Here is a 54957-nt window from a genome sequence, read left to right on the forward strand (position 1 = left end):
CATCAGCCAGTTTGGCGACTGGTAAATCATCGCCAGTCCTTGGTTCAAATTCCAAGCCGAGCCTCTCAAGAACCCGCGCAAGCGTAGCTTGAGGGTCGTGTGATAGGTCTTCGTAGGTAATCTTGAGGGGCTCTATTTGCTGTGTGTCAAACCAAGTTTTCCAATCACAGTCCATGGCTACAAAATCCGAGAGCACCTTTGAAATCGCCTGAGCATTGTAGTTCGGTTCCTTTGGCTCTGACAGACGTTCCAGTTCAGTTCCATCAGGCGCTGCGTGCCACAATCCGGTTTGCGTTGCCTTCACATAGGATATTGCTTGATCGAGCTTGTTCTCACGCGAGAGGTGTATGAAGAGCGTTGTTCCAAATGCGGAAGATAGGCGCTCTTTTTCGAGTGTTGTTTCAGGAAGAAGAACGGCCAGTTGGCGCATAAAAAAGCCAAAGCTATGCCGTTGCAGGCGCAGGCCGAATACATCGGTTTCACCTTTGCCACGCTCAATTGCGGATGCGAAAACCGCTTGCAGGGTCTCTTGCTGGGTGCTGTAGTTGTCAGGATCAAGGCCGTAGTCGCTAAGCCATTTGGAAAGCGACGGCTCGTGAAAATGTGAGCCCGGAACGCCTGCGTTTCCCGTGTTGCCCAACATTTTGCATAATAGGGTGCTGCCGCTTCGTGGACTCGTGCAAATAACATAGGACTTAAAATGAGCCATGGTTTGGCCTCTTAAAAATAAAAACGTTCAACTCCCACTGTAGATTGATTTCTGCACCGCTGTCCCATTTTGTCGGGTCCGCCCCTGCTCATGTACTGGATCAATGTGCGGTCTGTTGTCGCCCTCACTGAAACTGGCTTCGTCAGCTACAGGTTATGACGGGTCAGACTGCATTCCCCAGCATTTCTGATGGGCTGGAGCAGCTGGTTTTTGGAAGCCCATTAATGTGCAGGGTTGAAAGGCATCGCCACATTAACCGGCTTTCATGGATGATCAGATGTTTCGTGCGGTGCCTGCGACACGGACGCTATCACCTGACTTACCGGACACGGTGACATTCAGGAGGGATGGCTGCCCCATGTCCTCACCCTGTCGGATCTGAAAAGCGCCACCACCCTGTAGGGAGGGCCAGTTGAGATCCACCAATGCACCGCCAAGTGCGGCGGCTGCAGCGCCTGTGGCCGGGTCTTCTACCACGCCGCCAATGGCAAAGGCGTTGCGAGAGACAATAACAGTATCTGCTTCAACATAGAGCAGGCTGATTGTTGTCAGGTCGTGTTCCTGCATCAGGGCGAGACCGGTGTTGAAATCATAGGACATGTTTTTCAGGTCAGCCCGGTTGCGCAGGGCAAGTATGGCATGCTGGTTACCGGCAAAGCCCAGGGTTGCGGGAAGGCGGGGATCAAGTTGATCGTCGCTCAGACCAAAGAGCGATTTCAATTGCGCAAGTAGCGCGGTGTCAAGCGGCTTGGACCAGGTTTCGGGAGACTTGAGTTCAGCTGTCCAGCCATTTGGAGTTTCAGCGGCAGAAACCGAAATACTGCCCTGTGACAGGTTCAATTCGAACGTTCCCGCATGATAAGTTTCCCCCAAAGCAACCCCAAGGGCGATTGTTGCGTGGCCACAAAAAGCGACCTCAGCTTCGGGCGAATAATAGCGGACTTGCCATTGGTCGCCTATGGGGGCTGCAAAAACGGTTTCGGAATAGCCGATTTCGCGTGCAAGGGTCTGCATCTCTTTTGGGGTCGGCAATTGGTCCTGAATGACAACTCCAGCTGGGTTTCCACCTGTCTGGCCGTTTGAAAAAGCTGCGATACGTTGCGGGTTCATTGTGGTCTCCTTTGCGTTGGATCCTTTCTAGATAAATGTCATTCATAATGAAAATTGATATTTATGATTAAACGTATCACGTATATTGAATGGTGGTGAGGCTAGGATCTTGCCCTTGTTGCTTAAGCAATATCATGCTTTGTCAGCGGGAAGACAGGACGGAGACACCGATGGACCAGATCACACTCACCCGCATTGCTGAAGCTTTGGAACGGATGGCACCAGCGCCCCTTGCGGCACCGGATTTTGACGCGGCCTCGGCCTTTGTCTGGCATGTGGAGCCTGAGCGGCTGGAACCGGTGGCCGATATCAGTCGGGTGGACCTGGACCTGTTGGTGGGCATCAATCGCTCGCGGGACACGCTGCTGGAGAACACCCGCCGTTTTGCCCGGGGGCATGGCGCCAACAACGCCCTGTTGTGGGGCGCGCGGGGCATGGGTAAGTCGAGCCTTGTGAAGGCAGTGCATGGGGCGCTGCTGGCAGATCACCCAGATCTGAAGCTGGTGGAGCTGCAGCGTGAAGACCTGCCTTCGGTGGCGCGACTGCTGCATCATCTGCGCAGCGCGTCGCAGCGATTCATTCTGTTTTGCGATGACCTGTCGTTTAGCCATGACGACCAGCACTACAAAAGCCTGAAGGCGGTGCTGGATGGCGGCATCGAAGGGCGGCCAGAAAACGTGGTGTTTTATGCTACCTCAAACCGCCGCCATCTGATGCCGCGCGACATGATCGAAAACGAACGCTCCAGCGCCATCAACCCGTCTGAGGCAGTCGAGGAAAAGGTCTCGCTGTCAGATCGTTTTGGTCTGTGGTTGGGCTTCCACCCCTGTGATCAGGATGAATACCTTGCGATGATCGACGGCTATTGCACGGCTTATGGCGTGAGTGTTGAGGCTGATATCTTACGGGCCGAGGCGATAGAATGGCAAGCAACACGGGGTGCCCGTTCGGGCCGTGTCGCCTGGCAGTTCTTTGTTGATCTGGCGGGGCGCCAGGGGGTTACACTGAGCTAATACAGCGTCCGGCAAGACCTTAAACATTTGCGCAGCCGGCCTCATAGGGCTGCGAGACCAATTCCACTGCCTTATTGCAGGTAAGGCAGTGGATCGACTGAATCAAAACCGTCACGTACTTCAAAATGAACATAGGCATCGTTACCGCTGCGCAGTGCAGCAATGGTCTGGCCACGTTTGACCTTGTCGCCTTTGTTGACCTCAATGTTTTCCACATTCGCATAAACCGTCAGTAGCTTTGCATCGTGACGGATGACAATGATTGGGACCTTGTTGGAATCTTCGGTTATCGCAGCAACTGTGCCGCTTCGTGCAGCTTTGACCGGGGTGCCTGCGGCCGCCGCGATATCGATCCCGTCATTCTTACCCCTGGAATAGGTTCGAATGATTTTGCCCTGAACCGGATAGCTCATTGCGGCCTGACTGTTACGACTGGGGGTCGGGACCTCAACCTGTGCTTCGGGCTGCGTTTCAGCAGCTGCAGCAACATTTTCTTGTGGCAGAGGTTTGGTCGAACTTGGTGGGGTGGGCGTGGTGGTGCCCTGGCCGGGAACTGTCACTGTGGTGGCGACGGCCGGTGATGCAGGGGCAGGGGCGGACTGATCCTTAATTGGGATCAGCAAATACTGACCTTCGCGAATGGCAAAGTCGCTGCTTAGACCATTCCACTCGGCGAGCGCCTTGACCGGAACCTGATATAGCCGCGAGACTGTATAGGCGGTTTCACCGCGGGTGACCTTGTGCCGTACCGGCTCCGGTCCCTCTTGAACTGCGGGCTTTTCAACTCTGGACGGCGTCGGCTGTAACTGAGTGGTGGTCACAGAGCCGGGATTAGGGGATGTGGCGCCATCTATAGCTGATCCGGCAAGCGCTTCGATATCAACCGAGCCCGGATTGGCGGGGGTTCCTGAGGAAATTACTTGATCCGGTGCCCTGCGTGGCAGCGCAAGAACCTCACCGGGTCGCAGAGGGTCGCTGGGCTGAACCCCGTTGAAACGGGCTATTTCGTCAGCCTGCATTCCGATCCGCGTAGCAACATCTGCGACGGTATCTCCACGTTGCGCCACTGCCACCTGATAGGTGGGGTAGGTGATCAATCCACGGTCATCTGCTGGAGGGCGACCAGTGGTCGCGTTCTGTGCAGCATTGGAGGTGTTGAAAGCACCGACCTGCCCACGCAAATCATAGTCCAAGGGGCCGTCACATGCTGCTACAATCGCCAGTGCAGACAACATGGCGGCGCTGCGTGTTAGGCGGTAAAAGGGGAAGGTCATCGTCATTCTGCTCTCCTGCAAATGCGATCCCCCTTTTGTGCCGGGGGTATACAGTCACTCGTTCATTTCTATGGCCAGAACTCTGACCAAGACAGGCCCGAATAGGCCTGAATTTGGCACTACTTATGTCTCTTTGCCCAATCCCTCAAGCAGGGGCACGAAGCGAACAGGGCGTAATTCGTCATATTCCAACCCATCTGGTGTTTTTTGCACCCGAATAAGGGTCTGTACTGCATCTGACTGCCCAACGGGTACAACCATGATTCCGCCGACTTTGAGTTGCGCCAGCAGCGGCCCTGGCGGATCTTCAGCGGCGGCAGTGACCAAAATGCGGTCAAACGGCGCCTGATCGGGCAAGCCAAAGCTGCCATCCCCGACCAGAGAGGTGATGTTGGCAAGGTGTAGCTTTTCAAAAATCTGCCGCGCCTCGCGAACTAAGCGGGCGTGGCGATCGACAGTATAGACCCGCCGCGCCAGTTTGGACAAGATTGCTGCTTGATAGCCCGAGCCAGTCCCAACTTCGAGCACCGTATCGCGTGACGACACCTGCAATGCTTGGGTCATCAGGCCAACCACGGAAGGTTGCGAAATTGTCTGACCGCAGGCAATGGGCAGGGGCATGTCTTCGTAGGCACGTTGCGCAAACAAGCCGCGGATAAACGGGCCGCGGTCAACTTCCTCCATTGCATTCAGCACACGGGCTTCGGTCACCCCTTTTGAACGAAGGGCAAACAGGAACTGCATCTTGGTTTCGGGGTCTGGGCTGCTCATTGAATGACCTTCAGGGCCTCCAGCGCATCATGGGCTGTCAAATCAGCACGCATTGGCGTCACTGAAATATAGCCCTCCAGATTGACGGCGGCATCGGTTCCCGGCGCAGTGGGGATATGCTGATCGCCACCTTTGATCCAAAGATAGGGGCGCCCGGTGGGGGATAGTTGTGGTTCAGCAGTGAACGAGGTGCCGGGGCGCAGCCCCTGAGCAGCCACACGGGTGCCTTTGACCTCAGCAGCTGGAACAGGTGGAAAGTTGACATTGTAGAACAGGCCATAGTCGCTATTTGACTGCACTTTTGCCTCAAAAATTCGGGCAATCAATGCGGCGCCATGCACCGAAGCTGCCTCAAACGGGTTGGCCGTTTCATAGTTGCGAGGTCCAAAATACTGCGACAATCCGATTGCTGGCACCCCTTGCAGGGCCGCTTCCATCGCCCCCCCCAAGGTGCCAGAGTACAGCGCATTTTCGGCGGAGTTGTTGCCGCGGTTGACGCCGGAGAGCACCAGATCCGGTGGGCTGTCCTTCATTACCACATGGAGCCCGGCCAACACACAATCCGCTGGCGAGCCTTCGGCTGCAAAGCGGCGTTCGCCCAGTTTGGTCATCATGGTGGGGTGGGTGTAGCTGATACAGTGGCCGACGCCGGATTGTTCAAAGGCCGGGGCCACAGTCCAGACTTCACCCTGCGGGCCGGCCAGCGTTTGGGCGATGGCTTCAAGCACCACAAGCCCCGGAGCACTGATACCGTCGTCATTGGTGATGAGAATACGCATAGGCCGCCCTCTGGTGGTGTTTTTTACTGCATAGGCGGTGGCGGCACATGGGGCAAGTCTTTGGCGACATTGACAGTGCGCTGACGCCAGAGGTTGTTGACTGTGCCACAGTTGGTCGTCTGAGGGGACACAACAGAAGCCGCTCTAGCAAACATACCGGTCTGTTGTTGGAGGGATGATCGTCGCGCCGGACCGGAAGGGCAAAGTAGGGTGTGTGCTTGCACGCACCATTCCAGGGGCGCGTCTCAGTGAGGGCGTGTGGCCAGATACCCGCAGCTCAGACGGCTAGGAGGGCCGCTGTGATGGGGGTGCGTTTGGACGTCGACAAAACCAACCTGCGCAAGCATCTGTTCGATTATATCAGGCGTAAAGGCTGCGCTACCGTATTTCCACCGCACCAAGGCCGTGCACCAATGTGGTTTGGATATCGCAAATATTGCCTGCCCACCGGGTTTGAGTCGTTCGAAAAGCCAGGCCAAAGCGGCCTGTGCATCATGGCAGTGCTCGATTGCATGACCACATAGAACGCGATCATACTTGTGGCATGAGAGGTCAGCGCACCCAATAGCCCCAATAATCTGGCGCGTTGATGCAGAGATGATGTTGCCAGCCCGGTTTAGCATTTCTGGTGACAGGTCCAGAAGATCGTAGTGGCACGGGTGTTGCGTATTCTGTGCAAACGCAAATGAGAGTGCGCCTGTGCCTGCTCCGGCGTCCAGCACTTTGCCCGGCCCATCAAGCGGCGCAGCGATCACGGCACTGCGCGTCAGAGCATGGTAGGCTTCTTTGTAGCCAATGCGCTCTATCCCAGCCTGCCAACCATCTGCAGCCCGGGCGTATAGAGATTTTACCGCCGTTTCAGACGTGGTCCGGCGGGAGGGCAAGAGAGAGAGACGGCGCATAGGCGCAGGCTATCGGCCTGTTGTAACCAAGGTCAAGTCAACTGCAGCTCTGCCAACAGGCGTTTGGCTTCGTCCATCGGCTTTGCCAAGTCTGATTGATCTTCGCCTGGGAAGAACCGGGCGCGTAGGGCGGTTGGCATCGGGTGTGGCGTGACAACGGATACCTTGGGGCCGGTTTTTTCGGTCTCAGCTGCCCAAGAACCTACCAGCGCCATCTGCGCGGTTTTCGTCGCGCCATAAGTGCCAAAGAACTTTTGTCCTGCGCGGGGATCGTCAAAGAAGATGGCCTGCCCCTGTTGAGCAAGCAATGGCGCCACATAAGAAATAAGCAAGGCCGTCGCGCTTGCGTTGACGGCAATGGATTTGTTCCAGTCCGAGCCAGCGGCAAAATTTGCCGGGCTTAGAGGCACGGCATGAATGGCGCTGTGCAGCCACAGGTCAAGCTTGCCCCAGCGGTCATGAATTCCGCGGCATAGGGTTGCCATGGCGTCTGCGTTGGTCACATCCATCGGTGCCAGCGTAGCGCTGCCGCCTGCCGACTGGATACGATCATCCAACTCTTCCAAAGCGCCAGTGGTCCGCGCCACTGCGATGATATGGTGGGTTGGCGCCAGGGCTTCGGCCAGAGCGGCACCCAGTCCGCGCGATGCGCCGGTGATGAGAGCATTTTTCTGTGTCATGGCAGCCTTGTGGTCCGAGTGTGGCAGCGGGTCAAGAGGCCTTGCTGCGGCGCATTAACTGCCGGGCATCGCAAGACGTCGGGTTTTACCGTTTTTCTCTAGCAAGACGCCATGTGTATCAATGCCGACAACGCGCCCCGACGACAACCGCGTGCCACGTTTTACCCGGCGTACACGACCGCTGGGCAGGCGCATCAGGGCGCTGAGGTCTTGCGCAGGCCCGAATAATCCCATCAGGGTCAGTGACGTTTGATCGAGCGTTTCACTTTGGGTTGCCAGGTCGGCCACTTTAGCATTTGTCATCGTCGGTATCCTCTTGGCCGCAAAGGTGCGGCCATACTTGTCTGGTCGTTGCAGCGCTTAGCAGCCACAAACGGGGGGGAACATAAGGAGGAAAAAGGCGGTGCGCGGGATGTAGCGCAATGGGGTGCCTGTCGGCAATTCCCTGCGTAGACCCTTGCAAATAAGAGACGGGTGGCCGCACCACCCTTGAAATTCAGATTAGATCTGCGTCAGGCGTCATACACCAGCGAAGCCATATCATGGCCATAAGAGTAAAGGAGATCGAACAGCTCTTCGAGCTGCGCCCCGTTTTTCTGCAGGGGATATAGTGGGTGTCCGGTTTCTGAAATCATCAGTTCGGGGTATTGGCCCTCTGGCCGCATGTGCAGCATGCCAGCGACCGGTTCCCCCATGCCCGGAGGGATCGCGTTGGACAGCCAAGCCGGGCAATTGCTAAGCGTTTCAGTTTCACGCAGCTCAAACAGGTCCATATAGGAGTCAAAGTTTTCACGGCTGACACTGGCCCAGGTGCCAAGAACAAACTCTTCCTCATCGCCGCCAATCAATGGCACAGCAAGTACGCAGCGCAGGAAATGAAGGTCGCCAATACGACAGAAGTCATCTGTTAGCACATCGCCACGTTCGGCAATGATGGCTGTGTTATCTTGTTGAGGCATGTCCTCAGGGCACATGTCCGGACGATCGCAGGCCAGGCTGAGCAATTGTGCAAAGGTGGCGCCACAGCAGCGACACTGGCGTGATGACGTCAACATACGGGCGAGGTGCGCGTCCAATGGGCGGGCCTTTCACATGGGCAAAGTAAAAGGCGCTGACCAAACGGACAGCGCCTCCAATACTGGATGATTCGAGCCTATACTCCGCTGAGGCTCAAATATCAATTTTTGCCGACCTCAGATCCTCAATGTAAGCAGTTAGTCGCTTGTGTTTGAGGAGCCCTAGCGATGATCGTGCTACCCGTTTGTTGCTAGTTTGGCGCCGTTCCAGGACTCTCCAGCGACCGGTGCGGCCCCCATTTTTTCGCTAACGCGATTGCTGTTTTCCAGTGATTCCAGATAGCTGTCGCTCACACTGCCGGTTAGATAGTTGCCGTCAAAACAGGAGCAATCGAACTGTTGGATGTCCTTGTTGCCCTCTTTCGCGGCCCAAATCAGATCTTCTAGTTTTTGATAGATGAGAGCGTCAGTGCCAAGTTCCAGTTGGATCTCTTCAATTGAGCGATTGTCGGCCACCAGTTCACGTTTCGTCGGCATGTCTATTCCATAGACATTGGGGAACTTCACGGGTGGCGATGCACTGGCCACATAGACTTTTTTGGCTCCGGCATCGCGGCACATCTGAACGATCTTTTTGATCGTGTTGCCCCGCACGATGGAATCGTCGATCAACAGGATGTTGAGCCCCTTCATCTCCAATGGGATAGCATTCAGCTTGCGGCGGACAGATTTCTGGCGTTCGGCCTGGCCGGGCATGATGAACGTACGTCCAATATAGCGGTTCTTGACCAGACCTTCGCGGTAGCGGATGCCGGTGGCGTTGGCCACTTCCAGCGCGACGGGACGAGCTGAATCCGGAACCGGGATAATGCTGTCGATCTCAAGATTTGCGTCTTGAATTTGCTTGGCCAGGGTCTGGCCCATCCGCAGCTGGGTTTTATAAACGGAGATCCCATCCAACATGGAATCGGGGCGTGCCAGATAGACATATTCGAAAATACAGGGGGTCAGCTTCCCCTCAACTGCCTGAAAACTGTGCATATTGCCGTCGAGATCAATCAAGATGGCTTCGCCCGGAGCCACATCACGCAGCTTTTCAAATTCATTGATGCCAAAGGCCACGTCTTCAGAAGCGAAGGCATAGTCATGCTCGCCATTTTCGTTTGTTCGCTGAGCAACCGAGAGTGGGCGGATGCCATGTGGGTCACGAAAGGCCAGCATACCGACGCCAGCGATCAGGGTGATAACCGAATAGGCGCCCTGTATGCGTTCCATTGTCATTTTGACCCCGGCAAACAGATTGCGCTTGGGATCCGCGGTGCCGTTGACCTTGATGCTATCGGAAATTTTGTCTGCCAGGACATTCAGCAGAATTTCGGAATCCGAAGTGGTGCGCAGATGACGGCTATACTTGGCAATGATCTTTTCACGCTGTTCCGTGGTATTTGTGATGTTGCCGTTGTGGACAAGATAGATACCGTAGGGCGCGTTGACAAAGAAGGGCTGTGCCTCGGAGGCATTTAGCGAGCCAGCTGTAGGATACCGGACGTGACCAATACCAACTTTGCCAGTCAGGACTTTGGCGTCGTCCGCATCGAAGACATCCTTGACCAGACCAGTGGCCTTTTGTTCGCGAAAGTTTTCGCCGGTATAGGTCACGATACCAGAGGCATCTTGACCACGATGCTGCAACATCAGCAAACCGTCATAAATTTCTGCAAAGACCTCATCGGTCCGGCTTGCTATCCCCAAAATCCCACACATTCAGTGGCTCCACTTTCACATTGCGTGTTTCGTCAGCTGAGCATGCTCAGTCGTGTTGTCATTGATCGTGTCTGGTGACAGTGCGACGATCATCGTAACCCTTTCGGTGATCGATAGCCTCGGTCTCCCCAAAAGCCAAACGCGACACCATTGGTATTATCAATCGCTCCAAACAAGACGAAGCCATCGCAACTGTGGTGCGATTTCTTTTTCGTATCGGAGGGAACTGGTGTCATCTTCGGCATCGGCAAGGCGGGTGGCTTCGAATCCGTTTGGGACGTTGGCCCCGACATAGAGGCTTAGACCTCGGTTGTCATCAAAGGATCACATGTATTGGATGTATCATTTGCCGCAGGTCCTGGAATGAGGCTGCGTGAAGGGGGTTGGGGGATGGGATCCTGCGGTCTGGAACACAGGAGACGGCAAAGAAAAGGCCCGCACTAAGCGGGCCGTGAGTCGGGGAGAATAAGGGAGTTAAGCGGCGAGGGGCGCCAGAACTTTGTCCAGAGGGCTTGGTTCAGGTGCGGACACTGGATCCATACCTGTCAGGGCCAGAGCGCGACCATCTTCACTGGCCAGAATTTGGCGCGTTTCGGCGAATGACAATTTGCGGAACGCTGAGTCGAGAGTGCTGCCGGGGGCCTGCAACAGCATGCCGCTTTCAGCCCAGATCAGCTCTTCTTCTGCAAAGCTCAGGTGGATACGGGCCAGACGCTCTGGCATCGCAGGTGTGATTCCTTTGTAGCCAACCAGCGAGATTAGTTTGGTCATCACCAGGGCGACATCAAACAGACGCTCGGCGGCATCCAGTTCCAAGGCTACCATTTGGTCGGAAGGCAGCATCAGATCGACGTCATTGCCAAGAGCACCAGCAGGAACGTGTACAAGGGTAGTCATGCGTGGAACAGAATGATTGATCGATTTCACTTCCTGACAGCCGCCATCAAAAGTGTAGATGCTATCGCCGGGTTTCACGTCCCGCATTTGAACAAAACCGCGATCGGTTTCAACCAGAGTGTCAGGCAGAAAGCCGCCAGCCTGGGGCCGGGGGCGGCGAACAGCGGGTGCAACAGGCTTGGATACCGGGAATTCCATCAGCAGGTTCACCGACTGGAAGTCTGCGAAAGAGTTGAAGTGGTCCAGTAGCATGTTGTCGTTCCTTCTGGTCGATAGTGCCTGACGTTCTGTCTGACCCTACATGGCCAGCGAAATTGGCCCTAAATGAGGCACAGATGGGGCCGATTGCTGTTTTGGTTTCTTTTTTGGGGAAAAAGAGCCCTTTTTGCCCCGGATTGTTAACTATTCGAGCAACCAGAGAGAGAATCTGTTAACTTTTTGCGATTTGCTCAGCTTGCGAGTCGAAAGGGCAAGAGGAATGATTCTCGTTCGTTAACAATTGGTTAATGCAATAAGTTTGCGTTAACTGCAGGTGGAATATACGGCAGAAAATAAGGGCTGAATTATGAAGGGCGCACAAAAAAGGGCGCCCATTGGGCGCCCTGTCACCACGAGGGTGTGATTTACTGTTGGCAGTTGCCGATCAGCTGTTCGTACTGCTGGGTGACCCAACCCAGTGCCTGCTCGGGGTCGCGGTTTTCAATTTTGGTGATCATGCGTTCGAACACCACCGCTGAGCGGCTGTTGTCAACCATTGCAAAACTCTGCCCGGTCATCACGACATTGTAGAGAAAGAAGCCGATGGCAACCAAGAGAATGCCTCGCAGCACTCCGAAGAAGAAACCGACACCCTGATCCAATCCGCCAAGTGCCGAGCGCTGAACCATTGAAGAGAACAGGGGGGTGAAGAACGAAACAACAATCAGAGCCAGCGCAAAGACCGCTGCAAAGGCGGCGATGATTGAGAGTTCGCAACTGTCTGAGATGAATTCTCCGACAACAGGGATTTCCCCCATCAGGGGTTCGACCTGCGGCGCAAAGACAAAGGCCAACACTGCGGCGGCAATCCAGCCAGCGATGGCCATTGCTTCGCGGGCAAAGCCGCGTGCATAGGCCAGTAATGCCGATACTACTATAATTAGGGCCACGACCCCGTCGATAATGGTGAAACCGTCCATGTCCCTCGCCCGTTACTCTGCGCTTTTTAAATTTGTGCGACCTTAGCCGGCCCCAAAGAAATCGCCAACAAATCCCGTCAAGTCGGTTACCCGGCGTAAACCTATACCTTTGATCGAGACGGATTTACCACCGCTTGGAGCTATAGCGGCGGTAAAACCAAGTTTCTGCGCCTCTTTCAACCGGTTTTCTGTCTGTGGGGCGGGTCTGAGGGCACCAGACAGAGAGATTTCACCAAATATTGCAGTATCTGCGGGCAAAGCAGTGTCTTCTCGCGCACTGAGCAAGGCCGCAGCAACAGCCAGGTCGGCGGCAGGTTCGGAAATTTTCATTCCCCCTGCCACGTTCAAATAAACGTCAAGTCCGGCAAAGGGAATCCCGCAGCGGGCTTCGAGCACTGCAAGAATCATTGCCAGACGTCCGCCATCCCAACCGACAACTGTGCGGCGGGGTTGCGAGTGAGGTGAAGGGGCGACCAGCGCCTGCATTTCAACCAGCACGGGGCGAGTGCCTTCAATGCCGGCAAAAACCACTGAACCGGGACTGGGTTCGCCGCGTTCAGACAGAAACAGGGCAGAGGGGTTGGTGACTTCGGAAAGGCCTCGACCTGTCATTTCGAAGACACCGATCTCATCTGCCGGACCAAAGCGGTTTTTCACGGCGCGTAAGATCCGGAACTGGTGGCCGCGCTCGCCTTCGAAATACAGCACCGTGTCAACCATATGTTCTACCACGCGGGGGCCGGCAATCTGGCCGTCTTTGGTGACGTGGCCAACCATGACGATTGAGACGTTGTTGCGTTTGGCAAAACTGGTCAACTCATGTGCGGCTGAGCGGACCTGACTGACAGAGCCGGGGGCGGAATCGACTGTATCGATCCACATGGTCTGGATGGAATCGATGATCACCAGCTGCGGCTTTTCAGCTTCCAGCGTGGTGAGGATGTCGCGCAGGTTGGTTTCTGCGGCCAGTTTTACCGGAGCCTGTGCCAGGCCAAGTCGCTGGGCGCGCATGCGGACCTGCGCGGTGGCTTCTTCGCCACTGACGTAGATGGTTTTTACACCGGAATGGGCAAACTGGGCCGCAGCCTGTAGCAAAAGTGTGGATTTACCAATGCCGGGGTCACCGCCAACTAATATGGCAGATCCCGCGACCAACCCGCCACCAAGAACCCGGTCCAGCTCGCCCACACCACAGAGGGTGCGGGGCGGCGGGGTGTCTTTGGTTGCCAGGTCGCTGAGAACGATAGTGTTGCCACGGGTGTTGCCCAGTGATTTTTTACCCGGCCCTGTCGACAGTGCCGCGGTTTGCGAGATGGAATTCCATTCGCCACAGCCCTCGCAGCGGCCCGACCATTTCGAGAAGCTGGCGTTGCAGGCGGAACAGGAGAAAGATTTTGATTTAGCCATGTCGGCTTTGTGCCTGATGTTCAGGGTTTGTTCAAGCTGTTCTCGCGGTACTCCCGCGCCTTTGCAGGCTTGGGCGTGGCGCCGCTACGCGGCGTGAAGGGTTTGGCTGGGGAAGCGGTTCAGGGGCAGGTTGCCCTGAACGCGCCAGTGCAAGTGTGAGGCAGGTCTGCGCCGCCTCAATGATCTGTGACCTTGCTGCGCAAGGCGGCCTGCGGCCGTCATTGACCCGGCGCAGACCTGCGTTGTTTTTCGGTGATCATGCCCAGGGTGATGGAGGCAAGGATGCAGGCGGTGAACATGTAGAGGCCCCAGGCGACCTCGATGGTGACGTAGCCGATGCCCTTGGCCAGGGTGATGTAAAGCGCGATCAGAAAAACATCAGCCATGGCGAGTTTTCCGAGGATGTGCAGCACAGGTTGGGCGCGGGGATCAAGCAGGTTCCATTGGACCAGAGCCAGACCGATGGTTTTCAGATAGGGGGCGAAGATGGCAAAGGTGGTGACGACAAGGGCAAGAATGACATCGCTGCGCCAGAGGCTTTGTAATCCGGTGATGACGCTGATCTCGCTGAGGCCGAAGAGAGGCAGCAGGCCAGCATGCATCAAAGGGGCGAACCAAGCGACAGGGTAGAGGATCAGTAGCGAGAGGGTGAGCAGACGGATGAGCATGCGTGGCAAATTCCTAGATTCTTCATTCTGAAAGACTTGGGGGTTCTGGTACGGAATGGAAGAGGGGAAAGTTTTGTTGGGTTTCCCGGTTAGTGCATGAAGGCGCCAGGGCTGATCAGGACATGTGGGGCAGGCGACAGAACCCAGAACGTGATGGCGAGGATCAGGAGGATGCCACGGCCGTGGTCCCGATTCCAGCGCAGGCGGGCGAGGAGAGAGAGCGTTGCGGTGGCTAAATAGAGCGCCATGAAATAGGCCTGAAAATCGGCGCTGAGCTGGTCGTAGGTGAACATGTGCGAGATTATGTCGATGTCAAATCGCAGCTCCCACAGGATGGAGAGGGCAGAGAGCAGGCTGGTAATCAGGAGGAGGCTGCCGAGAGGGCGGTTTTGTTTCAGGACAGGGAAGCTGGCGAGGAAAGAGAAGAGGATTGCCAGCGGCAGGCAGAGGAACATCAGGAGGATGAGGATCATTTTGGGTAAAGTCCTTGTTGGGTTTATTTAGGCTCTTGGATCGGGTCGCTTGCGGCCCGGCCCCCGCCTTACCTTCGCCCCGGGAAGGCGGGGGCCTAAGGTGAGTTGTCGCCGGTATTACTGAGGTTTCTAGACAGGCCAGGGAGTGGCAAGAGACCGCGCCCATCAATTTCTAGATAGCGCGAGCAACGGCAGGCCTAACATCCAAAACCACAGTGCAAAGGTAATCAGCGCAACTCGTGTATCGAAGCGGACCATGCGCCATAAGTGGTATTTGCGGCCGAGGATGGTGAGATTGGGGTCGTGATACCGTCGTTGACGATCAGACGAGATAGGTGCTTTGGATAAGAGTTGTCTCTGGCTTAAACCGGTTATGACGAAAATGGAGATCCAAAACAAAAGGGGCAGGCCTGCGAGGCCGAATTCCCCACCGTTTACGGCGGCCCTTCCAATTGTGAAGACTAAGAAACAAAAGGCACCCAAGACCGTTCTGTTCAACAGGCGGTCTTGTAGATTTTGGTCGACAGAACTGCCATGTTGACCAAGCCATTTCTTAGAGGTTGGTAATCTCAGGGTATGGTTCGAAACGATGGTACATGCAATCAAGTACAAGATTGGCACAAAAACGACCGAAATCCAAAAGACGTTCACCGTACCGCCTCAATCGGCCCCTCAGCTCTACCATGAATAAACTGATCCAGATAGGGATCGCCCGAGGCATCCATGTCGGCCACCGGGCCGGTCCATTGGATAACACCGTCGTGCAGCATCGCAACATTGTCGGCGATGGCGCGCACAGAGGACATGTCGTGGGTGATGGTCATGGCGGTGGCGCCCATTTCGACCACGATCTCGCGGATCAGGTCGTTGATGACGCCGGACATGATCGGGTCTAGCCCGGTGGTGGGCTCGTCGAAAAAGATGATCTCGGGCTCGGCGGCGATGGCGCGTGCGAGGCCGACGCGTTTTTGCATACCACCTGACAGCTCGGCGGGCAGGCGGTCGGCAACGTCGGCCTTCAGGCCAACACGGCGCAGTTTTTCGATGGCGATTTCCCGGGCCTCGTCCACCGGGCGTTTCAGGGTGCCGCGTAGCAGGCGGAAGGCGACGTTCTGCCAGACGGGGAGCGAGTCAAACAGCGCTCCGCCCTGGAACAACATACCAAAACGGGCCAGGAAGGCATCGCGGTCGCCACTGTCTGAAGGCTTGCCATCGACCAGGATGGTGCCCGAATCTGGTTCGATCAAGCCAAGGACAGATTTCAGGGCGACCGATTTACCGGTGCCGGAGCCGCCGATGATCACCATCGAGGTGCCCTTGGGGATGTGAAGCTCCATACCGCGCAGCACGCGGTTGTCGCCAAAGGCCTTGTGGACGTTTTGCATGCGGATCATAGCGAGAAAAACACCCCAGTCAGAACAAAGTTGGCGGCGAGGATCAGGATGGCAGCGGCCTCGACCGAAGACTTGGTGGCGGCACCCACGCCTTGGGCACCACGGCCCGATTGCATGCCGTAGTAACAGCCCATGGTGGCAGCGATGCCGCCAAAGGCGCAGCCTTTGACCAAGCTAGAGACCACATCCTTAAGCTCGAGGAAGTCGACAGTATTTTTGATATAGGCAGCGGGGTTGAAGCCGAGGTTCTGGGTGGCGACCACATAGCCGCCGGCGATGCCGATGATGTCGCCAACAGCAACCAGCAGCGGCACGGTGATCAGGGCGGCGGCAACGCGGGGGGCCACCAGATACTTCATCGGATGTGTCGACAGGGTAACCAGCGCGTCAATCTGCTCGGTCACCTTCATGGTGGCGATTTCAGCGGCGATGGAGGAGGTGACGCGGGCGGCGATCATCAGGCCAACCAGCACAGGGCCAAGCTCGCGCACGATACCGATGGCGACGATCTGCGGCACCACGGCCTCGGCATTAAAACGGGCACCGCCGGAGTAGATTTGCAGCGCAAGCGCGCCGCCAGTGAAGACGGCGGTGAGGCCGACAACTGGGAGTGAGAGCCAGCCAACATTCAGCAAGGCGGAGAAAAACTCGCGCGGGTAGAAGGGCGGGCGCAGCATATGGGTGAGGGTGCTGACGGCAAACAAGGACAGGCGGCCGAGGGCGGCAAGCGCGGTCAGGACGACGCGGCCGAGGTGGGCCAGAAGGCTGAGTGGGTTCATCCGGAATAGCTCCGGGCATAGCGATGGCCAAGAGAGGTAAGGATTTCGTAGCCGATGGTGCCAGCTGCATCAGCGATCTTGTCCACGGTTTGGTGGGCGTTGATCAGGCTCAGGCTTTCGGGGTCGGCAGGTAGATCGGTGACATCAAGGGTGATCAGGTCCATGGATACGCGGCCAACAACTGGGCAAGCCATGTCATTCGCATAGGCGCTGATACCTGCGCCCATCGCGCGGATCAGCCCGTCGGCATATCCGGCAGCAACGGTTGCAATACGAGACGGACGCCGTGCAATCCAAGCATTGCCGTAGCCGACGCTTTCACCGGGCAGTACATCACGGATCTGGATGACGGGCAGATCCAAAGAGATTACCGGTATTGCATCCCTAAAAGGTAGCCCGCCATACAGACCAATACCCGGACGGCAGAGGTCAAAATGATATTCCGGCCCCAAGAGAATACCGCCGGTCGCAGCGAGGGAACGAGGGATATCCACGCCCTCGGTCATTTCGCGAAAAGTCTTGAGCTGCAGCGCATTCATCGCATGGTCTGGCTCGTCAGCACAGGCGAGGTGGGACATAATCAGTACCGGATTTTGCCCCAGGGAAATGTCTCGCAAAGCGGCCCATTCAGCGGGCTCCATGCCAAGCCTGTTCATGCCACTGTCGAGTTGGACGCCAAATTTGTGCCCCGGCAGGCTTTCAAAATGACGCAGCATCTGGTCGACTGAATTGAGCATGGGGGTCAGGTCGAAATCCTGCAGCAACTTGGTGTCACCGGCCATATGGCCAGAGAATACTGAAATACCCAGATCCGGGCCAAGGGCGCGGCGCAGGGCGACACCTTCTTCTGCAATTGCTACAAAGAAATTGCGTGCTCCGGCTCGGGCCAGGGCCTGCCCAACGCGTGCAACGTCCAACCCATAGCCGTTGGCCTTGACCACGGCCGCAGTTTCACCTGCGCTGAGGGCATCGAGGTTGCGCCAGTTGGAGGCCAGGGCGTCCAGATCGATCGATAGTTTTGCTGTGCTCATGGGGTGTTCATGACATGCGCGGGGCAGGGGTCAAGAGGGGAATAGCTGCCGGGATTAGTTTGCTGTGCTCAGTTGCGCTGACGCGGTACTCTGCTTCAGTTCGTCTGGTGACTACTGGGCCGTGGGTTGCGGCATGGAATGCCACCAAATGCGGACTGCCGTCGCCAGCCCCTGATCGTCGAATTCCGCCAGCAGGGTTCCGTCCAGTTCCATTCTGGGTAACGGGTCGCCCGGGTGACGGTCAGGTAGGCCTGTTCCTGTTGACGATGCCCAGATTTGAAACAACTCTTCGCTGGTGACCTGATAAGTTACGTTCCAATGCGCAACGCCCCCATTTTCGGTAGCGCCCAGTACCTTATAAGAGAGGGATATGTCATCCTGAAGTAGGATACGCTCCCAATAGGCAGCGAGCTCTTGTGGGCCGGATTGCACCTGAAAGGGCGTATTGTGATACAGGCCGTCTGGAGTGAACAGAGCTGCAAATCCGGCAGGATCTTTTGCTTCCCAGACCCGCTTGTATGCGGCCATAAAAATATGAATGCTCATTTTGAAATCCCCAGCAAAAAACACAGTTGTGCAGGGGAGAGTGCGAAGGTCAAGCTGCGCCAGCCCCCTGAGCCAATTTCTTCACCGGGTCAGGGAACTGTTTTAACGACGGGAGCTAGTACTCGTCTTCACGGGGGCCGTTTTGCCAGGCCTTGGCAAGGTTGCCAAAGCGGGTGAATTGCGCTTCGAAGCTCAGTTCAACGATACCAATGGGACCGTGGCGCTGTTTGCCGACAACAACTTCTGCCCTTGCATGCAGCCGCTCCATGGCTGCTTTCCACTCTTCCATTTTCTGGATGTCGTCTTCGCCGGGTTTCTCACGTTCTTTGTAGTATTCTTCTCGGTAAACAAACATCACCACGTCGGCATCCTGCTCGATTGAGCCGGATTCACGAAGGTCGGACAGCTGTGGTCGTTTGTCCTCACGCTGTTCGACCTGGCGTGACAACTGGGACAGGGCGACAACAGGAATCTGCAGTTCCTTGGCGATGGCCTTCATCCCCATCGAAATTTCGCCAATTTCGTTGACCCGGTTTTCAGACGTACCTCGGCAAAGCTGCAGGTAGTCAATGACCAGCAGGTCCAGCCCGTGGGTTCGTTTCAGTCGGCGCGCGCGGGCAGCCAACTGCGAAATCGGCAGGGCTGGTGTGTCGTCGATGAACAGCGGGCAGCTTTCCAGCGTTTTGGCGGCCTCAACAAACTTGCGGAACTCGGCCTCAGTCATGTCACCCTGACGGATTTTGTGCGAGGAGATCTCTGACGCTTCGGCCAGGATACGCCCCGCCAGCTGTTCGGCGCTCATTTCCAGGCTGAAGAACCCAACGACGCCGCCGTCAACGGCCCCTTCGGTGCCGTCGTTTTTGATGCCACGTTTATAGGCCTTGGCGACGTTGTAGGCGATGTTGGTGGCCAGCGAGGTTTTCCCCATCGAGGGACGACCGGCGAGGATCAGCAAATCCGACGGGTGCAAGCCACCCAATTGTTTATCTAGATCAACCAGACCGGTGGAAATCCCGGCCATGCCACCGCCGCGCTGGTAGGCTTCGTTGGTGACGTTGACCGCCTCGGTTACGGCTTTGAGGAAGGACTTAAAACCGCTTTCCGTCTGGCCTTGCTCGGCCAGTTTATACAGCGATTGTTCTGCTTCGACGATTTGTTCTTTGGGTTCGGAGGCCACATCAACGCGACGGGCTTTGTCTGCAATGTCCTGACCCAATCCGATCAGCTCACGCCGGATTGCCAGATCATAAATCATCTGGGCATAGTCACGCACCGCAAAGGCCGAGATCGAGGCACCGGCCAGTTTTGCCAGATAGGCAGGGCCGCCCAGTTCCTTGAGCCCTTCGTCCTCTTCCATAAACGCCTTGAGCGTCACCGGCGAGGCCAGCGCGTTCTTGGAAATACGCGCAGCGGCAATTTCGTAGATGCGGGTGTGGACTGGGTCATAGAAATGTTCGGCGCTGATAATCGACGCAATGCGATCATAGACGTCATTGTTAGTCAGAATCGCCCCAAGTAGCTGCTGCTCGGCCTCGACCGAATGTGGCATCACGGTTTCCGGCGTGGTCTCGGGCATGGCAGGCATTTGGTCAGGCATCGGCATAGGTGGCTGAGGGCCGTCAAAAGGGGTCAGTTCGTTCATTTCTGCTCTCATCGTCTGAGCGACTATCATAGCGCCCAAGGCCAACGGGTGGCCAGATGTATGTTTCTGTGGGCAGTGTTGTGGACAACTGCTCAGGCCCACCAAACGCCAGGTGTTGGCGGCATTCAGTGTTGGTACGAAAGTCTACATGAAGTAGGAGAAAACTCAACAACCGCGATATGTTTGGTTGTCTTTGTGCTTAGCTTACGATTCGGAGGGGGTTATCCACAGATGCCTCCCTCCGGTCGCAGTCTTTTTAGGCGGATTTATGCGCGTCCTGCCAAGCGCGAGGGTCGTTGAGGAACTTTTCGACCTCGTCCAGAGTTTCAGATGTGAAGGACTCTTGGGCGCGGGCTTCGGCCAGAACATCCCACCAGGTGCACAGGTAATGTAGTTCAACCCCGTGGTCGCCCAGCTTTTTGATGGTTTCCGGGAAGATGTCATAATAGAAAATTAGCGCGGTGTGGCCACAGGTGGCACCGGTTTCACGGATCGCGTCAACGAAGCTGAGTTTGGAGCCGCCATCGGTGGTCATGTCCTCGACCAGCAGGACGCGTTCACCTTCTTTCATCACACCTTCGATGCGGGCGTTGCGGCCGTAACCCTTAGGCTTTTTGCGCACATAGGTCATCGGCAAGGCCATCCGTTCAGCAACCAATGCGCCAAAAGGAATGCCCGCTGTTTCGCCGCCAGCGATGTTGTCAAAGGCTTCGAAACCGGCATTACGCATGACGGTGATGGTCAGGAAATCCATCAGGGTTGAGCGGATACGCGGGAAGGAAATCAGCTTGCGACAATCCACATATGAAGGCGAGGGAAGGCCCGACGCCAGTGTGAATGGGTTTTCGGAGTTGAAATCAACCGCACCAATTTCCAGCAGCATACGGGCTGACAAACGGGCGATTTCTTCGCGTGAAGGGTAAGCGCTGGGGATCATGGGGTGTCCTATCTATCTGGCCCCGGAATCGTAAATTCCGGGGTCTGTTTTCGTCGCGGCAAACGGGGTTAGGTGTCAACGGTCCAGAACACATCAAAACCTGGATCAAACACGGTCACTGGCCCGTCTTCGGTTTCAATTTTTGTTGGAAAGCTGGCCGGTGCATCCTGTTTGGTCAGTGTCATGCTGCCAGCGTTGACTGGAAGGTGATAAAACGCCGGGCCATTGCGCGAGACAAAGTTTTCCAACGTGCTTAGGGCGCCATCTTCCTCAAACACGTGCGCCAGCAACGGCATGGTGTTGGTGGCTGTAAAGCAACCAGCGCAGCCACAGGCGCTTTCTTTGTTGGGATCGGTGTGTGGCGCAGAGTCTGTGCCCAAGAAAAACCGAGCATCCCCCGAGGTGGCTGCTGCACGCAGAGCAAGGCGATGGCTTTCACGTTTGGCCACTGGTAGGCAGTAATAATGTGGCTTAATGCCACCAACCAACAGATGGTTCCGGTTGATGATCAGGTGGTGAGTGGTGATGGTGGCCCCCAGATCCGCGGCTTGGGATTTTACATAGTCCACCCCATTTGAGGTGGTAATATGTTCCATAACCACGCGCAGTCCCGGTGTGGCACGTCGGATCGGATCGAGCACCCGGTCGATAAACACCGCCTCACGGTCAAAAATATCGATGTCCTGGTCTGTAACTTCGCCATGAACACAGAGGGGCAGGCCAATCTCAGCCATTTTTTCCAGTACAGCGCGCACCTTGTTGAAATCACCAACGCCGCTCGCGGAATTGGTGGTGGCCCCCGCTGGGTACAGCTTTACCGCCTTGATCAACCCACTGTTATGCGCGGCGGCAACATCCTCTGGATCTGTGTCTTCGGTCAGATAGAGGGTCATAAGTGGCTCAAACGCCATTCCCTCGGGCAGCGCAGACAAAATGCGATCTCTGTAGGCTGCGGCCTGTGCGCTGGTTACCACTGGTGGCACCAGATTGGGCATGATGATGGCTCGGTCAAAATGACGGGCGGTTTCAGGCAGGACAGCCTTCAACATTGCGCTGTCGCGCAGGTGCAGGTGCCAGTCGTCGGGGCGGGCAATTGTAAGGCTCTGAGTCATGGCGCCGCCCTAACACAGGAACCCATCTAGGGAAAGTGCAACCCGGCGACTGTTAGTGTTCTTGAGGCATCGAAAACTCACCTGCTGCTGCCCGTTCTTCCAACTGTTGATAGCGGCGTCGGAATCGCGGTGCTCGCATGCGTTCTGCAACGTTGCGGCACAGCAGGGCCATCAGATATGGGCGATCCTGCTCATCAAGCTTGGCGACCATCCGGCGTAGATAGGCCATGTTTTTGCGCCGGGCTCTGTAAAGTTGCCAGAACCGTTGAGCTGTCAGTTTTCCAGCCCCGGCAAGAGACAGAATAGGGTAGAGGGCTTCCATCTCTATGAGCCGTGTTTGTAGCGTGTCGCCCATATCTGGCAGTCTCAAACGGGTCACGTTTGAGCGGGTAAACAGGGTCGCATGCATGGCGTCCAATTGCTCGCGTGGGTCGTAAAGAACAAAGGCGTGGTCTGCCGCATCCAGCATTTCAGGCGCATAACCATAGCGGTCAGTGAATGAAGTGTTGCGCATTTCAACAAACCGATCGTCCCATTCCGACATCTGCGGGTCTAGTGTGGCTTGTGGTTGAATCGCGACAACAGTGGCACCTGGGGCAGCCACCGAGAACGCTGCAGCAGAATATCCACATGGACCTGCACCATAGAATACCACTTTTTCGAACTCTTCAAAGAATCCATCATCGATCAATTGATCAAAGAAACCGTAGACCCGTTCCTCACGGAACCAAGTGTCACCGTCAGAAACCAGACATAGGTGGGACCAGCCCAAATTACGAACCAAGTCAAACCCAAGGGGTTGGGCCTGTTCCGACAGGTTCTGGATACCCTGGATGGTTTCGAATGTGACGAGAAGAGTATTGTCCTGGTCGATAAACGTGGCAAAATGCCGATCTCCCAAAGACTGGTACATACCATGTTGTTCAGCCAGCGCAGCCATACGTTGGCGCCACTGCTCTGGCGGCAACCCAGCCAGGCTCTCTTCCAGGTTTTCCAGTCCATCCTGCATAACGCGATCCTCACAGCCCAGCCACGATGCGGGCTGGTTAATCAGATTCATCTCTAAGCGCAAATTGCGGCCAAAATGGGAAGAACTCGTGCAAGTTTTCCGGCTAACCCGACGTGTTGCTAGTGTCGGCCTTGCGGCCCTGCATGGCAAAATCTGTCAAAATGCGCGCAGCGGCAGGCGAAACAGGCCGTGATGGTGGGGCCATTATCAGCCGGGAGAACAGAGCGCGAAAATACTCGTCCTGCATCAAGGTGCGAAACCGGCTATGTCGCCAATTTACAGCCTGTTCGTGGAGCTCGGACAGCTTTGCGTCTTTCTTTAACTCATCCAGAGTAACCGCTGATTGCTGCCGATAGCGCGAAATACTGGTGTCAGTGTCGGTGTTAAAGTTCCGCTCAACCCAGTAGTCCATTCCCAATGGCAGGTCCGAGCGATTGACCCGACCCCGGTCGGCCTTCACCACATAGCTTTCCATCGCACCAAGGGCATAGTGGTTCAACTGTGCCAATTTGAAGTTTGGGCGCCCATAATCGGAAAACAGCCGCTTTGTTTTAAAGTCCGGCCCAAGTTCGCGCCCTTCACAATCAAACCAGCGGCAGTTTTTTAGGCGGGTTTGATCCGGGCTGCGCGGCCGATGTATGCCAACTTTTCTGTAGGTACCGTTGTTTCGGTAGAGGGTTTTAAACATGGCGGCGCGCCAGGGCCAGTGAATGACCTCGGGTGCGCAGCGCGTGAACTGGGACGCCACAGACCTGTCTGAATAGCGAACCTGATCATTGCTGCCAAACAACCGCCAGGTCAGGGTAATGGCGTCGGCTTCGGGTAGAGCATCAAGCAGGCATTGCAGGGTGCCATCACCGGTGTGAATATTGACAAATTCGTCAATGTCCAGCGCAAGGATCCAATCCGCTTGCTGGACCAGAGGATGTTTACTGGCTGTTTTGAAGGCGGTGAATTGGATGCCGCGTTGGTCATACTGCCCGTCATTGCGCACATGGGTTAGATGCCCCATGTCTTGAAGACGGTCCAACATGGTGTCGGTGCCGTCCTGGCAATTGTTGGAAAACACAAGAAAATCCGTGAACCCGACAGCGCGGTGATGGGCCAGCCACTCTAGCAAAAAAGCGGCTTCGTTGCGGAGGGTCAAAATGGCAAGGTATCGCATGGATCACTCATCTGGGCGGGCTTGCCGGGCTGGAAAACTTGCAATGTCATCGCATTGCAAAGCTGAGGCGTCAATTGTCGTGCTGATCAGCTGCTGATCATAGACTGTAGTGTTGCGCATAAGACCAAAGTGCCGGCACGCGGCGCTTGACCGCAGTGCAGACACGTGGCCTGTTCATCTGAGAACAGGAGAGACAGCAATGATGCAGGCACAATCCATAGATCAGGTCCAAGCAATGCTGACTGAACAGGGCTATGTCTGCGGGCGCGCACTGGCGACGGTGGTGTTTCTGTCGCTGCGGCTGGGGCGTCCTCTGTTTCTTGAGGGTGAGGCCGGTGTTGGGAAAACTGAAATTGCCAAGGCGCTGGCGGCTGGACTGAACCGCCGCTTGATCCGGTTACAGTGTTATGAAGGTCTCGATGCGTCCTCGGCGGTCTATGAATGGAATTTTCCTGCCCAGATGGTGGCGATCCGCACCGCCGAAGCCGCAGGCGGTGCCAACCGGGGTGACTTGCAGGCAGAACTGTTCTCGGATGAGTTCCTGATCGAGCGCCCGCTGTTGCAAGCTATGCGCCCGGACGAAACCGGCTCTCCGGTGTTGCTGATCGATGAATTGGATCGCACCGATGAGCCGTTTGAGGCGTTCCTGCTGGAAGCTCTGTCTGACTTTCAGGTGACGATACCCGAACTGGGCACCATAAAAGCCCCTGAACCGCCTATTGTGATCCTGACCTCGAACCGCACGCGCGAAGTGCACGATGCCCTGAAGCGCCGCTGCCTGTACCATTGGGTGGATTATCCTGATTTTGCGCGGGAGGTTGCAATTCTGCAGTCCCGCGCACCAGAGGCCAGCGCCCAGCTGAGCCGTGAGGTGGTGGCTTTTGTGCAGGCCCTGCGCACCGAGGACTTGTTCAAAAAACCCGGCGTTGCAGAAACTATTGACTGGGCCAATTGCCTGCTGGCGCTGGATGTGATTGATCTGTCGCCAGAGGTGATTTCCGACACTTTAGGCGCAATTCTCAAATATCAGGACGATATAACCAAACTGCAGGGAACCGAGGCGAAACGGATCCTAGATCAGGCTAGAGCCAGCCTGGAGGTGGTCTGATCCTTCATCTAGCTGAAAATATCCCGGGGGTACGGGGGCTGACCCCCGTGGGTGAAGATGCCTGAACTCCCCCCACTCAACCTACCCGACGAGCCAAGGCTAGCGCAAAACATCACCCACTTTGCCCGTGCGCTGCGCAAGGCAGGGTTACCGATCGGGTCGGGGCGGCTGATTGATGCAGTGCAGGCGGTGGCGGCGACTGGATTTACTTCACGCCATGATTTCTATTGGGCCTTGCACGCATGTTTTGTCACCAAACCCGAACATCGGGAGGTGTTCGGCCAGGTCTTCCGCCTTTACTGGCGCGATCCACGATTTCTGGAACATATGATGGCAATGTTGCTGCCTTCTGTGCGTGGGACACAGGAAGAAACGCCCGCCAAACCGGGTGAAAAACGCGCGGCAGAGGCCTTGTTGGACGGTACGCAACCAGATCCCGAAAACATCGCAAACGAAGAGGGCACAGAGGTCGAATTTGACGCCACGCTCACCATGTCAGCCGAGGAACGCCTGCGCACCTTGGATTTTGAACAGATGAGCACGGATGAGGTTGCTCGTGCCAAACGCATTTTGTCGCAACTCAGGCTGCCGGTGCAGCCCATCCAATCACGCCGTTTGATGGCGGCACCGCGTGGCCCCAAACCAGATTGGCGGCGTACCCTACGAGAGGCAGCCCGCCACGGCGGGGAGATCCGGACGATGGCGCGGGCCAAACGGCGGGTACGGTGGCCCAATCTTGTGGTGATCTGTGATATCTCCGGCTCGATGAGCCAGTACAGCCGCATTGTTCTGCATTTCCTGCATGCGGTGTCGAACGCTAAGGGGGCTGGCTGGGCCAAAGTTCATGGCTTTACCTTTGGCACCCGTTTGACCAATATCACCCGCCATTTGGCGCAACGGGATGTAGATGCCGCGCTGGCGGCTGCCGGGGCAGAGGCGCAGGATTGGGAAGGCGGCACCCGGATTGGCGAATGTCTGCATGAATTCAACCGCGATTGGTCGCGCCGGGTTATGGGGCAGGGCGCTGTGGTCCTGCTTATCACCGACGGGCTGGACCGTGATGATCCTGATGCTCTGGCGGATGAAATGCAGCGGTTGCAATTATCCGCCCGCCGCCTGATTTGGCTTAATCCGCTACTGCGCTGGGAGGGATTTGCCCCGAAAGCGCAAGGGATTCGGGCTATGTTGCCTTATGTGGACAGCTTTCGGGCTGGCCACTCGATTGCCTCGCTAGAAGACTTGGCCAAGGTGATTTCAGACCCCGGCGATAAAGGAGAAAAGGCGCGTTTGATGTCTCTTTTGTAAGGTGGATAAGGACGCAAATCTTTGAGATGTAAATTGCTCTTGAAGGCAGGCAAATAGACCGGAGGTTCTGAACGTCGTGAAAAGCCTTGCTAAATATGAATTTAGAAGATTTGACTGGCCACTTCTATATGCGACTTTGCGGGGGCAGTGGCCAGAGGCTGAAGTGAGCATAGTCGCGACCGGAGGATAGTATGACACAAGCAGAAAACCGCTTTGAGAACGCGCCGGAAACCGCGCTTGACTGGTATCGTGCTGGGCAAGGGGCAGTGTTGGCGACAGTTGTGCAAACCTGGGGGTCTGCGCCGCGGCGCACCGGTTCAATGTTGGTGATCCGCGGGGATGGACACTTTGAAGGATCCGTCTCGGGGGGCTGTGTCGAGGGCGCGGTGGTTCTTGAAGCTCAAGATGCCCTAAAGAACAAAGAGCACCGGGTGCTGGAATATGGGATCAGTGATGAGGATGCCTTTGCTGTTGGTCTGGCCTGTGGCGGCACCATAAAGGTGCTGTTAGAGCCGGTGGGATCGGCCTTGCCGCTGGATTTGCTGGAACAAATGGTTGCAGCGCGGACTGGGCGTCAGGCGCTGGTCTATGAGGTGAACCTTGAAAGTGGTGTGCGTCGATTGCTTCACAGTGGTTATCCAGACCGGATGCGGATGGATCGCTCGGGGATGGAAGAGGATGATGAAACCTTTGTGGCAGTGCATAATCCGCCCCTGCGGTTGATCTGTGTGGGGGCGGTTCATATTGCGCAGGCATTGGTGCCGATGGCGCGGATTGCGGGCTATGATCCGGTGCTGATTGACCCGCGCGAGGCCTTTGCTGCGGGCGACAGGTTTCCCGGCGAGACTATACTGGACGACTGGCCGGACGAGGCAGTGGAAAAACTAGGGTTGGATGCCCGCACTGCACTGGTCTTGCTCACCCATGATCCTAAGCTGGATGATCCGGCGCTGCAGGCGGCCTTGGCGGCAGAATGTTTCTATATTGGTGCGCTGGGCTCCAAGCGCACTCATGCGCAACGGGTCGAGAGGATGTTGGCCGCGGGGTTCAGTGACCAACAAATTGGCCGAATTCACGGCCCGATTGGTCTGGATATAGGCGCTGCCGGGCCTGCCGAAATTGCAGTTTCGATATTGGCGGAAATGACGGCGGTTTTGCGGGGTAAGGCAGAATGAAATTTGGTTCGGTGCCTTTGGCACAGGCTGAAGGCGCAATCTTGGCTCATTCGTTACGTGTGCAGAATCACAAAATCGCCAAAGGGACGACGCTGTCTGCTGCTGATTTGGCCCGCTTGGACTTGGCCGGGTTTGAAGTGGTTACAGTGGCGCGCCTAGAGCCCGGCGATATTCATGAAAATGACGCTGCGCTGACATTGGCAAAAATGCTGGTTCCTGATCCTCAAGCGCAACGGATACGGTTATCAGGCGCGGGGGCTGGACGGGTCAATCTTATCGCCGAAACCAGTGGAATTGTGCAGTTGGACCCAAAACGGCTGCAAGTGGTGAATGACGTTGATCCGATGATTTCAATCGCCACAGTTCCCGAATGGCACCGTGTGGATGCTGATGGGATGATAGCGACGATCAAGATCATTTCCTACGCGGTTCCGAGTACAGCCCTGAAAAAGGCTGGCGCCGGGGCTGGAGGTGCGCTGTCAGTGCGTGCACCAATATATGGCAGCGCAACTTTGGTCGAAACGCGGGTGAGTGCTGACATACCATCGGATAAGGGCCGGGCTGCTATAGCAGGGCGATTGCACCGAATGGGGTTGGATTTGACGCCGCGGGTGGTGGTGCCACACAAAGAGGCGGACCTGAACCAGGCAATATCCGCGGCGACAGGTGACCTTGTTCTGATACTTACCGGTTCGGCCACATCGGACCCAATGGATGTTGCGCCGCAGGCGCTGCGCCAAGCAGGCGGCGAGCTGATCCGTTTCGGCATGCCGGTAGATCCTGGCAATTTGTTGTTTTTAGGCGCTTTGGGGGACAGGCCGGTGATTGGCCTTCCGGGATGTGCGCGCTCACCTGCACTGAATGGTGCGGATTGGATTTTGGAGCGGGTGATTTGCGGAATAGAGGTGACCAGCCGTGACATAGCTGCGCTTGGAGTTGGTGGCTTGCTCAAGGAAATACCGACGCGTCCAATGCTGCGTCGCAGCGGTACCTGACAATTGGACAGGCGGAGTTGCTCCTACTTTAGTCTAGGTCTGATAAATAGTTATTTCAATATTATCAGCATCTTATGACCATTGCGTGGTGCTGTTCTGCTTTGGGGTGACCTTGGGGGCTCTCAAATCGCTTCGCAGATGACCCATCCCGTGCTTAACTCGTCCTCAGCCAACAATAATAGCTAAGGGAGGGGTTCATGGCGAAGGTCTCAATGACCGTGAACGGTAAAGCTGCGAGTGCAGATGTCGAGGGGCGTACGCTTCTTGTCTCGTTTCTGCGTGAGGAGCTGGGACTGACTGGGGTGCATGTCGGATGTGATACCAGTCAATGCGGTGCCTGTGTGGTACATGTGGATGGTAAGGCAGTGAAAAGCTGCACTATGCTGGCCCTGGAAGCCGAAGGGTCTGAGGTTGCCACCATCGAAGGTCAGGCCGCTGAAGATGGTTCGCTTAACACGATACAGGCGGCATTTCAGGAACATCACGGCTTGCAGTGCGGCTTTTGCACTCCGGGTATGGTGATGTCGGCAGCGGCGCTGTTGAAAGACAATCCTAAACCATCGGAGCAGGAAATCCGCACATATTTGGAAGGCAATCTGTGCCGCTGCACCGGTTACCACAATATCGTAAAATCGATCATGGCAGCCAGTGGGCAGGATGTATCCGCTCTGGCAGCTGAGTGACGACGCAGCGAACAATGGCACAAGGTGCGTGATGAACACGCACCCTACACAGGGCGCTTGGCACATTATGGCTTGGCCCAAATCCAGCAGAGCTGTGAGATGTAGGGTGAGTGCTTGCACGCACCACTCAGGGAGGAGATTAAAACATGCCCAAAGATAGTGGCATCGGCGCCAGCCCAAAGCGGCGCGAAGACGTGCGGTTTCTGACAGGAAACGGCAATTACACAGATGACATCAACGCACATGGCCAAGCCTATGTGCATTTTCTGCGCTCAGATATCGCGCATGGGACGCTGAACAGTGTAGATACAACTGCCGCTGCAGCAATGCCCGGCGTTGTGCGGATTTTCACCGCAGCTGATTTTGAAGGTGTTGGCGGGGTTCCTTGTGGTTGGGAAATTACCGACCGTCACGGCAATGCGATGCAGGAACCCAAGCATCCGGTTTTAGCTGAGGGCAAAGTCCGCCATGTTGGTGAGCCAATTGCTGCGGTGATAGCTGAGAGCCTGGAACAGGCTCGGGATGCGGCCGAGGCAATTGAACTGGATATCGAAGAGCTTCCGGCTGTTGTTGATATGAAGGCCGCTGTGGCTGAAGGTTCGGTCAAGGTTCATGACGATTTGACCTCGAACCTGTGCTATGACTGGGGGTTTGTCGAAGAAAACCGTGAGGCTGTAAATCAGGCGTTCCAGGATGCAGCACATGTTACGTCGTTGGAGCTGGTTAACAACCGTCTGGTGGCCAACCCGATGGAACCTCGGGTCGCGATTGGCGAATACAACCGATCAACCGATGACAGCAAGCTGTACACTACAAGCCAAAACCCACATGTGATCCGGTTGCTGATGGGGGCCTTTGTTCTGGGCATTCCCGAGCATAAGCTGCAAGTTGTTTCCCCGGACGTTGGCGGTGGTTTTGGCACCAAGATATTCCACTACGCAGAAGAGGCATTTTGCACCTTTGCTGCCAAGGCCTGTAACCGGCCGGTAAAGTGGACATCGTCACGCTCCGAAGCCTTTATGTCGGATGCACATGGGCGTGATCACGTTACCAAGATCGAACTGGCATTGGACGCGGACAACAACTTTACCGCCCTGCGCACGGATACCTATGCAAATATGGGCGCCTACCTGTCGACATTTGCGCCCTCTGTCCCGACCTGGCTGCATGGCACTTTAATGGCGGGCAACTATAAGACACCGCTGATTTACGTGAATGTCAAAGCGGTGTTCACCAACACAGTTCCAGTGGATGCCTATCGTGGCGCTGGGCGCCCCGAGGCGACGTTCCAGCTAGAGCGGGTGGTAGACAAAGCTGCGCGTGAGTTGGGCGTTGATCCAATTGCGTTGCGGCGGCAGAATTTTATCACCGAATTCCCTTATGCCACGCCAGTAGCGGTGGAATACGACACCGGTGATTACCATGCCACCATGGACAAGCTGACTGAGATTGCAGATCTTTCGGGGTTCGATGCACGCCGAAAGGCGAGTGTCGCCAACGGAAAACTGCGGGGACTTGGGGTCAACTGCTACATCGAGGCCTGCGGCATTGCGCCCAGCAACCTTGTTGGGCAGCTTGGTGCCCGGGCTGGACTGTATGAAAGTGCAACCGTGCGGGTGAACGCCACGGGTGGTCTAGTGGTGATGACTGGATCTCACAGTCACGGGCAGGGGCACGAGACATCCTTTCCTCAGGTGATTGCCGATATGATTGGCATCGACGAGGGCATGATCGAGATTGTTCATGGGGATACCTCCAAAGTGCCGATGGGCATGGGCACCTATGGCTCGCGTTCGCTGGCCGTTGGCGGCTCTGCAATGGTCAGGGCAACCGAGAAAATCATTGCTAAGGCCAAGAAGATCGCCGCGCATTTGATGGAGGCCGCTGATGCAGATATCGAGCTGAAGGACGGAGAGTTCTCGGTTGCGGGTACCGATAAGTCTGTTGCCTGGGGTGATGTCACGCTGGCAGCCTATGTGCCGCATAACTACCCTCTGGAAGACATTGAACCGGGCTTGGAGGAGACCGCGTTCTATGATCCGGCTAACTTTACCTATCCGTCGGGGGCGTACGCCTGCGAGGTGGAGGTGGACCCTGATACTGGCAAGGTCAGCATCGAGCGTTTCTCGGCTGCGGATGACTTTGGCAATATCGTCAACCCGATGATTGTTGATGGGCAGGTTCATGGCGGCATTGGTCAGGGCATTGGCCAGGCGCTGCTGGAGGGCTGTGTCTATGATGAGGATGGTCAGTTGTTGAGCGCATCCTTTATGGATTACGCGATGCCGCGGGCCGATGACGTGCCGTTCTATTCGGTAGATCATTCCTGTCAAACGCCCTGCACCCATAACCCACTAGGGGTTAAAGGCTGTGGTGAGGCGGGGGCCATTGGATCACCGCCTTCGGTGGTCAATGCGGTGGTGGATGCGTTGCAATCTGCTGGTAAAACGGACGTGACTCATATCGACATGCCGCTGAGCCCAGGGCGGATATGGGCCGCCTTGAACAGCTGAACTGAAACAACCGAGAGCGCCGGGGGCCAGCCCCCGGACCCCCGGGATATATTTAGCCAGATGAAGCTGGGGTAGGTAGAGACCCAGGTTATCTGAGGAAGGAAGCGAAATGTATAATTTCGAGTTTGAGAAGCCTTCGACGGTTGCTGACGCGGTTGCGGCGCTGGCAGGTGATGAAGCGCAGGCGCTGGGAGGAGGTCAAACACTGATCCCAACCATGAAACAACGTCTGGCCAGCCCATCAAAGTTGGTGAGTCTGAGTGGCATTACAGAGATGCAGGGGGTGCAACGAGAGGGTGCCTCATTGACCATTGGCGGCGCTGTCAGCCATGCCGATGTCGCTGCGCAGGCTACCGATTATCCGGCACTGGCAGAGATGGCTGGTCATATTGGTGATCCGGCCGTGCGCAATCGGGGAACAATTGGCGGGTCACTCGCGAATAATGATCCGTCAGCGGATTATCCTGCCGCGGCACTGGCCTCGGCTGCGACGGTTGTTACCAATGCGCGTGAAATTGCTGCTGATGACTATTTTCAGGGCATGTTTGATACGGCACTGGAAGATGGTGAAATCATCACGGGAGTTAAGTTTTTAGTTCCTCAGGCCGCAAATTATCAGAAATTTGTGCAACCAGCCTCGCGCTTTGCATTGGTTGGGGTGTTTGTTGCGAAACATGCTGATGGTGTGCGGGTGGCGGTGACAGGCGCGTCTGAAGAGGGCGTGTTCCGCTGGAGCGAGGCCGAGGCGGCACTGGATGCAGACTTTTCGGCGGATGCGATTGCCGGGCTTACGCTGGACCCGTCTGGTATGATCGGGGACTTGCACGGCACCAAAGAGTATCGCGCGCATCTGGTTGGTGTGATGACCAAGCGGGCGGTCGCTGCGGCTGATTGATACTTGGGTCCTTTGAGTGAAATGCGGCCTCAGGTGTTCCTGAGGCCGTTTTCATTTGCTGTGGTTTGTTTACGAAGAAGGCAGGTTGCGTGGATTAAAGGCACACCATTCGCCAGCTTTTTGAAGGCTTTCGGCAAATCCGGTCGGAGAGAATTTGCCGTAGAGCCAGACCTCTCCCTTGGCTGCGCGGTCGAACATCACCTCGATAGAGGTTTTTGAATTCAGGATCGACGTGATCATGTCTGGCACCATGCCATCGGTTATATAGGCACCATAACCGCCAGTCCCCTCGTGGGTGAACATCTCGTCTCCCAGCCAGCTCTCTTGGCCATCAAAGGCCAGTACCGCAAAATCGTCCTCGTCCCAGGGGGCAGCGGTTTCGCCCGGCCAGGGGTGGTAGTCATAGCCAAAACCGGAACTGTATCCTTGATTGTGGAATGTGAAAACCAAGGCACCGGATGTATCGCGCGCAGCACGTTGGGTAAAGACATGGCAGGCGTGGCCTACCTTGGCCGCAGCCCAATCACCGCTTTCGAAAATGGCAGCTGAGGCATTGGCGGCGAGAAGAAGGCTTGTAGAGCAAAGAAGAGCCGAGAGTTTCATAAAGGATGTCCTGTTAAAAATTCGAACGGGTCATAGTGGCGTAGAAAAACGCGTCAGTTGAGCACATTTGCTAGAGAGCAACAGTTAATATTGGGTTGTACTGGGCGGGTTCGTGAGATTGCTCAAAATGAAAACGCCCCCGCGCCGGATGGCAGCAAGGGCGTTTGAAATTCTAACAGTTGTTAGCTGCTTACTTAGGCAGTGGACCAATCAGCATAATCATCTGACGGCCTTCCATTTTTGGCATGTTTTCGACTTTGCCGTGATCTTTGATATCAACGGCTACACGCTCTAGCAGTTCACGTCCCAGGTTCTGGTGCGCCATTTCGCGGCCACGGAAACGCAGAGTGATTTTCACTTTGTCGCCGTTTTCCAGAAACTTGTAAACGTTGCGCATTTTGACGCCGTAATCATGGATATCAGTATTGGGTCGAAATTTGACCTCTTTGATCTCGATGATTTTTTGCTTCTTGCGCGCTTCGCTTTCCCGCTTTTGCTGTTCATACTTGAACTTGCCGAAGTCCATGATCTTACACACAGGCGGATTGGCGTTGGGCGAGATTTCAACCAGATCCAGGCCGGCCTCTTGCGCCATAAGCATGGCTTTGGCTGGTGAAACCACACCGACGTTGTCGCCATCGGCGCCAATCAGGCGAAGGTCACTACCACGAATTTTTTCGTTGACGCGCGGGCCGGTGTCGCGTTGCGGCGGCGCATTGTGGGGTCTGCGGGCTATGACGGGAATCCTTCTGTCATTGCGTGAATTTACCTGAAAAGTAACGCTCTCGCGCATGTGATTCAAGCTGTTTGCTTCGTATGACCGGGGAGAATGAGGTTTTCAAGGCATCATTCTGACAATGTGGAGGAGAAGTTCGCGAGAATAGGCAGTTTTGTTGGTTTTTACGGTCGAAAACGCATCGGCCAAGATTAGCCACTGAGGTGTAGGGGTGTTTTTTCCCCCTTGAGGTGTTCAGAGCACAGGACCATTTCGCAACTCATACATGTTGAGTGAATTTTTTGCGCTCAAGCAACGATACTATCAAGGAGATTGAGATATGAAACCTGCAGTGATTGCGCTGGGGATTGGGGCTGCCGCTATTGGTGGCTACGTTTATTACACTAATATGGACCTGCCGACAGAGGTTGTTGAACAGGCGGATACCGCCCCGGCCGCAGAGACAGTCGAGCAGGACACTACTACTGCTGAACCAAGCGTTTTGGACCAAGTGACTGAAGCCGCTGAAGACGCCGCTGCAAGTGCCACCGAGGCCGCAAATGACGCTGTGGAAGCGGCAACAGATGCTGCGGAACAAGCAACTGAAGCCGCCACCGACGCAGTTGAAGCAACCGCAGAGGCTGTTGAAAGTGCAGCCGATGCAGCACAAGAGGCGGCGGAGGACGCTGTAGAGGCTGCAACGGAAGCAGGCGCTGAAGCTGCTGCCGTAGCTGAAGAGGCAGTAGGTGCCGCGACCGATACGGCCACCACAGTAACCGAGACTGCAACTGAAGCAGCAAGCGACGCTGTTGAGCAAGCCGGTGAGGCCGCATCAAGCGCTGTCGAAACGGCGACTGAAACAGCAACCGCCGCAACCGAAGCAGTTAGTGGGGCCGCGACTTCCGCAATGGACGCAGCCGCAGGCCTGTTGACCACCGAGGGTTTTGATTTCGATAAGGTGGTCGAGATGATTTCTGGCTCGTCGCTGGACGAGGCCAATAAATTGATGCTGACAACCGCTGTAACACAGGCCAAGGACAATCCAGAACTACTGAGTGTTGCGCTGGAACAGGTGAAATCTGCCTTGGGCCTGTAACCCCAAAATAGACCAAAAGGGCACCCTCTGGTACAGAGGGTGCCCTTTTTTGTATTCGCTCAGTGGTGGTCTTAATCTAAGAAGGCTTTTTCAACCACATATTGTGCTGGCTTAGAGTTTGCGCCTTCTTCTAGACCGTAGCCTTCGAGCATGTCCTTGATTTCAAGGTTGAAGGCCAGGTTGCCGCAGACCATGGCACGGTCGCTGTCGGGGTTGATCGGATCAACGCCAAGATCGGTAAAGGCCTCGCCTGAGCGCATCAGGTCGGTGATGCGACCCATCTTTGGGCTCTCTTCGCGGGTGGTTGTCGGATAGTAGCGGATCTTGTTCAGGTTCTCTTCGCCAAGCAGTTCGATCATCATCTCGTCCTGCTTGAGGTTTTCGATCAGCTCGGCGCCATATGTCAGCTCGCCAGCGGTGCGGCAGGTGTGAGTGATGATGACCTCGTCATAATCTTCGTAGGTTTGCGGGTCGCGCAGCAGCGATGCAAAAGGCGCAAAGCCAGTGCCGGTTGCAAAGAACCAGATACGCTTGCCAGGGATCAGCGCGTCATGCACCAGAGTGCCAACTGGCTTGGGGCGCAGGATGATTTCATCGCCAACCTGAATGTGCTGCAGTTTCGAGGTCAGCGGGCCGTCCTGAACCTTGATCGAGTAGAATTCCAACTCGTCATCCCAAGAGGGAGAGGCGATGGAATAGGCGCGTAGCAGCGGTTTCTGCTTGCCGGTTTTTGGGTTCACATCGCCCATCAGGCCAATCATCACAAACTCGCCCGAGCGAAAGCGCATGGAAGCAGGGCGGGTGACCCGGAACGAAAACAGCTTGTCCGTCCAGTGCTTGACCGCAGTGACGGTTTGGGCGTCGGGAAGGGTTGGAACGGCTTTTACGGGTTCGGCATTTGTGGCGGCGTCGGTCACAGGGGTTATCTCGTTCATCGGTTACACTGCCGACTGCATAGCCGACACCTCTGATTAATCATTGATATGGGTCAGGAAAAGGATTTGTTTTGCAAGTTTCCGGCCCCGCAGTGGTTTCGGGGCCGGAACTGCAAATATCCTGACAGTAAAAGCTGGTTTAGGCAGCGGCGGGAGAGCCTCCACGCATACGGGCCTGATAGTCGTTTTGTTGCCAGTTGGCACGGGCCAGCCATTGGTTTTCAGGCTGGCGCGCGGCCAGTTCATCGCTGATCTCAACGTCATCAAACCCGGAACGGCGCGCCATGGCGTATTGGTCGGCGATCAGATGGCCGGTGGCGCGCAGGTGCCCCTTGTAACCTGACAAACGGAGGTGGCGCGCAATGGTGAATCCACGACCGTCCGCAAAACTGGGGAAGGCAATGCGGATCATCTGCACTTGCGCAGCAATGCGTTCGGACAATTGCACCGGATCAGTGTCTGAGGGAAGGTCGAGCGCGGTGTCACCTTCGTAACCCAAAGTCCAGGTGTCAGGGCCAAAGCCCTTGTCGGTTATGATCACAGTCATGAATTTGCTCCTGTGCGAATAAATTGCCCATCCACGACGTGGATGCCGCATTCTTCTTTGCTTTGGTTCCGCCAGCGGCCAGCACGAGGATCTTCGCCTTCTTGTACTGGAGAGGTGCAGGGAGCACAGCCAATGGAAGGATATCCCTTGGCCACCAACGGATGGCGGGGCAGGCGATTTTCGTCCATGTAGACACGCACGTCCTCAGGCGCCCAATGCGCCAGTGGGTTGATCTTGATACGACCGGTTGGCCCGTTCTCGGTGTCTTCGATCTCAAAAAAGTCCAGCGCAGCCCGACTGCCAGCCTGAAAGCGTTTGCGACCGGTGATCCAGCCCTCATAACCTTCAAGCGCATTTTGGAGCGGTGCGGTTTTACGCAACGCACAGCAGGCATCCGTGTCACTAAAACGCAGAGCGCCATAGGGATCTTTTTCTGCGATGTCTTTGGCTCGAATGATGCGCAGATTACGAAGCCCCAAGCGTTCTGACACTTCCTGTTGATAGACCAAGGTTTCGGTGAAGAGCAGCTCGGTGTCCACGAACAACACAGGTGTTGCTGGATCTATCACTGCCGCCATGTGAAGCAAAACTACGGATTCAGCTCCGAAACTAGAAACCAGTGCGATATTGCCTGTTTCTTGCAGGGCACCTTGCATCACTGCGGTAGCCGAGTGGTGGCGGTAGCGTGCATTCAGATCGGCCACCCGTTTTTCCAGCGTTTGCTGTGCGGCGGGTTGGTCGGGGGCCAGCCCCCGAGCCCCCGGGATATTTTTAGCTAGATGAAGCATGGGATCAGGCCACCTTTTTAATAGCTTCGGGATAGAGCGCAGCTTTGAAGGGGGACATGCCGACCCGGCGGTAGGTTTCCAAAAAGGTCTCTTCCGCGGTATCGCGCACCGAAAGATAGGCGTCGACGATACGCTCAACAGCTGGGACGATTTCATCATAGGCAAAGCCGGGACCTGCGCGTTCACCGACAGCGGCCGACCAGGTGGCGTCACCGCCCAGAGTGATCTGGTAGTTTTCCACCCCTGCGCGATCGAGACCCAGGATGCCGATATGGCCCACATGGTGGTGGCCGCAGGCATTGATGCAGCCTGAGATTTTGATCTGCAAGTGGCCAATATCGTGCTCCAACTTCAGGTCATCAAAGCGGGTAGCGATTTGTTCGGCAACCGGGATAGAGCGGGCTGTTGCCAGTGCGCAGTAATCCATGCCTGGGCAGGCGATAATGTCGGAGATCAACCCGATATTGGCAGTGCCAAGTCCGTGTTGTTTCAGTTTTGCATGAATCGCTGGCAGGTCCGATTTATGGACATGCGGCAGGATTACATTTTGCTCGTGACTGATGCGCAGTTCATCGTAGCCATAATCGGCAGCCAGAGTTGCCATCACCCGCATCTGTTCAGCGCTGGCGTCACCAGGAGTGGCGCCGTGCTTTTTGATCGAGATGGTAACAATAGCATGATCGCTGACGCGATGATCGGCCAAGTTGGTATCTGCCCATGCCCGAAACACCGGGTCGGCCTTGTAGGCGGTGTCATAAGGCGTGGTAGAGTCGGCCCGGAATTTCGGTGCCGAAAAATGCGCCTTAATTTCGGAGAATAGCTCTTGGTCAGCCCCTAAGAACGTCGGGCGGATCAGGGCAAATCGGGCGTCCACGCGGGCGCGGATGTCGTCAATCCCATGTTCGTGAACTGTGATTTTGATGCGGGCCTTGTACTTGTTGTCGCGGCGACCGATTTGGTTCCAGACTGAGACCACGGCTTCGATGTAGGGCAACAGGTCGGCGCGTGGGACAAAATCATTGATGACTTTGCCGATCATCGGCGTACGGCCCAGGCCACCACCAATCAGGATCTGATAGCCAGTTTCGCCCGCGTCATTTTGGACGACACGAACGGCAAGATCATGGGCTTTCAGAACCGCGCGGTCCTTGGCTGCACCGCCAACGGCGATCTTAAATTTGCGACCCATGAACTGGAATTCCGGGTGGTCGGTGGACCACTGCCGGATCAGTTCGGCGATGGGGCGTGGGTCTTCGATTTCATCCGCAGCGGCACCGGCGAAGTGATCGGCGGTTACGTTGCGGATGGTGTTGCCCGAAGTCTGGATGGCATGCATGCCAACCTCGGCCAGCGCGTCCAGCATGTCCGGTACGTCGCTCAGCTTAGGCCAGTTGTACTGGATGTTCTGGCGGGTGGTGAAGTGGCCATAGCCCTTGTCCCACTTTTCGGCCAACAGCGCCAATGTGTTCATCTGGGCTGAGTTCAGCGAACCATAGGGAATGGCGACACGCAGCATGTAAGCGTGCAGCTGTAGGTATAACCCATTCATCAGGCGCAGCGGTTTGAACTCGTCCTCGGTGAGAGAGCCGTCAATGCGGCGCTCGACCTGGGCACGGAACTGTGCGTTGCGCTCGGCCAGAAAGGCGGTGTCGAAGTCGTTGTACTTATACATTGGCCAGGACCTCCTGCTTGCCGTGGGCATAGTTCGAAGGCCCGGTGCGGCGGAACTCCTCGCGGAAATGGGTGGGTTCAGGCCCATTGGTGCCTGACGAGGCGTCAGCCAGATAGGCGCCAACTACGGTAGCAGGTTGGCTGTGGGCATCCAGCAGGCGCAGCTGGGCGTGGGCCTCGTCTGTAATCAACTCGGCCTCAGCCAGATCACGGCTCCAGGTGTCTGCGGCGGTGAGATAGATCACGTCGCCTTCGATCAGGTGGTTGGCAGTGATCACTTTGGGGGTAAAGGCGCGGGCCATTATGCATGCTCCAGCTTGAGATCGGTAAGGGCGGCAAGGCTGGCGCGCGGCGCCAGGCCAAAGAGGGTAAGGGCAGGGCCATTAAATCCGGCATCGGCCAGATCGTCGGGCAGTGTGTAGAGGGTTGTTTCCAACACGCGCTGGTCTGCGCGTGAGGCGTTTTCAACGACGGTCACGGGTGTGTTTCGGTCCGCGCCATGCATGATCAGACGACCCTGGATGAAGCGGGCGGATTTTTTGCCCATGTAGATTGCAGCTACTTCACCGGCACGGGCCAGTGCAGCCCAATCGTGATCGGCAAAGCCCTTCATGTCGTGACCGGTCAGGAACCGCACCGAGGCGTTCCGGCCGCGTTGGGTCAGGCTTTGGCCGATGTCTGCCACTGCTGCCGAGGCCGCGGTGATGCCAGGAATGACGTGGTAGTCAATACCGGCTATATCGCAGGCGGTGAGTTCCTCGTCCAGGCGTGCAAAGATCGCAGGGTCGCCGGACTTGAGGCGCAGCACCCGTAGGCCAGATTTGGCCAGAGCAACCATACGGTCGCAGATTTCCTGCTGGGTGACCTGTGGGCCAAAGCCCTCTTTGCCGACATCCTGAAGCGAAGCAGAGGGCCCTGCTAGTTGCAGGATCGCGTCGCTAACCAGGCGGTCATGCAGAATCACATCGGCCTGTTGCAGGGCTTTGAGCGCCTTGATGGTCAGCAGGTCGGGATCACCGGGACCGGAGCCCGCAAAAGTCACTTGGCCCGGCTGCATGCAGTCGGTGCCGCCCTGGGCATCGGGTGTTTCGGGCATTTTATGCAGCATGGCGGCCTCGTGGGTTGCGATTGAATTGATCTTAGATATAGGAAATAATCCCGTATCTTTGCTATATGCTGGCGCGAATAAGAACGTGCATTCCATTTTGAGAGGCGAGGTGGTAGAAAAGTTGCCAAACACGAGGGAAGTGAAAATGTCGGTACGAATTGATGCCACGGATCGGAAAATTCTGGCGGAGCTGCAGCGCGATGCCAGTCAATCTTTGGATGAAATCGCCAAGAATGTGGGGAGTTCCAAGACGCCCGTGTGGAATCGCATCCGTAAATTGCGTGAAGCAGGGGTGATTGGGCAGCAGACAGTTGTACTGGATGCTGAGGCGCTGGGATTTGAGGCCTGCTTCTTTGTTTTGATCCGCACATCTGAGCATGAGGCCGACTGGCAGGCTAAGTTTTTGCAGGCGCTGCGGGATCGCCCTGAGGTTCAGGAGGCGCATCGGCTGGCGGGGGATATTGATTACATCCTAAAGGTACGGGTGCAGAACGCGCGGGCCTATGACACCTTCTATCAGGCGCTGATTTCCGAAGTCCGCGTGCACAACGTGACAGCGCTGCTGTCGATGGAAGAGATCAAGTCGACCACCATGTTGCCGCTGGAGAGCTGAGACGTAGTCAAATTAAGCGCTTCCGCGCACTCTTACTCAGCAAGGGGTGAGGTGATGTGCCCCCTAACCTTTGTTTTCGCCGAAAGTTTGATTTTTCTGCTGATAAGCTATTAAGGGCAAATCTGCCCTTTAATGCGCTATGTCGAGTATCTGTTGAGTTGTGCCCGCGTCAAGGACCGGCCGCGCCGGGGCGCGGTGGCCTTTGGCCATCCTTGACCCGGACAAAACTCAACACGGCAAGACTCAAGTTGTGACCATCAGGCGGGTCAGACCGTGGAAATGGTAGGTGTTGCTATACTGTGGTGGTTCGGCCAGTGCGAGATTGGGGCAGCGTTCAAACAGGATTGGTAAGGCAAACTTCATTTCCAGACGGGCCAGAGGGGCACCAACGCAGAAATGCAATCCGCCGCCAAAAGCGGTGTTGGTTTTTATCTCTCTCGTTGGGTCAAACGTTTCGGCACCGGAAAAACCATGAGGGTCACGGTTGGCGGCACCAAGCAACAGAGCCACCTGATCGCCGCGCTGGAAGGTGTGGCCGAACAGCTCGATTTCTTCGTAGGCATAGCGGGTGAACATGTGCAGTGGCGGATCGTAGCGCAGGATTTCTTCAACCGTGCGGTCAATGCCCTCGGGTTTCAGCCACTCGGGGTTCAGACCATGTTCCAGCAGGCATTTCACACCGTTGCCGATGCTATGAACGGTGGCCTCATGCCCAGCATTGAGTAACAGGATGCAGGTGGCGATGAGCTCGTCAGTGCTGAGGCTTTCACCTTCTTCCTCGGCGGTGATCAGCCGGGTGATCAGGTCGTCGCGCGGGTCGTTGCGTCGCTGGTCGATGTAACCACGTAGAAAATCGATGAATTCGGCCGAGGCAGCGGCGGCGCGGTGCTCTGTCTCGAGGGTGCGACTGGCCTGGTACATTGCCACGATGTCATGGGACCATTTTAGCAGTTTCGGAGCCATGTCCTCGGGTACGCCCAGAAGGCGGCAGATGATGATCACAGGTAGTTGAGTACAATAGGTGTCGAGCAGATCGAACGGCGTATCTGGGAAGGTATCGATGAGCTGATGGCAAAGGGCTTCGATATCGTCACTTAGCGCAGTGATGGCGCGTGATGTGAAGGCCCGCAATACCAATCTGCGTAATCGGGTATGGCGTGGCGGTTCGGCGTCCAGCAACGAATGCGCCTCGGTCATCAAAAATGGAGCGAGGTGTGCGGGGCCTGTGGTGGCCATCTCAGCCGGGATCTCGCGACCAAAGCGGCGGTCTTTGAGCAAGGCCTGGACTGTATCGTAGCTGAAGGCGGCGGGCATGTTGTACTCGGTCCAGAACTGCAACGGGCTGCTGGCGCGGGCGGCTGCATAGAACGGGTAAGGATTTTGAACAAAATCCGAGTCGGTCGGGGATTGGATCACAGTTATCATTCGGGCACAGTCGCCAACCCGGCTGGTCAATGCAAGGGGGGCTTTGCTACTGTGGCCAAATGAAAAATCTATTTGGGCATCGTGGATGGATCGTGTTTGGCTTTGGTCTGGCACTGGCGGTTGTGACAGCGACCGTGTGGTCCTATGGCTATCGGCAGGCATTGGATACTCTGGCACGGCAGGGCGAAGCTGATTTGGAGTTGGCTTCAGATCGGGTCAGCACTCAGTTGCAAGTGTATCAGGAGCTGGCGGTACTGATGTCGAGCCATCCTGTACTTGAACAGTTGGATGGAGAAGATCATCGTCGGTCTGCAACAAAACTGTTAAGAGGTGTGGCAGACCATACAGCGGCGCTGGATGTGTTTTATGCGGACGCATCGGGGCATGTGCTGGCGGCTGCCAGGGGAATAACGGGGCCTGACGTGTCAGGTGCGGATTATTTCGTTCGGGCCAAGTATGGGGCTTTGGGCAAAGGGCATGAGGTTCTGCAGCCGTTGAACAGAAGAGCCTTCTTCTTTGCGGCGCCAGATTTTGGCGCAGATGGAACCGTACGGGGCTCATTGGTTGTCGTCGTTGATGTCGAGGATGTTGAACAAACCTGGCGTGGGACGCTTCCAGCCGTGTTTTTTACCGGAAGTGACGGTGAGGTTTTTATTTCAAACCGATCTGAGTTGTTGTTCTGGCAACGTCAGAAAAACAGGGCAGGGCTGAGGCCCAAACATGGTGAGCCAGTTTCGTTTTCTGCCTATCAAGTGGGGGGGCACGATATATGGCAGTTGGGATGGGGGCGCTATCTGCCCAAGCAAGCCCTGCATCAGACAGTGGAATTGCCAGTACTGGGAATGGTTGGGGAAATCCTGCTCGACACCACTCCTGCGCGTCGAATTGCAACACTACAGGCCGCAGCTTTGGCCGCAATATTTCTGGCCTTTGGTGCCTTGTTGTTTCTGGCGACTGAACGACGAAGAACGCTGGCGCTGGCTAACGCAGTGTTGGAAAACCGGGTCGCAAAACGGACCCGGGCGCTTTCGGTAACCAATATCCAGCTGCGACGCGAGATTAGTGAAAGACAAGAGGCTGAGGCTGCTTTGAAGCAAGCACAACAGGAGTTGGTGCAGGCTGGAAAACTATCAGCTCTGGGCCAGATGTCGGCTGGTATCAGTCATGAACTGAACCAACCGCTGATGGCGATCCAGCAATATGCTGATAACGGCAGTGCTTTTCTGCAAAAGAGCAGGGCGGACCGAGCAGGTGAAAACCTGGAGAGGATATCCGCTCTATCAACGCGCATGGCGCGGATCATCAAAAACTTACGCGCCTTTGCGCGCAATGAAAGTGAACCCGTCGGCCGGGTTGATTTGGTGCAGGTTGTAAATACAGCCGTTGAGTTAACCAACGCCCGGTTAAAGGCGGATCAGGTTCAAATTGATTGGGACCCGAAAACCCATGATGCACCTGTTTACGCCTGGGGGGGCGAGGTTCGGTTGGTGCAGGTCTTTGTAAATTTAATCAACAACGCGGCGGATGCGATGTTGGGTCAAAAAGAACGGCTTGTTCGTGTAAGGATCAATCCTGATAGCCGTTTGGCTGTAACCGTCCAAGATGTTGGGCCGGGGATCAAAGAACCGGAAAAAGTGTTTGAGCCATTTTATTCAACAAAAACGGTTGGTAGTTCAGAGGGAATGGGGTTGGGCTTGTCCATTTCATATGGGTTGGTGCAAAGCTTTGGCGGCAATATTCGAGGGGTCAATGTTGGGCAAGGTGCAGAGTTCACAGTTGAGCTTGATCATTGGACAGCGGAAACAGAGGAAAATGTCACATGACCAGTAAGGTGCTGCTTGTTGACGATGATGTGGCGGTGCGTGAAGCGTTAGCTCAGACGCTAGAACTGAATGATCTGGAGGCGGTGACTGCAGCGTCTTTTGTGGTCGCCAAGGATCATATCACGCCACAATTTGACGGGGTGATTGTATCCGATATCCGGATGCCCGGGCGTGATGGGTTTCATTTGCTCGACTATGCGCATGAAATAGACGGTGAATTGCCGGTTATCCTGCTGACCGGAGAGGGAGATATCCCGATGGCGGTCAGGGCTATGGGGCGTGGGGCGTTTGATTTCCTGGAGAAACCCTGTGCAGCGGCGGATTTGCTGGCCGTTTTGGAACGTGCTTTGAAAACTCGTGCGTTAGTTTTGGAAAACCGGCGGCTGAAGGTTCAACTGGAAAGCGGTGATCCGGCTGCGCGCATGCTGTTTGGGTCTTCACCTCAATCCCTAGAACTGCGTGCCAAGGTGCGCAGTGTGGCACCTACCGGGGCCGAAGTATTGGTGACTGGGGCGCCGGGCAGTGGAATCTCCAAGGTTGCCGAGGTGGTTCATTTGATGTCTGAGGTCGGTCAGGGCGCATTTGTGAAGCGTCCGGGCGCTGGGCTGACGGCCACAGAGTTCGATGCTCTGTGCAATGCCGGAGCAGGTGGGTCAGTGTTTATTGACGAAGTGTCAGCGCTGCCCGAGGCAACCCAATATGCAGTTTTGGACCGGTTGGAGCGCGGCGCGGGCACAAGGATGATTGCGGGATCGACTGCGGATCTGGCCAAGTTGGTCGACGCGGGGACTTTTAACGCCGGGTTGTTCTATCGTCTGGATGTGATGCGGGTGCGAATCCCAACGTTGAGCGAGCGACGTGAAGATATTCCTGAACTATATCAACACTATGTGGCGCAAGCGGCGGAACAGGCCGGTATTGAGGCGCCAGAACTCAGCTCTGATCACTTGGCTGCGCTCATGGCTCAAGACTGGCCGGGAAATGCCCGCTCGCTAATGTCAGCAGCTATGCGGTTTGTGCTTGGAATGCCGGAAGAAGTCACTGAATCTGCCGGTCTGGGACTGGCCGAACAATTGGCACAGGTGGAACGGTCTTTGTTGATCGCGGCCTTGGGGCGACAGAACGGGCGTGCGGCGGCGGCGGCTCAGGCGCTGAAGTTGCCGCGCAAAACATTCTATGACAAGCTCACGCGCTACGGGATCCGGCCCGAAGATTATCGCAGGCCGGGCCGTGCAGTCGATGAGGTTTGAGGATTTCTATTTTGAGTACCCATATTGAGATAAGCGACGTGTTGCCGGAAAACAGTGGTGACATTGAACAGTTGTACCGTGACGCATTTCCTGATGAGGATTTAGTACCGCTGGTCAAAAAACTGTTGGTAAGCGGCGATGACGTACTGTCACTGACCGCAACAAAAGGCGGAAACCTTGTGGGGCATGCGGTTTTCACGACATGTGGGATTGCCGTAGAAAATGAAACTTCGGACCATCGCGTTGCGCTCTTGGGCCCCGTTGCCGTTTTGGCTGCTCTGCAAAAACAGGGGATCGGCGGTAGAATGATCCAGGAAGGGTTGGAGAGGTTGACCGTAGCTGGGATTGCGCAAGTCTTTGTGTTGGGCGACCCGAGCTACTATAGCCGGTTTGGATTTCAAGAAGACGGTTTCATCATCCCTCCATATCCACTCACTGAGCAATGGCGCCCTGCGTGGCAGTCTAAAAGCCTGCAAAATGATATGCAGGTCCAGTCAGGTATTCTGACAGTGCCTGTCGCGTGGAAGGATGCATCGCTGTGGTCCTGATAGGCCAGGCAAGGTGAATCACAATTCTGAGAAGTGTTAAAGTTTGTGCGAAATTCCGCACAAACTCGGTGATAGCCTGTGTGGAAATCCACACAACACTGACCTGTGTATTTAGGGAACTTGCTGAAATGAACGTGTAACCAATTGATATTGGTGAAAAACGAGTAAATTTCAATGATTTTCGAAACAATTCTTGAGCCACAGTTACTCAGGCGTGATGCTATCAATCGGAGCTCTCTGTTGGGGAGAGACTGAGATTGATTACCTGGGAGGGTACTATGAAATTTTTGACAACTGCCGCCACAGCAATGGCTTTGACTGTGACCGCTGGCGCTGCAATTGCGGCCTGTGACACCGGTGAGATCGTGGTGAAATTTGCCCACGTGACCAACACGGATAAGCACCCCAAAGGCATTGCGGCCTCACTGCTGGAGAAGCGCGTTAACGACGAAATGAACGGCACCATGTGCATGGAGGTCTATCCGAACTCCACGCTGTACAATGACAACAAAGTTCTGGAAGCAATGCTGCAGGGCGACGTTCAGCTGGCGGCCCCGTCGCTGTCTAAGTTTGAGAAATTCACCAAGCAGTTCCGCCTGTTTGATCTGCCGTTCATGTTCAAAAACATCGAAGCCGTTGATGCATTCCAGGCTTCTGAAGATGGTCAGGCCCTATTGGACAGCATGCAGCGTCGTGGTCTGCAAGGTCTGGCGTTCTGGCACAATGGTATGAAGCAGATGTCTGCCAACAAGCCACTGGTTGCACCTACAGATGCTGATGGCCTGAAGTTCCGCGTTCAGTCGAGCGACGTTCTGGTCGCGCAGATGGAAGCCATCGGTGGTTCGCCACAGAAAATGGCGTTCTCGGAAGTCTACGGCGCTCTGCAGCAGGGTGTTGTCGACGGTCAGGAAAATACCTGGTCGAACATCTACGGCAAGAAGTTCTTTGAAGTTCAGGACGGTGTGACCGAAACCAACCACGGTATCATCGACTATCTGGTTGTGACCAATGTGGACTGGCTGGAAAGCCTGGACGCTCCAGTGCGCGAGCAGTTCCTGACCATTCTGGGTGAAGTCACTGAGACACGCAACAGTGAAGCTTTTGCAGTGAACGAAGCTGCCAAGGCATCAATTGTTGAAGCAGGTGGCACTATCCGTCAGCTGGACGCAACGCAGCGCCAGGAATGGGTCGACACCATGATGCCGGTTTGGTCGCAGTTTGCCGGTGATGTGGGTCAGGACAAGATTGATGCCGCTCAGGCGATCAACGCCAACCACTAACATACTCTCGTGGGGTGCGTGCGAGCACGCACCCTACACCTTCAGCACCCAGATTGCGGTGCTGCACCGAACGACTTCCAATAAATGGGGATAGCGATATGTCGGGGGCAAGGTCCGGTCCGGCCGGGTTTATCAATTCAATCGAGGAAAACGTGATTGCCGGGCTGCTTGGCCTGATGACATTGATCACATTTGCCAATGTGGTGGCACGTTTTGTTTTTAATTCAAACATCCTGTGGGCGCTGGAACTGACGGTGTTCCTGTTTGCCTGGTTGGTGCTGTTAGGGGCATCATATGCGGTAAAAACCCATGCCCACTTGGGTGTGGACGCCATATTGAACATGCTGGCCCCGGCGCCACGACGCATTCTAGCGCTGGTTTCTGTTGGCTGCTGCCTGTTGTTCGCCTTGCTATTGCTGAAAGGCGCCTATGACTACTGGGCCGTTTTTGCCGATTTGCCGCCAACATCAGGGCGCTGGTTTCCTACAGGGTTTGATCTGAAGGCGCGCAGCCAAAGTTTCTATGAGGTGCAAGACGTGCCGATGGTGGGTTGGCTGACATGGCTGGAAGGGCTGATCAACTACGGCGAGACCTATGAAAAGCTGCCAAAAGTGGTGCCCTATATCGTGCTGCCGCTATCGATGTTGCTGCTGGTGCTGCGGTTCGGACAGGCTGCACGGCAAATCTGGGCTGGAGAGTTGGACCGGCTGGTGGCCAGTCATGAAGTAGAAGATGAGCTGGAAGCCATGCGTGCTCAGCAGAACGAGGAGCGCGACTGATGGACGTCGTCCTATTATTCTCATTGGTGATTGGCATGATGCTGATCGGGGTACCGATTGCGGTCTCCCTTGGCCTAAGCTCAACCCTGTTCCTGCTGGTTTATTCCGACAGCTCGCTGGCTTCCGTTGCCGGAACGCTGTTTGAGGCCTTTGAGGGGCACTTTACCCTGCTGGCGATCCCGTTCTTTATCCTGGCCTCGTCCTTTATGACCACTGGCGGTGTCGCGCGGCGGATCATCCGGTTTTCTATAGCCTGTGTGGGACACCTTCCTGGCGGCCTGGCAATTGCGGGTGTGTTTGCCTGTATGATGTTTGCGGCCTTATCCGGGTCTTCGCCTGCAACCGTGGTGGCGATTGGGTCCATTGTCATCGCTGGCATGCGTCAGGTCGGGTACACAAAAGAATTTGCCGCTGGTGTGATTTGTAATGCTGGTACCCTAGGTATCTTGATCCCACCGTCGATTGTTATGGTGGTTTATGCCGCTGCGGTTGAGGTCTCCGTAGGACGGATGTTCTTGGCCGGCGTTATCCCCGGGTTGCTGGCTGGCGTCATGTTGATGGTTACAATCTTTGTGATGGCCAAGGTTAAAAACTTGCCCAAGGGTGAATGGCTGGGTTGGCGCGAAATTTTTGCCTCAGGCCGGGAAGCGGGTTGGGGATTGTTTCTGATCGTGATCATTCTGGGTGGCATCTATGGTGGTATCTTTACCCCAACCGAAGCCGCAGCCGTAGCAGCGATCTATTCGTTCTTGATTGCCTGCTTTATCTACAAGGACATGGGGCCGCTGTTTAATGGTGAAGGACATGCTAAAACCAGCCTGTTCAAGAAGCCCCAGGCTGTGATCACTGCCTTCTTCCATCACGACACCAAGCAGACGTTGTTTGAGGCAGGCAAGCTGACGGTAACACTGCTGTTTGTGATCGCCAATGCGTTGATCCTGAAACATGTACTAACGGATGAACAGATCCCGCAAAGCATCGCTAACGCGATGTTGTCAGCTGGCTTTGGCCCAGTGGTGTTCTTGATCGTGGTCAATGTGATCCTGCTAATCGGTGGACAGTTCATGGAGCCTTCTGGGCTGCTGGTGATTGTGGCGCCATTGGTGTTTCCAATTGCGATCGAACTGGGCATTGATCCGATCCATCTGGGCATCATCATGGTGGTGAATATGGAAATTGGTATGATCACTCCACCCGTTGGTCTGAACTTGTTCGTGACCTCGGGCGTGGCTGGCATGCCGATGATGGCGGTGGTGCGGGCGGCTCTGCCATTCTTGGCGGTTCTCTTCGTGTTCCTGATTATGATCACCTACATTCCGTGGTTGTCGACAGTATTGCCAAACGCGGTAATGGGACCTGAAATCATAACCAAGTAGGTAGCATTATGTTTCGTAGAAAAGGCGTCCCGTGTTTGTGGGGCGCCTTTTTTAGTTGTGCCCGGTTTTTTCGGCATGGCAACGACGCGCGGGGCGGGTTGTCCAGTCCATACTTTTTGTGCGCAGAACTGTGATATAGTCACAAACAACTGAATAGGAAAAGCACAGCGGCCATGTACGATCCAAAGGGAAACGGAAAAGAAAAGTCGGTACAGGCGGTGCAGTTTATTGAGGTTGAACCTCCAAGTCACCTACGTGGAATAGTTCATCGCTTTCTTGAGCTTAAGACCGAAGAACCTCTCGCTGCTGACTACTGCTTTCACGCGCTGCCTGATGCCTGTACCTACATCGTCTTAAATCAGTTAGACCGTATGATCACAGGCGTTGCCAAGCTTAGGGCTGCCTCTGAAGAATTCAATTTGGGTAAAAAGTTCCATTTTGTAAACATCAGGTTTTTACCGGGCGTATGGCAGGGAGATTCTGAACAGATTGTGCAAGGGGCTGTGGAGGTGCCTTATGCGGGAGATCTGCCGCTGACCAATCTAAACGAAGAGCTTTCAAAGCAAAGTTTTGCAAATAGCCAACTGATCCTGGCAGGGTTTGTAGAAATGCTGATTGGAAAAAAGCTGGTTGCGCCAAACCTGGTAACTGAAAAAATACTCCGCAATCTCGACGAGATTCATTCGGTCGCGGATATGGCGGAGTTTTCGGGCATTTCTCCGCGGCAGTTGCAACGTACGCTTAAACGAACAACGGGATTTGCCCCGCATGATTTTCTGAAGGTGCTGAGACTGCAACAGGCACTAAATGGAGCAAACACCTGGTCATATGCAGACCAGTCCCACTTCATCCACTCATTTCGCAAAGCGACCGGCTATACGCCGGGCAGATATTCTAGAAAGTTTGATGTCTGAAATGTACAATACGCGGATGCAACGGCTTGTTAGGTGATCGTCATACTCACAACAAAAATGGAAATGACGATGACCAAGATGAATGCAGTTGGCTGGTTTGATATCTACGTAGACGACCTGAACCGGGCGGTGGAATTTTACGAAGCTGTGATGGGATGCAAGCTTGAACCGATGGGCGATCCAACTGGTGAAACACAGATGATGAGTTTCCCTGCAGATATGGGTGTGTACGGTGCAGCTGGTGCTCTCACTAAGTCCCCACATGCTGGCCCTGGAGTTGGCGGAACAATTGTGTATTTTTCTGTCGAGGACTGCGCTGTTCAGCAAGCCCGCGTTGCAAGTGCAGGAGGGGTCGTGATCAGACCCAAATTTTCAATCGGCGAATTTGGATGGGTAACGTTGTGCCAAGACACTGAGGGAAACATGTTTGGGTTCAATTCTTTGAAATAAATAGGTTTTGGTCTCAAGTTGCGAGCGTCAATAAACGTGGTTCATGTGACAGCATAGGCTAACTCGTAAGCATCGTGCAGCCTCTGTTCTAGTTGGGTTGACCTATTCAAAAACGAACTTTGCTCCTATTCCAGCAGGCTGGAATGGGAGCGGGCGATTTCTTGCTTCGGGTGGCGGGACGCAGATTGTGTGGGTCTCATTATTCGGCCGCGAACCAAAAACGGTTCAAGGCGGTTATTCTATTTCTGGACTTGTTTGTAAGCATCAAACAGATCGGACACTGAAATGCCGTCAATGGTCATGCCACTTAGGTTGGCGTCTGTAATTTGACAGTTGCTCAGGTTAACATTGTTAATTTTCACACCACTCATATTGACGTCATCAAAAAGAACAGCTTGCAAATTTACATCGGTGAACTTGCTTTCAGAAAGATCAACATCCTCGAATGTTGAATTTGGAATAGACTTTTTAACTTGGGTTATCATGTATTTTTCCTACGTTGGGCGTCAAATCCTGCCGCGTGCATGTATAATTATAGGCTCAACTTGACCCTAAATTGGTGCTGTTTGCTACACTTTTTGAGGCCGAAGAGGCGGCGAAACGTAAGTATTTGAAACGGCTGCTTATCCTACGACGGCAACTGCAATTCCAGGGTTTTGCATGGAAGAAGCGCATTTCGTGAAACGCGGTGAAATTCGCCAATAGTTTCTAGTGAGTGTGCCCGCGGGAAGGTCCTAAAACCGAAAGCCGACCCCCGCCAGCAATCCTTGTGTCACGGTATCGTATTCAAAGAAGCTTGGTGTACCCGGAGTACCCGATTTGTAATCCACGCCCAAAGCCCGGTAGGTCATGAACAAAGAAGTGTTTTGCCAGCGGTCGTAGGCAAACCCGCCCATCAGATTCCAGGTGAAATCTGACCCGACGCCAAATCCTCCCAGATCCCCCTGCATTAAGACGCGCCATTTTGGATTCAAACGCCGTTGCCACCGCAGCCCAACTATGGGGTCGGTCCAGTTGTCGCCGCGTTGTAAATTGCCAGCCGCAGGGCCTGTGAGAATGTTCAGATTAACATCGATATCCCAGTGCCGTAGTCCGGCATAGGCGTCGAAAGTATCACTGTCATTGCTAAATCGATAGGTCGCTAAGGCCTCAAAAATTGATTGCTTGTAGTCCGCCCGAATATCACCAATTGGGCTGGTCGCCCCATTGCCAAGATTCATAAAGGCGTAATCCAGAGCAAAACCATACCCGCTGTGGTGGCGGCCTTCAAAGCGCAGCATTCCTCCGGCTTCCATGTTTCTAAAGACATCACCGGGATCAACCGAGATATCGCCTCCAAGCCGACCAAGGGTACTGGTGCCGCTTATGGAGGGCGCCAACAAATATGGAGCAATCACAAAGTCCCAACTGTCTTGTGCCGCAAGCGAATCTACGGAGAGGAAAGCCGTAGCAGCAATCAAGATAGGCCCAGTCAGAAGGTTTGTGGTTCTTTGAGGCACATTTATCTCCTACCTGTGATAGCCAGAATGAGTAGGCGGATCTGTCGCAATCTAAGCTCGAACGGAAAACCCAAGGCCATCTTGCCTTAATGCACATTTGATTTCACTGAACATAAGGTAGCACGGATATGCATTTCGCCTTCCAGAACATCTTCTTTTTTACGGTGAAGTCATACAAAATGTTGGGGGAGGATGGACGAGACCGGTGATGATGCAAAGTTTTTGGACGCCATCTGGATTGATCTCTGTGGCGGTTTAACCAAAGTCGCGCAAATCTAATCTTTGCGCGCGCTGCCTCTGGACGCCCCAATCTGAAATCCCTATATAATTGCTCAGGTAAACACTCGAGGCCCTGTCCTGATGACCAATGCGTCCCAACCGTTAGAAGGTGCACCACTTATCGCACCCTCCACTGTCAGCCACTCACTGTATGAGCCGGTGGTTGAAGCCATCCGTACAGTTTATGATCCGGAAATCCCGGTCAATATCTACGAACTGGGTTTGATCTATACGATCGACATCAGCGAAGAGAACGATGTCAAAATCATCATGACGCTGACAGCACCAGGCTGCCCGGTTGCGGGTGAAATGCCGGGCTGGATCGTCGACGCTGTTGAACCCGTTGCAGGCATCAAAAGTGTCGATATTGACCTGACTTTTGAGCCACCCTGGGGCATGGAGATGATGTCTGATGAAGCGCGGCTGGAGCTTGGCTTTATGTAGTATCAACTTGGTGGTCGGCGCTTGAGCCGCCGCCACCAGTTTGGTTCGAACAGATCGGACAAAGATATACTTGAAATCTATGTTTTTCCCGACGCAATCGGGCGTCGGGGTTGAGCCGCGCAAGCGACATCCTTAAATAGGGGTAGAAGGAGACACCAATGTTTGGCATTCCCGGCAAGCAAGCCGTCACAATCACCCCTAAGGCTGCAGCGCAGATATCCAAGCTAATGGTGCAGGCTGGTCATGCCGGACTACGGATCGGTGTCAAAAAAGGCGGCTGCGCAGGCATGGAATATACCATGGAGTACGTCAATCAGCCTGATCCTAACGATGAGGTCGTTGAGCAAAGCGGCGCCAAGGTGATGATTGCGCCAATGGCACAGATGTTCCTGTTTGGCACCGAGATCGACTATGAGGTGTCACTGTTGGAGGCTGGGTTCAAGTTTAACAACCCTAATGTTTCTGACGCTTGCGGGTGTGGTGAATCGATCAGCTTCAAGGATATGCCCAACCTTTGACCGGGTAGAATGGGCGGTATGGAATTGGGCGGGTGTTTCCCGCCTTTTTGCTGTTCTGGTGACTGAAAATGTTGCGACCGAAGCTGTGGTAATTGTTTCGCGGCGCGGGCGATGTTACCAAGCTCAAAATGCATTTAGGAGGTAGCAGATGCGGCGGAAATTAGCGGCGGGAAATTGGAAAATGAACGGCACTAGCGCGGCGCTGTCAGAATTGGAGGCACTGGCTGATGCGCATACTACAGCTAGTGTAGACGTGTTGATTTGCCCTCCGGCTCCGCTTCTGCATCGTGCGGCAGAAATCGTGAAAAAGAGCGCAGTCACGGTAGGTGGACAGGATTGCCATGCCGCGACCTCCGGGGCGCATACCGGAGATGCAAGTGGTGAGATGTTAAAGGATGCGGGTGCTACATCGGTGATCTTGGGCCATTCAGAGCGCCGCACGGATCACAATGAAACGGATGTCGTGGTTTGCTCGAAAGCTGAGGCTGCAATAGCGGCAGGGCTGACTGCCATTGTGTGTTTGGGGGAAAGCCTGCAGCAGCGCGAAACGGGCGTGACGTTGGAGATCATTGGAACACAGCTTGCTGAGTCTGTTCCCAATGACGCAACTGGTGACACTCTGGTGATTGCATACGAACCGATTTGGGCCATTGGAACCGGAAAAGTGCCTACGTTGGAGCAAATTGGTGAGGTGCATACATTCTTGCGCACCCAACTTGTGGCCCGATTTGGGGGTGAGACTGGTAGTGCAATTCGGCTCTTGTATGGTGGATCTGTGAAGCCGGGTAACGCTGCTGAAATTTTTGCTGTGGAAAATGTCGACGGCGCTCTGGTTGGAGGGGCTAGCCTTAAAGTGGCAGACTTTTCTCCAATCATTGCTGCTCTGGATGCAGCTTGAATTGAAAATGGGTCAGAGCACGTAGCCCTGACCCGACCTCGCAGATAAAGGTACTGCGCGGTTCTTGGTGTTGTGGCTAATCGTTGATGTCGTGGTCGAAGGTTTTCACCTGACCCTGAGGTCGGGCAAAAATACGCCGCAGAATGAGCCAGGCAACGAGCGACAAAGCTGCGAATATCAACAGTAACATCGGCAGGCCAACTGACATGCCTGTGTTAAGCAGGATCAAGGATACAGCTGCAGCACCAATGGCAAAGCCCAGGAATACAAATCCGGGAGCCAGGACTTCGACGATAGCCAGCAATAGCGCTGTAGCTGCCCAGATCCACCAAGTTGACCAGATTGGGTCGCCCATTACTTGCCTCCACTCAGCATCTTAAATGCGTTGCCAAAGGCCTGAACAGCATCGGCGGGGACTATAATAGTCTGCTTTCCATCTCCGTTACCGAGGATAGACAGGGCTTCGAC

At 55.3% G+C, this 54957-nt stretch carries 59 protein-coding genes (2 of these 59 only partly in view); 22 read left to right on the forward strand and 37 right to left on the reverse strand.

The features are described from left to right. Positions 1 to 709, reverse strand: partial view of a Stf0 family sulfotransferase gene (locus GO984_RS08725; RefSeq protein ID WP_157022143.1) — the 5' portion only. 59 nt of this gene lie to the left of the window's left edge; 709 of the gene's 768 nt are visible here — the first part of the coding sequence; it begins with the start codon at positions 707 to 709; its stop codon lies beyond the left edge, outside the window. Between the two features lie 273 nt (positions 710 to 982). Next, positions 983 to 1819 (reverse strand): PhzF family phenazine biosynthesis protein, encoded by an 837-nt coding sequence (locus GO984_RS08730; protein WP_157022144.1) that lies wholly within the window; start codon positions 1817 to 1819, stop codon positions 983 to 985. A 170-nt stretch (positions 1820 to 1989) separates the two neighbouring features. Here GO984_RS08730 and GO984_RS08735 point away from each other — a divergent pair, with 170 nt between their 5' ends. Next, entirely contained in the window at positions 1990 to 2832 is an 843-nt protein-coding gene (locus GO984_RS08735; RefSeq protein ID WP_157022145.1) for an ATP-binding protein, read from the forward strand. A 71-nt stretch (positions 2833 to 2903) separates the two neighbouring features. On the opposite strand, the gene GO984_RS08740 is transcribed toward GO984_RS08735, so the two are convergent. The 11 genes from GO984_RS08740 to radA form a co-directional block, all read right to left on the reverse strand. Further along, complete coding sequence (locus GO984_RS08740; RefSeq protein WP_157022146.1) at positions 2904 to 4112, reverse strand: peptidoglycan DD-metalloendopeptidase family protein; 1209 nt, start codon at positions 4110 to 4112, stop codon at positions 2904 to 2906. Between the two features lie 117 nt (positions 4113 to 4229). After that, positions 4230 to 4877, reverse strand: coding sequence for a protein-L-isoaspartate(D-aspartate) O-methyltransferase (locus tag GO984_RS08745; protein WP_157022147.1), 648 nt, complete (start codon positions 4875 to 4877; stop codon positions 4230 to 4232). Next, on the reverse strand, positions 4874 to 5656 hold the full coding sequence (gene surE, locus GO984_RS08750) for a 5'/3'-nucleotidase SurE (RefSeq protein ID WP_157022148.1): 783 nt from the start codon (positions 5654 to 5656) through the stop codon (positions 4874 to 4876). The genes GO984_RS08745 and surE overlap by 4 nt, the downstream gene beginning before the upstream one ends. Before the next feature lie 245 nt (positions 5657 to 5901). Next, on the reverse strand, positions 5902 to 6558 hold the full coding sequence (locus GO984_RS08755; protein WP_157022149.1) for a class I SAM-dependent DNA methyltransferase: 657 nt from the start codon (positions 6556 to 6558) through the stop codon (positions 5902 to 5904). Positions 6559 to 6590: 32 nt separating this feature from the next. Then, entirely contained in the window at positions 6591 to 7238 is a 648-nt protein-coding gene (locus GO984_RS08760) for an SDR family NAD(P)-dependent oxidoreductase (protein ID WP_157022150.1), read from the reverse strand. Between the two features lie 54 nt (positions 7239 to 7292). After that, entirely contained in the window at positions 7293 to 7541 is a 249-nt protein-coding gene (locus GO984_RS08765) for a hypothetical protein (protein WP_157022151.1), read from the reverse strand. Between the two features lie 209 nt (positions 7542 to 7750). Next, on the reverse strand, positions 7751 to 8293 hold the full coding sequence (locus GO984_RS08770) for a DUF2199 domain-containing protein (protein WP_138162134.1): 543 nt from the start codon (positions 8291 to 8293) through the stop codon (positions 7751 to 7753). Between the two features lie 198 nt (positions 8294 to 8491). Next, entirely contained in the window at positions 8492 to 10018 is a 1527-nt protein-coding gene (purF, locus tag GO984_RS08775) for an amidophosphoribosyltransferase (protein WP_157022152.1), read from the reverse strand. 474 nt (positions 10019 to 10492) lie between these two features. Further along, entirely contained in the window at positions 10493 to 11167 is a 675-nt protein-coding gene (locus GO984_RS08780; protein WP_138161726.1) for a Hint domain-containing protein, read from the reverse strand. A gap of 371 nt (positions 11168 to 11538) precedes the next feature. Continuing rightward, the gene (locus GO984_RS08785; RefSeq protein WP_157022153.1) at positions 11539 to 12093 is read right to left on the reverse strand and encodes a CvpA family protein; all 555 of its coding nucleotides are present in this window, start codon (positions 12091 to 12093) and stop codon (positions 11539 to 11541) included. Positions 12094 to 12135: 42 nt separating this feature from the next. After that, complete coding sequence (radA, locus tag GO984_RS08790; protein ID WP_157022154.1) at positions 12136 to 13500, reverse strand: DNA repair protein RadA; 1365 nt, start codon at positions 13498 to 13500, stop codon at positions 12136 to 12138. A 9-nt stretch (positions 13501 to 13509) separates the two neighbouring features. Here radA and GO984_RS08795 point away from each other — a divergent pair, with 9 nt between their 5' ends. Beyond that, positions 13510 to 13659, forward strand: a complete 150-nt coding sequence (locus GO984_RS08795; protein WP_157022155.1) for a hypothetical protein — start codon at positions 13510 to 13512, stop codon at positions 13657 to 13659. A gap of 59 nt (positions 13660 to 13718) precedes the next feature. On the opposite strand, the gene GO984_RS08800 is transcribed toward GO984_RS08795, so the two are convergent. The 11 genes from GO984_RS08800 to GO984_RS08850 form a co-directional block, all read right to left on the reverse strand. Beyond that, positions 13719 to 14168 (reverse strand): paraquat-inducible protein A, encoded by a 450-nt coding sequence (locus GO984_RS08800; protein ID WP_157022156.1) that lies wholly within the window; start codon positions 14166 to 14168, stop codon positions 13719 to 13721. A gap of 89 nt (positions 14169 to 14257) precedes the next feature. Continuing rightward, entirely contained in the window at positions 14258 to 14641 is a 384-nt protein-coding gene (locus tag GO984_RS08805) for a hypothetical protein (RefSeq protein ID WP_157022157.1), read from the reverse strand. 647 nt (positions 14642 to 15288) lie between these two features. After that, entirely contained in the window at positions 15289 to 16035 is a 747-nt protein-coding gene (locus GO984_RS08810) for an ABC transporter ATP-binding protein (RefSeq protein ID WP_157022158.1), read from the reverse strand. Beyond that, positions 16032 to 16814 carry an MlaE family ABC transporter permease gene (locus tag GO984_RS08815; protein ID WP_157022159.1) on the reverse strand — a complete coding sequence of 261 codons (783 nt, stop codon included), beginning with the start codon at positions 16812 to 16814 and terminating at the stop codon, positions 16032 to 16034. The genes GO984_RS08810 and GO984_RS08815 overlap by 4 nt, the downstream gene beginning before the upstream one ends. Continuing rightward, a complete protein-coding gene (gene alr, locus GO984_RS08820; RefSeq protein ID WP_157022160.1) occupies positions 16811 to 17845 on the reverse strand; it encodes an alanine racemase in 1035 nt (344 codons plus the stop codon). The genes GO984_RS08815 and alr overlap by 4 nt, the downstream gene beginning before the upstream one ends. Positions 17846 to 17956: 111 nt before the next feature. Beyond that, positions 17957 to 18391: a nuclear transport factor 2 family protein gene (locus GO984_RS08825; RefSeq protein WP_157022161.1), complete on the reverse strand. Its 435-nt coding sequence runs from the start codon at positions 18389 to 18391 to the stop codon at positions 17957 to 17959. A gap of 115 nt (positions 18392 to 18506) precedes the next feature. Then, positions 18507 to 20033: a replicative DNA helicase gene (locus GO984_RS08830; protein WP_209279391.1), complete on the reverse strand. Its 1527-nt coding sequence runs from the start codon at positions 20031 to 20033 to the stop codon at positions 18507 to 18509. Between the two features lie 256 nt (positions 20034 to 20289). Beyond that, on the reverse strand, positions 20290 to 20970 hold the full coding sequence (locus GO984_RS08835; RefSeq protein WP_157022162.1) for an orotate phosphoribosyltransferase: 681 nt from the start codon (positions 20968 to 20970) through the stop codon (positions 20290 to 20292). 68 nt (positions 20971 to 21038) lie between these two features. Beyond that, on the reverse strand, positions 21039 to 22082 hold the full coding sequence (gene pyrC, locus GO984_RS08840) for a dihydroorotase (RefSeq protein WP_157022163.1): 1044 nt from the start codon (positions 22080 to 22082) through the stop codon (positions 21039 to 21041). A gap of 52 nt (positions 22083 to 22134) precedes the next feature. After that, positions 22135 to 23091: a phosphoadenosine phosphosulfate reductase gene (locus tag GO984_RS08845; protein ID WP_157022229.1), complete on the reverse strand. Its 957-nt coding sequence runs from the start codon at positions 23089 to 23091 to the stop codon at positions 22135 to 22137. 103 nt (positions 23092 to 23194) lie between these two features. Further along, complete coding sequence (locus GO984_RS08850) at positions 23195 to 24256, reverse strand: glycosyltransferase family 2 protein (RefSeq protein WP_157022164.1); 1062 nt, start codon at positions 24254 to 24256, stop codon at positions 23195 to 23197. A 199-nt stretch (positions 24257 to 24455) separates the two neighbouring features. On the opposite strand from GO984_RS08850, the gene GO984_RS08855 reads away from it, so the two are divergent. The 7 genes from GO984_RS08855 (at position 24456) to GO984_RS08885 (ending at position 32930) form a co-directional block, all read left to right on the forward strand. Beyond that, complete coding sequence (locus GO984_RS08855) at positions 24456 to 25364, forward strand: AAA family ATPase (protein ID WP_157022165.1); 909 nt, start codon at positions 24456 to 24458, stop codon at positions 25362 to 25364. 57 nt (positions 25365 to 25421) lie between these two features. Continuing rightward, the gene (locus GO984_RS08860) at positions 25422 to 26669 is read left to right on the forward strand and encodes a vWA domain-containing protein (RefSeq protein ID WP_157022166.1); all 1248 of its coding nucleotides are present in this window, start codon (positions 25422 to 25424) and stop codon (positions 26667 to 26669) included. A gap of 191 nt (positions 26670 to 26860) precedes the next feature. Continuing rightward, positions 26861 to 27844, forward strand: coding sequence for an XdhC family protein (locus tag GO984_RS08865; protein ID WP_157022167.1), 984 nt, complete (start codon positions 26861 to 26863; stop codon positions 27842 to 27844). Next, entirely contained in the window at positions 27841 to 28839 is a 999-nt protein-coding gene (locus GO984_RS08870; protein ID WP_157022168.1) for a molybdopterin-binding protein, read from the forward strand. Before GO984_RS08865 ends, GO984_RS08870 begins: the two co-directional genes overlap by 4 nt. Before the next feature lie 197 nt (positions 28840 to 29036). After that, positions 29037 to 29522, forward strand: coding sequence for a (2Fe-2S)-binding protein (locus GO984_RS08875; protein ID WP_157022169.1), 486 nt, complete (start codon positions 29037 to 29039; stop codon positions 29520 to 29522). A gap of 146 nt (positions 29523 to 29668) precedes the next feature. Then, a complete protein-coding gene (locus GO984_RS08880; protein WP_157022170.1) occupies positions 29669 to 32035 on the forward strand; it encodes a xanthine dehydrogenase family protein molybdopterin-binding subunit in 2367 nt (788 codons plus the stop codon). Between the two features lie 109 nt (positions 32036 to 32144). Beyond that, positions 32145 to 32930, forward strand: a complete 786-nt coding sequence (locus tag GO984_RS08885) for an FAD binding domain-containing protein (protein WP_157022171.1) — start codon at positions 32145 to 32147, stop codon at positions 32928 to 32930. A 69-nt stretch (positions 32931 to 32999) separates the two neighbouring features. Here GO984_RS08885 and GO984_RS08890 read toward each other — a convergent pair whose 3' ends face one another. Beyond that, positions 33000 to 33533: a hypothetical protein gene (locus tag GO984_RS08890; protein ID WP_157022172.1), complete on the reverse strand. Its 534-nt coding sequence runs from the start codon at positions 33531 to 33533 to the stop codon at positions 33000 to 33002. A gap of 190 nt (positions 33534 to 33723) precedes the next feature. After that, a complete protein-coding gene (infC, locus tag GO984_RS08895) occupies positions 33724 to 34326 on the reverse strand; it encodes a translation initiation factor IF-3 (protein WP_157022173.1) in 603 nt (200 codons plus the stop codon). Positions 34327 to 34588: 262 nt separating this feature from the next. Here infC and GO984_RS08900 point away from each other — a divergent pair, with 262 nt between their 5' ends. Continuing rightward, entirely contained in the window at positions 34589 to 35344 is a 756-nt protein-coding gene (locus GO984_RS08900) for a translation initiation factor 3 (protein ID WP_157022174.1), read from the forward strand. Positions 35345 to 35415: 71 nt separating this feature from the next. On the opposite strand, the gene GO984_RS08905 is transcribed toward GO984_RS08900, so the two are convergent. The 6 genes from GO984_RS08905 to cobA all read right to left on the reverse strand — a co-directional run bounded on the left by GO984_RS08905 (position 35416) and on the right by cobA (position 40393). Beyond that, complete coding sequence (locus GO984_RS08905) at positions 35416 to 36279, reverse strand: ferredoxin--NADP reductase (protein ID WP_157022175.1); 864 nt, start codon at positions 36277 to 36279, stop codon at positions 35416 to 35418. A 139-nt stretch (positions 36280 to 36418) separates the two neighbouring features. After that, positions 36419 to 36826 (reverse strand): DUF934 domain-containing protein, encoded by a 408-nt coding sequence (locus GO984_RS08910; RefSeq protein ID WP_157022176.1) that lies wholly within the window; start codon positions 36824 to 36826, stop codon positions 36419 to 36421. Continuing rightward, positions 36823 to 37614 carry a phosphoadenylyl-sulfate reductase gene (locus GO984_RS08915; protein WP_157022177.1) on the reverse strand — a complete coding sequence of 264 codons (792 nt, stop codon included), beginning with the start codon at positions 37612 to 37614 and terminating at the stop codon, positions 36823 to 36825. Before GO984_RS08915 ends, GO984_RS08910 begins: the two co-directional genes overlap by 4 nt. Before the next feature lie 4 nt (positions 37615 to 37618). After that, positions 37619 to 39286 (reverse strand): nitrite/sulfite reductase, encoded by a 1668-nt coding sequence (locus tag GO984_RS08920; RefSeq protein WP_157022178.1) that lies wholly within the window; start codon positions 39284 to 39286, stop codon positions 37619 to 37621. Then, positions 39279 to 39587, reverse strand: a complete 309-nt coding sequence (locus GO984_RS08925; RefSeq protein ID WP_157022179.1) for a DUF2849 domain-containing protein — start codon at positions 39585 to 39587, stop codon at positions 39279 to 39281. The genes GO984_RS08920 and GO984_RS08925 overlap by 8 nt, the downstream gene beginning before the upstream one ends. Continuing rightward, a complete protein-coding gene (gene cobA / locus GO984_RS08930) occupies positions 39587 to 40393 on the reverse strand; it encodes a uroporphyrinogen-III C-methyltransferase (protein WP_245231047.1) in 807 nt (268 codons plus the stop codon). The genes GO984_RS08925 and cobA overlap by 1 nt, the downstream gene beginning before the upstream one ends. 145 nt (positions 40394 to 40538) lie before the next feature. On the opposite strand from cobA, the gene GO984_RS08935 reads away from it, so the two are divergent. Then, positions 40539 to 41006 (forward strand): Lrp/AsnC family transcriptional regulator, encoded by a 468-nt coding sequence (locus tag GO984_RS08935; protein WP_157022180.1) that lies wholly within the window; start codon positions 40539 to 40541, stop codon positions 41004 to 41006. Between the two features lie 243 nt (positions 41007 to 41249). On the opposite strand, the gene GO984_RS08940 is transcribed toward GO984_RS08935, so the two are convergent. Then, entirely contained in the window at positions 41250 to 42431 is a 1182-nt protein-coding gene (locus GO984_RS08940) for a cytochrome P450 (protein ID WP_157022181.1), read from the reverse strand. A gap of 59 nt (positions 42432 to 42490) precedes the next feature. Between GO984_RS08940 and GO984_RS08945 the strand changes: the two genes are divergently transcribed. From GO984_RS08945 to GO984_RS08980, 8 genes are all read left to right on the forward strand, one after another. Beyond that, positions 42491 to 44254: a sensor histidine kinase gene (locus GO984_RS08945; RefSeq protein ID WP_157022182.1), complete on the forward strand. Its 1764-nt coding sequence runs from the start codon at positions 42491 to 42493 to the stop codon at positions 44252 to 44254. After that, positions 44251 to 45504, forward strand: coding sequence for a sigma-54-dependent transcriptional regulator (locus tag GO984_RS08950; protein ID WP_157022183.1), 1254 nt, complete (start codon positions 44251 to 44253; stop codon positions 45502 to 45504). Before GO984_RS08945 ends, GO984_RS08950 begins: the two co-directional genes overlap by 4 nt. A gap of 11 nt (positions 45505 to 45515) precedes the next feature. Beyond that, on the forward strand, positions 45516 to 46052 hold the full coding sequence (locus GO984_RS08955) for a GNAT family N-acetyltransferase (protein ID WP_167740278.1): 537 nt from the start codon (positions 45516 to 45518) through the stop codon (positions 46050 to 46052). Between the two features lie 278 nt (positions 46053 to 46330). After that, entirely contained in the window at positions 46331 to 47332 is a 1002-nt protein-coding gene (locus GO984_RS08960; RefSeq protein ID WP_157022185.1) for a DctP family TRAP transporter solute-binding subunit, read from the forward strand. A 98-nt stretch (positions 47333 to 47430) separates the two neighbouring features. Next, positions 47431 to 48111, forward strand: a complete 681-nt coding sequence (locus GO984_RS08965; RefSeq protein ID WP_157022186.1) for a TRAP transporter small permease — start codon at positions 47431 to 47433, stop codon at positions 48109 to 48111. Continuing rightward, positions 48111 to 49487, forward strand: coding sequence for a TRAP transporter large permease (locus GO984_RS08970; RefSeq protein ID WP_157022187.1), 1377 nt, complete (start codon positions 48111 to 48113; stop codon positions 49485 to 49487). The genes GO984_RS08965 and GO984_RS08970 overlap by 1 nt, the downstream gene beginning before the upstream one ends. Positions 49488 to 49660: 173 nt before the next feature. Then, positions 49661 to 50401: a helix-turn-helix domain-containing protein gene (locus tag GO984_RS08975; RefSeq protein ID WP_157022188.1), complete on the forward strand. Its 741-nt coding sequence runs from the start codon at positions 49661 to 49663 to the stop codon at positions 50399 to 50401. Positions 50402 to 50470: 69 nt separating this feature from the next. Then, positions 50471 to 50851 (forward strand): VOC family protein, encoded by a 381-nt coding sequence (locus GO984_RS08980; protein WP_157022189.1) that lies wholly within the window; start codon positions 50471 to 50473, stop codon positions 50849 to 50851. Between the two features lie 239 nt (positions 50852 to 51090). Here the strand turns inward: GO984_RS08980 and GO984_RS08985 are convergent, their stop codons facing one another. Together GO984_RS08985 and GO984_RS08990 are read right to left on the reverse strand one after the other, a co-directional pair. Continuing rightward, complete coding sequence (locus GO984_RS08985; RefSeq protein ID WP_157022190.1) at positions 51091 to 51336, reverse strand: pentapeptide repeat-containing protein; 246 nt, start codon at positions 51334 to 51336, stop codon at positions 51091 to 51093. A 249-nt stretch (positions 51337 to 51585) separates the two neighbouring features. After that, positions 51586 to 52350: a hypothetical protein gene (locus GO984_RS08990; protein ID WP_157022191.1), complete on the reverse strand. Its 765-nt coding sequence runs from the start codon at positions 52348 to 52350 to the stop codon at positions 51586 to 51588. A gap of 360 nt (positions 52351 to 52710) precedes the next feature. Here GO984_RS08990 and GO984_RS08995 point away from each other — a divergent pair, with 360 nt between their 5' ends. The 3 genes from GO984_RS08995 (at position 52711) to tpiA (ending at position 54489) form a co-directional block, all read left to right on the forward strand. Beyond that, positions 52711 to 53073 carry an SUF system Fe-S cluster assembly protein gene (locus GO984_RS08995; protein ID WP_138161685.1) on the forward strand — a complete coding sequence of 121 codons (363 nt, stop codon included), beginning with the start codon at positions 52711 to 52713 and terminating at the stop codon, positions 53071 to 53073. Positions 53074 to 53231: 158 nt separating this feature from the next. After that, positions 53232 to 53591, forward strand: coding sequence for a HesB/IscA family protein (locus GO984_RS09000; protein ID WP_157022192.1), 360 nt, complete (start codon positions 53232 to 53234; stop codon positions 53589 to 53591). A gap of 148 nt (positions 53592 to 53739) precedes the next feature. Continuing rightward, positions 53740 to 54489, forward strand: a complete 750-nt coding sequence (gene tpiA / locus GO984_RS09005) for a triose-phosphate isomerase (protein WP_157022193.1) — start codon at positions 53740 to 53742, stop codon at positions 54487 to 54489. A gap of 76 nt (positions 54490 to 54565) precedes the next feature. On the opposite strand, the gene GO984_RS09010 is transcribed toward tpiA, so the two are convergent. Together GO984_RS09010 and GO984_RS09015 are read right to left on the reverse strand one after the other, a co-directional pair. Further along, positions 54566 to 54844, reverse strand: coding sequence for an NfeD family protein (locus GO984_RS09010; protein WP_157022194.1), 279 nt, complete (start codon positions 54842 to 54844; stop codon positions 54566 to 54568). Further along, positions 54844 to 54957, reverse strand: the 3' portion of a protein-coding gene (locus tag GO984_RS09015) for an SPFH domain-containing protein (protein WP_157022195.1). Its footprint extends 777 nt past the window's final position; 114 of the gene's 891 nt are visible here — the last part of the coding sequence; its start codon lies off the right edge, out of view — the gene reads right to left on this strand; the stop codon is at positions 54844 to 54846. The genes GO984_RS09010 and GO984_RS09015 overlap by 1 nt, the downstream gene beginning before the upstream one ends.

Source organism: Parasedimentitalea huanghaiensis, from assembly GCF_009753675.1.
GTDB classification, from domain to species: Bacteria; Pseudomonadota; Alphaproteobacteria; order Rhodobacterales; family Rhodobacteraceae; genus Parasedimentitalea; species Parasedimentitalea huanghaiensis.

What these genes read in the sequence shown, in the direction of transcription:
- GO984_RS08825 (WP_157022161.1), bottom strand. Translation starts at nt 18,391, where the DNA reads ATGAGCATTCATATTTTTATGGCCGCATACAAGCGGGTCTGGGAAGCA.
- GO984_RS09000 (WP_157022192.1), top strand. Translation starts at nt 53,232, where the DNA reads ATGTTTGGCATTCCCGGCAAGCAAGCCGTCACAATCACCCCTAAGGCT.
- tpiA (WP_157022193.1), top strand. Translation starts at nt 53,740, where the DNA reads ATGCGGCGGAAATTAGCGGCGGGAAATTGGAAAATGAACGGCACTAGC.
- pyrC (WP_157022163.1), bottom strand. Translation starts at nt 22,082, where the DNA reads ATGACTCAGAGCCTTACAATTGCCCGCCCCGACGACTGGCACCTGCAC.
- GO984_RS08940 (WP_157022181.1), bottom strand. Translation starts at nt 42,431, where the DNA reads ATGATAACTGTGATCCAATCCCCGACCGACTCGGATTTTGTTCAAAAT.
- GO984_RS08865 (WP_157022167.1), top strand. Translation starts at nt 26,861, where the DNA reads ATGACACAAGCAGAAAACCGCTTTGAGAACGCGCCGGAAACCGCGCTT.
- GO984_RS08905 (WP_157022175.1), bottom strand. Translation starts at nt 36,279, where the DNA reads ATGAACGAGATAACCCCTGTGACCGACGCCGCCACAAATGCCGAACCC.
- GO984_RS08855 (WP_157022165.1), top strand. Translation starts at nt 24,456, where the DNA reads ATGATGCAGGCACAATCCATAGATCAGGTCCAAGCAATGCTGACTGAA.
- GO984_RS08995 (WP_138161685.1), top strand. Translation starts at nt 52,711, where the DNA reads ATGACCAATGCGTCCCAACCGTTAGAAGGTGCACCACTTATCGCACCC.
- GO984_RS09010 (WP_157022194.1), bottom strand. Translation starts at nt 54,844, where the DNA reads ATGGGCGACCCAATCTGGTCAACTTGGTGGATCTGGGCAGCTACAGCG.
- GO984_RS08945 (WP_157022182.1), top strand. Translation starts at nt 42,491, where the DNA reads ATGAAAAATCTATTTGGGCATCGTGGATGGATCGTGTTTGGCTTTGGT.
- GO984_RS08735 (WP_157022145.1), top strand. Translation starts at nt 1,990, where the DNA reads ATGGACCAGATCACACTCACCCGCATTGCTGAAGCTTTGGAACGGATG.
- GO984_RS08770 (WP_138162134.1), bottom strand. Translation starts at nt 8,293, where the DNA reads ATGTTGACGTCATCACGCCAGTGTCGCTGCTGTGGCGCCACCTTTGCA.
- GO984_RS08890 (WP_157022172.1), bottom strand. Translation starts at nt 33,533, where the DNA reads ATGAAACTCTCGGCTCTTCTTTGCTCTACAAGCCTTCTTCTCGCCGCC.
- GO984_RS08950 (WP_157022183.1), top strand. Translation starts at nt 44,251, where the DNA reads ATGACCAGTAAGGTGCTGCTTGTTGACGATGATGTGGCGGTGCGTGAA.
- GO984_RS08915 (WP_157022177.1), bottom strand. Translation starts at nt 37,614, where the DNA reads ATGCTTCATCTAGCTAAAAATATCCCGGGGGCTCGGGGGCTGGCCCCC.
- GO984_RS08810 (WP_157022158.1), bottom strand. Translation starts at nt 16,035, where the DNA reads ATGATCCGCATGCAAAACGTCCACAAGGCCTTTGGCGACAACCGCGTG.
- GO984_RS08880 (WP_157022170.1), top strand. Translation starts at nt 29,669, where the DNA reads ATGCCCAAAGATAGTGGCATCGGCGCCAGCCCAAAGCGGCGCGAAGAC.
- GO984_RS08965 (WP_157022186.1), top strand. Translation starts at nt 47,431, where the DNA reads ATGTCGGGGGCAAGGTCCGGTCCGGCCGGGTTTATCAATTCAATCGAG.
- cobA (WP_245231047.1), bottom strand. Translation starts at nt 40,393, where the DNA reads ATGCTGCATAAAATGCCCGAAACACCCGATGCCCAGGGCGGCACCGAC.
- alr (WP_157022160.1), bottom strand. Translation starts at nt 17,845, where the DNA reads ATGAGCACAGCAAAACTATCGATCGATCTGGACGCCCTGGCCTCCAAC.
- GO984_RS08800 (WP_157022156.1), bottom strand. Translation starts at nt 14,168, where the DNA reads ATGCTCATCCGTCTGCTCACCCTCTCGCTACTGATCCTCTACCCTGTC.
- GO984_RS08960 (WP_157022185.1), top strand. Translation starts at nt 46,331, where the DNA reads ATGAAATTTTTGACAACTGCCGCCACAGCAATGGCTTTGACTGTGACC.
- GO984_RS08935 (WP_157022180.1), top strand. Translation starts at nt 40,539, where the DNA reads ATGTCGGTACGAATTGATGCCACGGATCGGAAAATTCTGGCGGAGCTG.
- GO984_RS08870 (WP_157022168.1), top strand. Translation starts at nt 27,841, where the DNA reads ATGAAATTTGGTTCGGTGCCTTTGGCACAGGCTGAAGGCGCAATCTTG.
- GO984_RS08850 (WP_157022164.1), bottom strand. Translation starts at nt 24,256, where the DNA reads ATGCGATACCTTGCCATTTTGACCCTCCGCAACGAAGCCGCTTTTTTG.
- GO984_RS08765 (WP_157022151.1), bottom strand. Translation starts at nt 7,541, where the DNA reads ATGACAAATGCTAAAGTGGCCGACCTGGCAACCCAAAGTGAAACGCTC.
- GO984_RS08925 (WP_157022179.1), bottom strand. Translation starts at nt 39,587, where the DNA reads ATGGCCCGCGCCTTTACCCCCAAAGTGATCACTGCCAACCACCTGATC.
- GO984_RS08900 (WP_157022174.1), top strand. Translation starts at nt 34,589, where the DNA reads ATGAAACCTGCAGTGATTGCGCTGGGGATTGGGGCTGCCGCTATTGGT.
- GO984_RS08975 (WP_157022188.1), top strand. Translation starts at nt 49,661, where the DNA reads ATGTACGATCCAAAGGGAAACGGAAAAGAAAAGTCGGTACAGGCGGTG.
- GO984_RS08910 (WP_157022176.1), bottom strand. Translation starts at nt 36,826, where the DNA reads ATGACTGTGATCATAACCGACAAGGGCTTTGGCCCTGACACCTGGACT.
- GO984_RS08760 (WP_157022150.1), bottom strand. Translation starts at nt 7,238, where the DNA reads ATGACACAGAAAAATGCTCTCATCACCGGCGCATCGCGCGGACTGGGT.
- GO984_RS08860 (WP_157022166.1), top strand. Translation starts at nt 25,422, where the DNA reads ATGCCTGAACTCCCCCCACTCAACCTACCCGACGAGCCAAGGCTAGCG.
- GO984_RS08920 (WP_157022178.1), bottom strand. Translation starts at nt 39,286, where the DNA reads ATGTATAAGTACAACGACTTCGACACCGCCTTTCTGGCCGAGCGCAAC.
- GO984_RS08830 (WP_209279391.1), bottom strand. Translation starts at nt 20,033, where the DNA reads ATGAACGAACTGACCCCTTTTGACGGCCCTCAGCCACCTATGCCGATG.
- GO984_RS08845 (WP_157022229.1), bottom strand. Translation starts at nt 23,091, where the DNA reads ATGCAGGATGGACTGGAAAACCTGGAAGAGAGCCTGGCTGGGTTGCCG.
- GO984_RS08980 (WP_157022189.1), top strand. Translation starts at nt 50,471, where the DNA reads ATGACCAAGATGAATGCAGTTGGCTGGTTTGATATCTACGTAGACGAC.
- GO984_RS08780 (WP_138161726.1), bottom strand. Translation starts at nt 11,167, where the DNA reads ATGCTACTGGACCACTTCAACTCTTTCGCAGACTTCCAGTCGGTGAAC.
- GO984_RS08805 (WP_157022157.1), bottom strand. Translation starts at nt 14,641, where the DNA reads ATGATCCTCATCCTCCTGATGTTCCTCTGCCTGCCGCTGGCAATCCTC.
- GO984_RS08885 (WP_157022171.1), top strand. Translation starts at nt 32,145, where the DNA reads ATGTATAATTTCGAGTTTGAGAAGCCTTCGACGGTTGCTGACGCGGTT.
- GO984_RS08835 (WP_157022162.1), bottom strand. Translation starts at nt 20,970, where the DNA reads ATGATCCCCAGCGCTTACCCTTCACGCGAAGAAATCGCCCGTTTGTCA.
- GO984_RS08815 (WP_157022159.1), bottom strand. Translation starts at nt 16,814, where the DNA reads ATGAACCCACTCAGCCTTCTGGCCCACCTCGGCCGCGTCGTCCTGACC.
- GO984_RS08740 (WP_157022146.1), bottom strand. Translation starts at nt 4,112, where the DNA reads ATGACGATGACCTTCCCCTTTTACCGCCTAACACGCAGCGCCGCCATG.
- radA (WP_157022154.1), bottom strand. Translation starts at nt 13,500, where the DNA reads ATGGCTAAATCAAAATCTTTCTCCTGTTCCGCCTGCAACGCCAGCTTC.
- GO984_RS08970 (WP_157022187.1), top strand. Translation starts at nt 48,111, where the DNA reads ATGGACGTCGTCCTATTATTCTCATTGGTGATTGGCATGATGCTGATC.
- GO984_RS08875 (WP_157022169.1), top strand. Translation starts at nt 29,037, where the DNA reads ATGGCGAAGGTCTCAATGACCGTGAACGGTAAAGCTGCGAGTGCAGAT.
- GO984_RS08985 (WP_157022190.1), bottom strand. Translation starts at nt 51,336, where the DNA reads ATGATAACCCAAGTTAAAAAGTCTATTCCAAATTCAACATTCGAGGAT.
- GO984_RS08755 (WP_157022149.1), bottom strand. Translation starts at nt 6,558, where the DNA reads ATGCGCCGTCTCTCTCTCTTGCCCTCCCGCCGGACCACGTCTGAAACG.
- infC (WP_157022173.1), bottom strand. Translation starts at nt 34,326, where the DNA reads ATGCGCGAGAGCGTTACTTTTCAGGTAAATTCACGCAATGACAGAAGG.
- GO984_RS08785 (WP_157022153.1), bottom strand. Translation starts at nt 12,093, where the DNA reads ATGGACGGTTTCACCATTATCGACGGGGTCGTGGCCCTAATTATAGTA.
- GO984_RS08730 (WP_157022144.1), bottom strand. Translation starts at nt 1,819, where the DNA reads ATGAACCCGCAACGTATCGCAGCTTTTTCAAACGGCCAGACAGGTGGA.
- GO984_RS08745 (WP_157022147.1), bottom strand. Translation starts at nt 4,877, where the DNA reads ATGAGCAGCCCAGACCCCGAAACCAAGATGCAGTTCCTGTTTGCCCTT.
- surE (WP_157022148.1), bottom strand. Translation starts at nt 5,656, where the DNA reads ATGCGTATTCTCATCACCAATGACGACGGTATCAGTGCTCCGGGGCTT.
- purF (WP_157022152.1), bottom strand. Translation starts at nt 10,018, where the DNA reads ATGTGTGGGATTTTGGGGATAGCAAGCCGGACCGATGAGGTCTTTGCA.